Raw genomic sequence first — 56,553 nt, 5'->3', positions numbered from 1 at the left:
GTCATCCCGAATCCGCATACCGGCCGCGTGCAGATGATCGTGGTATCCGGCGCCGACGATGCCGGCAAATGGAAGAACCTGCGGCGCAATCTGGCGCGGGACTATGAACGCGTCTTCCACGAGCCGCCGGGACCGCTCAAGGCGTACGGCATCATGACGGACACCGACAACACCCACGCCGCCAGCGGCGCCTGGTATGGCGATATCCGCTTCCTGCCGGGCACCGCGGCAAAGGACTAGACCGGGGCGGGATGCTGTCCAAGGCTCCAACGCAGCGCAGCCGCGACCTCGGCCATCAGTGCGACATCGTCCGTCATGGCGTGTCCGGCGGACAGCAACGCCTCGCGCACGCTGACCACCTTGCCAGCGTCATAACGCCGCTCGCTGCCGATGGCGGCCTCGAAGGCATTGGCGCGGGCATTGATTTGCACAGGGTCGGCGCTGACCAGCAGCACCGCATGGGCCAGCACCAGGTGGCGCTGGCCATCGGCCGCCTGCGTCGCCGCCGGCGCACGCCGCCAGTACTGGGCGGTGCCGGCGATCTTGCGGGCGGTTTCGGGCGGGCCCCAGGCGAGGTTGTAGCGGCCGTCGCAAAAGGAGCCGGCCACCGCCTGCCAGTGGGTCTCGATGCCGAGCGTTCGCAGCGCGCCGCCGATCACCGCGCACAGATGGAGGTAGACCGCCTCGCTAAGCGCGCCCGGGGGCTGGCCGACCGGATAGGCCAGGCTCAGGTTGAGAATGCCGGGCCACTGCGGCACCAGGCCGCCGCCGGACATGCGCAGGAACACGGGGCAACCCTGTTGCGCGAAATCGGCGCGCGCAGTCTCCAGCGCCGCATGGCGCAGATAGGTGCGCGGCACCACCAGCGACAGCGGTGCCTCCCACAACCGTGCCACCTGCCGGCCCTGCGCCGCGAGTTCGAGCAGCGCCAGTTCTTCCTGCAGCGGGTCGCTGCCCGCGTGGGCCGGAGCGACGGGATCGACAAGTTCAAACGGCATCGGTTGGGAACTGCCCCGGGAGTGGCAATGCGCCGAGTCTAGCAACCCTAGGCGTTGAGCGCATCGAAATACGCCAGCGCCTTGGCCGCGTACATCGCGCCGGGGCCGCCTCCCATCTCGATATTGACGGCCAGCACTTCGGCCAGTTGCTCGCGGCTCGCGCGATGGCGCAGTGCCTGGCTGGTGTGGAACAGCACGCAGTCGTCGCAGCCCTTCTGCACGGCGAGTGCGACCGCCACCAGTTCCTTGAGTTCGGCAGGCAGGCTGCCCTGTTGCGTGGCGGCCTTCATCACGCCCTGGAAGGCGCTCATCGTGCCGGGCTGGGCCTGGCCGAGCGCGCCGAATTGCTTGTTGATCTCCGCCAGGCGGGTCTTCAGGTCTGTGGTCATGGGAAATTTTCCGTTAGTGGATCGGCCAAGCTGGCATCGGCCGCGCGGACGACGCATGGTGGCGCCGTCCGCAGGCGGCATCAGCCGGCCAGGTGGGTCTTCAGCAGCGCATTGAAGTCGTTGGCCTTCTCCATCTGGCTCATGTGGCCGGCGTCGGGAAAGACCTTGACGCTGGCACCCGGCGGCGCGGCTTCGGCATGGTGGGCGGGGATGATGCGGTCCTGGCCGCCCCACACCACCAGCACGCGCTTGCCGCTGTCGGCCAGACGCGGGCCTGGTTGCTCGCTCTGGCGGCCGCCGCCGAACAGGCCCTGCCCCAGCGCGGTCAGGGCCTCGTCGATGCCATCGAGCCGCTTGTAGCGCAACAGGTCGTCCAGCATCTGCCGGCTCACCAGACCCGGGTCGGCAAACAGCAGTTCGACCACGGGCTTGAGTTCGCGCCGCGACTGCGCCTTGACGAAGCCATCGGTGTAGTCGCTGTTGACGGCCTCGCCGAAGCCCACCGGCGACACCAGCGCCACCGACAGCACCCGCTGCGGCGCATCCACCGCCAGCTGCGCGGCCACGCCGCCGCCCATCGAATGACCGACCAGATGCGCCGCCTCGATCCCGGCCTCGTCCATGAAGCGCGCTACAAAGCCGGCCATCTGCGCCAGCGTCGTGCCCGCGAGCCGCGGCGACGACTGTCCGTGGCCGGGCAGGTCGAGCGCCACCACGGTATACGCATCGGCCAGGGGCTCGAGGTTGAACAGCCAGTTGTCCAGGTCACCGCCAAAGCCGTGGATGAAGAGCACGGTCTGGGCGCCGTCGCCCTTGCGGGCATAGCGGACCCGGATGCCGTCGACCTCGGCGAACTGGTACGCGGCGGCGGCATCCTCGTCGCCGCTGTCGTCCGCCGGCGTTTCATAAGCCGCCACGTATTCATCGATCTGCGCATCGCTCACCTCCGCAGGGGCCAGCACGCCAAGCAGCGCCTTGACCGGCAGCACGTCGCCGGCCTGCGCCACCTTGCGGCGCAGCGTGCCCGCGTCGGGCGCCTCCACCGCATTGGCGATCTTGTCGGTTTCCACATCGAGGATCGGCATGCCCACGGTGATCTCGGTGCCTTCGTCGACCAGCCAGGCATTGACGGTGCCCTCCTTCATCGACAGGCCCCACTTGGGCATCACGATCGGGGTAATTGCAGGCGTGGCCATCAGTGCTTGCCTCCCTTCACGGTCTTGCGCGCGGCATTGACGATCTGTGCCGCGCTGGGGATGTACAGGTCTTCCAGCGTGGGCGAGAACGGCACCGGCGTGTGCGGCGGGCATACCATCTCGATGCCGGCCTTGAGCGCGCCGAAGGCCTGCTGCGCAACCTGCGCGGAGATATCGGTGGCGATATTGCAGCGCGGGCTGGCCTCGTCCACCACCACCAGGCGGCCGGTGTTCTCGACCGACTCCAGCACCGTGTCCATGTCCAGCGGCGACAGCGTGCGCAGGTCGACGATATCGGCCTCGATCCCTTCCTTGGCCAGCGTCGCCGCCGCTTCCAGCGCGCGATGCACCATCAGCCCGTAGGTGACGATCGACACGTCCTTGCCGTCGCGCACGATATTGGCCTCGCCGAACGGGATGGCATAGGCGCCTTCGGGGACGTCGCCTTCCAGGCCATAGAGGTTCTTGTGCTCGCAGAAGATCACCGGGTCGTTGTCGCGGATCGCCTGGATCAGCAGGCCCTTGGTGTCGTATGGCGTGGACGGGCACACCACCTTCAGGCCGGGGATGTGCGTGAACAGCGGCGTCAGCATCTGGCTGTGCTGCGCGGCGGCGCGGAAGCCCGCGCCGACCATGGCGCGGATCACCACCGGGGTCTCGGCCTTGCCGCCGAACATGTAGCGGAACTTGGCGGCCTGGTTGAAGATCTGGTCGAAGCAAACGCCCATGAAGTCGATGAACATCAGCTCCGCGATCGGGCGCATGCCGCACGCCGCGGCGCCGATCGCGGCGCCCACGTAGGCGGATTCGGACAAGGGCGTATCCAGCAGCCGGTCGCCGTGCTTGGCATACAGGCCCTTGGTCACGCCAAGCACGCCGCCCCACGCGTCCTTCTCGCCGTCCGCGCCGGCGCCGCCGACGATGTCCTCGCCCAGCATGATGACGCTGGGGTCGCGGGTCATTTCCTGGTCGATCGCCTCGTTGATCGCCAGCTTGATGCTCAGTTTGCGAGCCATGTCTGTCTCCTGGTAATTGGTTTGCGCGTGGCGGATCAGTAGCTGACGTAGACGTCGGTCAGCAGGTCTTCGGGTCCCGGCTGCGGCGCTGCCTTGGCTTCCTGCACGGCGTGCTCGATCAGCGCGGCGACTTCGCGGTCGATCGCGTCGAGCTCTTCGCGCGCGACCACGCCGGCCTGAGTCACGGTGCGGCCAAACAGCTTCAGGCAATCCTTGTTGGCGCGGATGTCGTCAAGTTCGCCGGCGGCGCGGTAGGTCTGCGCATCGCCTTCGAAGTGGCCGTAGAAGCGGACCATCTTGCATTCGAGCAGCGACGGCCCGCCACCCTCGCGCGCGCGGCGGATGACTTCGCCGGCGGCTTCGTGGACCGCGAAGAAGTCGGTGCCGTCGACGGTCACGCCCGGGATGCCGAAGCCCGCGGCGCGGTCGACGTAGCTGTCTACCGCGGTGCCGTAGTCGCGCGAGGTCGATTCGGCGTAGCCGTTGTTCTCGATCACGAAGATCACCGGCAGGTTCCATACCGCGGCCAGGTTCAGGCTTTCGAGGAAGGTGCCCTGGTTGGAAGCGCCGTCGCCGCAGAAGGTAATGCCGACCTCGCCCTTGCCGCGGAACTTCGCCGCCAGCGCGGCGCCGCAGATCAGCGGCGCGCCCGCGCCCAGGATGCCGTTGGCGCCCATCATGCCCTTGGACAGGTCGGCGATATGCATCGAGCCGCCCTTGCCGTTGCACGAGCCGCCTTTCTTGCCGTAAATCTCCTTCATCATCGCCACCGGGTCGACGCCCTTGGCAATGCAGTGGCCATGGCCGCGGTGCGTGCTGGCGATGCGGTCGCCGTCGTGCAGGTGGTGCAGGATGCCGACACCCGCGGCTTCCTCGCCCGCATACAGGTGGACGAAGCCCGGGATGTCGCCGCGCGCGAAGTCCACGTGCAGGCGTTCCTCGAAATCGCGGATGGTGCGCATCTTCCGGTACACCGTCAGCAGCGTCTCCTTGTCGAGCGGCAGCGCGGCAGGATCGTGTGAGGCTCTGGCTGTCATGTCTGTCTCCTTCGTTTTCAGGTGTTGCACTTCAAGAAAATCGGGGCATGCGCGGCCGGGCGTGCTCAGGCCATGGCGTGCTGCGGCACGCTGCGCATCAGGTGGTGGCGCGCCGCGTGGCGCATGCACGCGGCGACGTCGATGCTGCGAAAGGCGTGGTCGTGCAGCGTGACGGTGACTTCGTCGTCCGGGCCGAAGGTCAGCTCGCGCTCGCCGTCCAGCGCGACGACGCCGCTGCGCTGGCGCACGCGATGCGGGCGGCCGTGCGCGAGGCGCTGCCAGCCGGCAATGGGCACGGTGCACATCAGGCCGGGCGCAATCGGCGCCCTCAGTTCGAACTCGCCCGCGCCCGGCGCGGCCAGTTCGATCGCCAGGCCACCGGCTTCACGCCGTCCCACCGGCTCGAGCAAACCGGCGATCGACGACAGCCCGATCGCCTCGGGATCGGCAAACGACACGTAGACCGCGGCCAGCGTGTCGGTCTTCCACAGCGCGCGCGCGCCGATGAAGTGTTCGTGCGAGATCACCGCATCGACCAGCGCGATGTCGCGGCGGAAGTTGCCATTGCCGTCGCGGATGACGATGTCCAGGCGCTTGTTCGACGCCAGCGCCTGGCTGGCGGGAATGCGACCGGTGGCATAGAGGCCGGTGGCGAGCCCGGTGACGGTGGGCTCGCGCATCTCGGGGTAGGCATTGTTGGTGCCGGTCGACAGTCCCGCGATCGGCACCGCGCCGCATTCGCGCACCACGGCGCGGTGGGTGCCGTCGCCGCCCAGCACGATGATGGCGGCAACGCCGGCATCGGCCATGCAGCGCGCGGCATGCAGCGTGTCGTCGACGCGCGAGGCCACCGGCATGTCGAGATACGCGACCTCGGGAAGGCTCGAGTCCGGGCCCTGGCGGTGCGCCAGGTGCCGCGCCAGCATGACGCGCAGGCCCTCGCGGTCGGGCATCATCAGCACGCGCCGCACGCCGCAGGACGACAGCGCGGCCAGCAGGCGCAGCACGATATTGACGCGGTCAGCCAGCTGCAGGCTGTTGGCGTTGGCGATCACGCGGCGGATGTCGCGCGCCGAAACCGGATTGGCGATGATGCCGACCAGCGGCGCATCGGCGAACCTTGGCTGCCCCATTGCCTGTCTCCTGTGTTGTCGTTGTGGTGACAGGCGACTTTGCAATGGCTGTGCCAGTGGCCGGATGGCATCGCGAAGGCACAAGGCGGGCGGTTGCGGGGCCCTGGCTTCAGGGATAACCCGCAAAAATCGCTGCCGCTTGCGCCGGGCGAGCGGCCTGGGGGCCGTCAGGGCGAGACAGGTGTCACAGTGCAGGTGTACGGAGTGGACACGCGTAACGTCTTATCACCGGCGTCGCCGCACGCCCTGGCGAAGCCGACTGGAAGACAAGTCAGGAAGACGAGAAGGCGCGAACGCCTTCGCAGAAACGGGTACGGTGGCGGGATGCTACGCCTGCCCCCCGCCGTCGCGCCGGTTAGGCGACTGGATGCCGTAGCGCTCCATGCGCCGGTACAGCGTCATGCGGCTGATGCCGATCTGGCGCGCGACCGCGCTCAGGTTCCAGCCCGAGGCGCGCAGGTACTGCATCAGCAGCATGCCCTCGGGGGGCAGCTGGTGCGGGTCGAACGACGCGGCGGTATCGTGGTCCGGGGCGCGATCGGCCGGTTCCGGCTGGGCCGATACGGCAGCCGGTTCTGCAGCCGGTTCGGCGGTGCCTGCGACGGCATCGGGCAGGTCGTGCACATCGATATAGCCGCCGCTGCAGATCGCGCGCGCGTACTCCAGCACGTTGCGCAGTTCGCGCAGGTTGCCCGGCCAGCGGTGGCGGCGCAGCCGCTCGCTCGCTGCCGGCGACAGCGTCACCGGTTCGCCCGCGCCCTCCTGCAGCAGCTTGCGCACCAGCCAGTCCAGGTCGGTGCGGGCGCGCAGCGGCGGCAGTTCGAAGCGCGCGCCGTTGAGGCGGTAGTAAAGGTCCTCGCGGAAGCGGCCCTCGGCCACCAGCTGTTCCAGGCGATGGTGCGTGGCCGAAATCACGCGCAGGCGTACCGGCACCGGGCGCGCGGCGCCCACCGGCAGCACTTCGCCCTCGGCCAGCACACGCAGCAGCCGCGACTGCAGCTCGCGCGGCATGTCGCCGATTTCGTCCAGGAACAGCGTGCCGCCGTCGGCCTCCTGGATCAGCCCGCGCTTGCCGCGCGAGCCGGCGCCGGAGAAGCTGTTGGGCAGGTGGCCGAACAGCTCGCTCTCGATCAGCGTCTCGGGAATCGCCGCACAGTTGACCGCGACAAAGGGCCCGGCACGGCGCGCGCTGGCCTGGTGCAGCGCCTTGGCGAAGAACTCCTTGCCGCTGCCGGTTTCCCCCTGGATCAGCAGGTGGATCGGTGAATCGACCAGGCGCGCGGCGCGCTCCAGCTGCTGCGCCAGCGCGGCGTCGCCACCGCTGAGCGCCGCCAGCGGCGCCGGCATCGCCACCTGCGCCGGTGCCGCTGGCGCTTGCCAGCCCAGCGCGGGCGGCATCACGCTCAGGTACAGCAGGCCGCCGCTGCGGTTGAGCGCGACCAGGCGCTGCTCGCTGGGACGCGAGTAGACGTAACGGCCCAGGTCTTCGAGCCGGGCGTCGAACAAGGTCTCGAATGGCTGCCCGAGCACGGTCGCGCCCGGCATGCCGGCCAGTTCGGTCTCCAGCATCAGGCGGGCGCGATGGTTGTGGCCGACGATGCGGCCGGCATCGTCCAGCGCCAGCAGGTATTCCGGGTTGACGTCGACGAACTCGGGCGCGACGTTCAGCTTCAGGATCCAGTCGCGCCGGTGCGCGCGCAGGAAGTTGGCGTTCTCGATATGCGCGGCGTAGATGCGCACCATCTGCAGCGCCAGGCCCTGGCTGTCCTTGGCCTGCGGCGAGACCAGCGCCGAGATGTCGAGGATGGCGTGCAGCTTGCCATGCGTATCGAACAGCGGCGCCGCGGTGCAGGTCAGCGGGATATGGGTGGCATCGAAATGGTCGGCCTGGTGCACGGTCAGCGCCTGCCCGGTGACCAGCGCGGTGCCGACCGCGCAGGTGCCCGCGCCGCTCTCGCTCCATTCCGCGCCAAGGTAGAGGCCGGCGTGGCGCAGCGCGGCATCGCTGTGGGTATCGCCGATATAGTCGACCGTGACGCCCTGCGCATCGGTCAGCAGCACCACGTAGCCCAGCGCCGCCACCTGCGCGTGCAGGCTCTGCAGGCCGTGGCGGGCGATGCGGGCGAAGTCGTCGATGCGTTCCTGGTGTTCGCGCAGGCGCGTCTGCGGCAGGATGCGCGCCTCCTGCATGCGCGAGGGATCGAGCCCGTACTGGTGCACGCAGCGCCGCCATGAATTCTGGATGATCGCGTCATGCGCGATGCGCTCCGCGAGCAGGGCTGGCGGGGATAGGTAGGCAGTGGCCTGGACCACCGTCTCGATGTGCTCGCGTTGCCGCAGGTCCATCGCTGTCTCCTGTCGTCGCTGCCCTCGGCCCCGGGATTTTGCTTGGGGGCGGCGGATCGGGCGGACTATGCGGGCGCGTGCCTGGCTGGCCACGCCTCTGTCTGGTGTCGGCCTTCTAATGTATCCGAGCGCCTCGGCGCTATGCAAACCAGAACTGGGAGGAAATGAAAGACAGCGGCCGGCGCACGCCACAAGTGCGGCGTGCGTCATACCGAAAACGGCTCAGAGCGCGGCGTTGGCCTTGAGGTGGCGCGCGGCAGCGGCGGCGATCTCGAACGATCGCAGCCGTGCCTGGTGGTCGAAGATCTGGCCGGTGATCATCAGCTCGTCCGGGCGCAGGTCATCGACAAAGCGCTGCATGCCGGCACGCACGGCCTCCGGGTCGCCCACCACCGAACAGGCCAGCGAGCGCCGGATATGGTCGGCCTCGCTTTCGTTCCACAGCGCTTCGATATCGTCGACCGGCGGGCGCAGCTGCCCCGGCGTGCCGCGCACCAGCGCCAGGAACTGCTGCTGCAGCGAGCTGAACAGCCGGCGCGCCTGGTCTCCGGTATCGGCCGCGAACACATTGAGGCCCAGCATCACGTAGGGCCGGTCCAGGGTTTCCGACGGGCGGAAGGTGCGCCGGTACAGGTCCAGCGCCTGGCGCATGAAGCCCGGCGCAAAGTGCGAGGCGAAGGCGAACGGCAATCCCATCGCCGCGGCCAGCTGCGCGCTGAACAAGCTCGAGCCCAGCAGCCAGATCGGCACCTTCAGCCCGGCGCCGGGCACCGCGCGCAGGCGCTGGCCCGGGCGCACGTCGTCGAAGTAGGCCTGCAGCTCTTCCACGTCCTGCGGGAAGGTGTCGGCACTGTCGCTGGCCAGATGGCGGCGCAGCGCGCGCGCGGTGGCCTGGTCGGTGCCGGGCGCGCGGCCCAGGCCCAGGTCGATGCGGCCCGGATAGAGCGAGGCCAGCGTGCCGAACTGCTCGGCGATCACCAGCGGCGAATGGTTGGGCAGCATCACGCCGCCCGAGCCCACGCGGATGCGCTGCGTGCCGTTGGCGACATAGCCGATCAGCACCGCGGTGGCGGCGCTGGCGATGCCGGGCATGTTGTGGTGCTCGGCCAGCCAGTAGCGGTGGTAGCCCAGCTGCTCGGCATGGCGCGCCAGGTCGAGCGAGTTGCGCATGGCCTGGCCGGCATCGCTGCCTTGCGGGATGGGGGCGAGGTCGAGCACCGAATAGGCGATGCCGTTGCCGGCGGGGAGAGAGTCGCGGTTCATGTCGTGGTCGGGCGGGCGGCGCACGCCACACGGGCGCCGTCCGCTGCAATGCGGATGGTTCGCTATGGTAGTGAGCCTGCGCCGATCGTGCTGGCGGCGGCGTTGCGGCCCTGCGGGCGGCGTGGGTATCCCGGAACGGCGGCACGACGGCGGCAGGACGGCGGCATAACGGCGGCAAGGCGCAGTCCGCGCAAGCATTGAGCCGCGCGCCGCTTGCCCTTACCATTCAGCCCGATGCGAAGGAACGATCGATGACTCTCAAGACACTGGACGGCGCGCTGGCCCTGCTGACCCACTTCACCGTGCGCCAGCCCACCTGGGGCGTGCGCGAGCTGGCCAAGCACAGCGGCGTACATTACGCCGTGGTGCACCGCGTGCTGGCGACGTTCGCCGCCAACGGCTTCCTGGTGCAGGACGCGGCCACCGGCAAGTACTCGCTGGGGCTGCGGCTGTTCGAGCTGGGACAGGTGGTGCGCAAGAGCTTCTCGCCCGACGAAATCGTGCGCCCGGTGCTGGAGAAGCTGGCCGCGCAAAGCGGCGAGACCGTGTTCCTGTCGTGGCTCGACGGCCATGAGGGCCTGTGCGTGGGGCTGGTGCACAGTCAGCACCAGTTGCGCTTTTCGATCGAGCTGGGCGAGCGCTTTCCGCTCTATGCCGGCGCGCATGCCAAGGCCATGCTGGCGTTCCAGGACGAGGCCTTCCGCGACGAGGTCTACCGCCAGGGCGTGGCGCGCATGGGTCCGCATACCACGCTGGAACGCGAGCGCATCGAGCAGCAGCTGGCCGAAGTGCGCGAGCGCGGCTGGGCGCATACGCGCGAGGAAGCCGCGGCCAGCGTCGCCGGCCTGGCCTTGCCGCTGTGGTCGCGCGACCGCAGCGCGGTGGTGGGTTCGGTCGCCATCGCCGGGCCGCAGCAGCGGCTGGACGATGCTGCCGTGCCGCGGCTGCTGGAAGCGCTGCGCGAAGCCAGCGGCCGGCTGGAAGACGTGATCGGCTTCGTGCGCTGAGGTCAGCAGCAGCGCGATCACGCCAGCAGCGCCTTGCCCACTTCACCGCCCAGCACGCGCTTGCCAAGCGCGTGTCCCAGGGCCCGGTAGCTTTCCCATTGCGCCTCGTCGAAGAACTGGTCGCCGGTGCCCTCGTGCGGGAAGGCCGGGTGCGTGGCGCCATAGTGCCGCACGTCGGCCGGCGCCCATGACACCAGCCGCGGCTTGATCAGCACGATGCGGCAGACGCGCGCGCGCGGCGCCGCGCAGGCCGGGTCGGTGCGGAACACGTCGAGCAGCACCGCGCATTTGTCGGCGGCGCCGGCGCTGGCGGGCTGACCCGGCACGAAATCGTCCGGCACGCCAAAGACGCGGCTCAGCACCGGATGCGTGGTGGCGGCCTCGGTATCGACGACGATCTCCAGGCCATGGTCGATGCGCGCGAGGCGGATCAGGTTGGCCAGGTCGCCGAAGCGATAGTCGGGATCGGCCCCGCAGTCGCACAGCACGATCAGGCCAACGTCCCGGCCCGGACGCAGCAGCTCGTAGACACCGGTGTTGTCGAAATGGCCGCCGTCCGACAGGTACTGCCAGCCGCGCCGCGTGCCATGGAAGCGCGCGCTCAGCTCGCATCCCAGGTAATACTGCGTGCGGAAGATGCCGGCGGCCAGCCATGGGTGCGTGGCGCGTTCGGGGTGGCGCCAGCGCTCGCCCTCGCGCCCGCCGCGGCGCGCGTAGCGGGCCGGGAACGACGGCCACCACGTGCCGAGCCGCAGGTTGGCCAGGCCAAGCAGCAGCGATGTGCCGAGCGTGGTGGCGCGGCCCAGCCCGGTGGACACCGCCGCGCCCGAGATCGCGATCCAGTCGCCCACCGTCAGCGCTTGCGCCAGCTTGCCCGACGACGGCCATGACGCATCCGGGCAGCACTGCCAGCCATCGACGGTGAAGCGCGCATAGGCGTCCGGCGCGATCGCGCCTGCTGCGCCCGGCTGCGGCAGGCCGGCACCGGGTGCCAGGCACAGCGGCTTGCCTTTGCGGTCACGCTGGACCAGTTGCTCGGCCGGATCGACGGTCAGGTTCAGCGTCACGTTGATCAGGTGCAGCGGCGCCAGCACGTGCGGATCGTAGTAAGCGTTGAGGCTGAGCTGGTCGCCCGGCACGGGCTCGGCCACGCTGAAGCGCGCGCGCCGGCGCCGGTCCGCCGCCGGATCGGGATCGGGCGCGGCAAAGCGCTCGCCGTTGGACGCGCCGAGGTAGGCGCGCGTGAGGCGCGCCGCGTAGAAGGGTTGCAGCGTGGACAGGTTCAGGAAGCCGGTAAAGCGGCCGGCGACCAGTGCCAGCACCAGCGCCACGGCCGTCAGCGTGGCCAGCGCCGGCCCGGTGTAGGCGGTGCCATACACCAGCCAGTCGACCGGCTCGCGGCCATTCCAGCGCACCCACAGCACCAGCCACGACCACAGCACGTACAGCAGCAGCGCCAGCACCGCCGCGGCCGCCCCGGCCAGCAGCGAGACCGGCAGGCGTGCCCACAGTGCGCGCCAGGCAGTACCGGCGCTGCCCTTGCGGCCTTCGTCGAGCCGGCGCGCGCCGTAGCGCACCAGCCAGACCAGCACGCCCAGCGCGCTCGCCGGCAGCGCCACGCCCCACGGATGGCCGGCGGCCTGGGCATACAGGTAGGTGGTGCGCGCGACGGTATCGGCCACGCCCAGTGCCGCCAGCCACAGCGTCAGCGTGACCGCCGTGCGCAGCGCACGCGTGGCCCGCACGCGATAGCCGGACACGGTGCGCGGCTCGCCCTGCAGCATCACCAGGCAGGCCAGCACGCCAAGCCAGGTCAGCACGCCCAGCGCGGCAAAGAGCTGCGCTGGCAGCGGCTGCGCACCGATCCGCTCGGACCAGTACGCGGCAGCGAGCAACAGCAGTCCCAGCAGCGTGGCCACCATCGGCGCGGGGCTGAAGAAGCGCCCCGGCGCCTGCGGCTCGCTGGCGCGCGGATAGACCAGCCAGTACGCCAGCCCGGGCGGCACCGCGCCGAGCACCACCGTGACCAGCGGCAGCCACAGCAACGGGCTCCACCAGATCGCGCATTCGCCCTGGTTGAAGGCCTGCCGTGCATCGTGGAGCAGGTCCATCTCATAGCGTCCGAAGCCGTACCAGGCGCCCGCCGCGCCGTGCAGCAGCAGCGCCAGCAGCGACAGCAACACCAGCAGCGCGCTGCCGATCACGTAGTGCATCGCCAGCCAGTTGCGCGCCACCAGCGCGGCGGCATAGAGGTTGTCGCCCGCGCCGGTGGGCGACAGGTAGCGGCCGTTCTCGCGCAGCCACGCGACCGCGCCCCGGCCGGGATCGGCGGCATAGGAGACCGAGGTGTGGATGCGCCCCGGCGGCTCGCATTGCAGCGTGTGGTACGCCTCGGCCGCGGCCTGGACCGGGCCGGTGCCGCGGCGCAGGCGACCGGGCACGAACAGGCTGACGAAGAAGGCGCCGAGGTAGCCGCCGCCGCTGACGGTCGACAGGTAATCGAACTGGGCCAGCAGCGAAGCCAGCCCGGGAACGGTCTGCGCCGCGGCGGCCGCGCTCGCTGCGGGCGTCTGGGGCGTCTGGGGCGTCTGGGGCGTCTGGGGCGCGTCGCCGGGCGGCGTCGCGGCGGTCGTGTTTGCCGGCATGTCGGTGCCGGCCAGCGCCTGCATCACGCCCAGGCAGAAGGTGGCGCTGCGGATGCCGCCACCGGACAGCGCCAGCGCCCAGTTGCGCTGGCCCTCATGCGTGCGCGGCGCAATGCCGAGCAGGCGGCGCCGGTGCGCGATGCGGGCCGCTTCGTCGCCGAAACCGTGGTCTACCGCAGCCATGGGCGCCTCCCGTAGCAGTCGGCCTGCGCCAAGTATAGGCAACGGCGCATGGACGATATTCGCCGGATCGGGAGGACGACTGCGCGTTAACCCTGATTGTTGCCGGTGACAGCGAGGCCTAGCATTTCTCTGTATCAGAGACGTTGTCTCTTAAATAGAGACAACAGCAATTCGAAGTTCAGCTCGGCAATGCTCAAGACCCTGGACGGCGCGCTGGCGCTGTTGACCCACTTCACCGTGCGCCAGCCCAGTTGGGGCGTGCGCGACCTGGCCCGCCACAGCGGCGTCCACCATGCCGTGGTGCACCGCGTGCTGGCGACCTTTGCCGCCAACGGCTTCCTGGTGCAGGACGCGCAGGGACGCTACGCGCTCGGGCTGCGCTGGTTCGAACTGGGACAGGTCACGCGCAAGACCTTTTCACCGGCCGAGGTGGTGCAGCCCGCGCTCGAGGCGCTGGCGCGGGAATGCGGTGAAACCGTGTTCCTGTCGTGGCTGGACGGTGACCACGGCCTGTGCACGGACATCGCGCACAGCCAACACCAGTTGCGCTTTTCGATCGAGGTGGGCCAACGCTTCGCCCTCGACGCGGGCGCGCATGCCAAGGCCATGCTGGCGTTCCAGCCGGAACCGTTCCGGCGCCGGCTTGGCGGCGAAGCGCCGGGGCTGGAAGCGCGCCTGGCGCAGGTCCGCGCCGATGGCTGGGCCTACACCTGCGAGGAATCCGCGGCCACGGTTGCCGGGCTGGCGCTGCCGCTGTTCCAGCGCGACAGCCAGGCGGTGGTGGGGTCGCTGGCCATCGCCGGTCCGCTGCAGCGGCTGACGCCGGACGCGGCGCCGCGCTGGCTGCAGGCGCTGCGCACGGCGCGCAGCACCATCGGCCCGGTGGCCGGTTTCATGCGCTGAGCGCGCGCCAGGCATCACATACAACAGACAAAACCAGACAACACTACGGGGAGCGGTGGAAGACATGACCATGCCAACACAATTGAACGCGCCGATGGCGGCGCAGCCCGCGACACGGACGCGCTTCATGGAGCCCTTGCTGCTGCTGGTCTCAGTGGGGCTGTCCGTGTTCGGCGCCATGATCGGCATGCAGCTGATCGTGTCGCTGGGGATCTCGGCCAATACCTCGATCATCGGCGCGCTGATCGCGATCGTGTTCTCGCGCATCCCGCTCGAGGTCACGCGGCGCTTCCGCGTGCTGGAGCGGCAGAACCTGGTGCAGACCGCGATCTCGTCGGCCACCTTCGGCGCCGCCAACTCGCTGATGATCCCGATCGGCGTGCCATACGCGATGGGAATGCCCGAGCTGGCCACGCCGATGCTGATCGGCGCGGTGATCGCCATGTTCGTCGACGGCGCGATGCTGTACTTCCTGTTCGGCAGCAAGATCTTCCCGGCCACCGGCACCTGGCCGGCCGGCATCGCCACCGCCGAGGCGATCTGGGCCGGCGACCGCGGCGGGCGCAAGGCCGCCTTCCTGGGCCTGGGCATTGCCGTGGGCGTGGGCGGTGCATGGCTGGGCGTGCCGATGTCCGCGTTCGGCGCGGCCTTCCTGGGCAACCTGGCGGCGCTGACCATGTTCGGCATCGGCCTGCTGGTGCGCGGATATTCGGTGGCGCTGACCGGCATCGATATCGCCAAGGCGTATATCCCGCACGGGCTGATGATCGGCGCGGGCATCGTCGCGCTGTTCCAGGTAGCGCATGAAATCCGCCGCGCGCGCCACGCCCCGGCGGCCGACGCGGGCACCATTGAAGTCCCGGCCGCGCGCGCCAGCCGCATCCTGTCGGGCGGCTTCCTGATCTACCTGGCGATCGCGCTGCTGATCTCGGTGCTGGCCGGGCATATCTCGGACATGTCGCTGGGCATGCTGGTGCTGTTCGTGCTGTACGCCGCCTTTGCCGCCTACGTGCACGAGCTGATCGTCGGCATCGCGGCGATGCATTCGGGCTGGTTCCCGGCCTTCGCGGTGGCGCTGATCACGCTGACCATCGGCATCCTGATCGGCTTTCCGCCGACCGCGCTGGCGGTGCTGGTGGGCTTTTCGGCCGCGACCGGTCCGGCGTTCGCCGACATGGGCTACGACCTCAAGACCGGCTACCTGCTGCGCGGCGAAGGCCGCGACATGGAGGCCGAGCTGGCCGGGCGCAAGCAGCAGTTCCTGGCCGCGATGATCGGCTTCGCGGTGGCCGCGGTGGTGGTGCTGGTGTTCCACGGCAGCTTCTTCGCGCAGGGCCTGATCCCGCCGGTGGACCGCGTCTACGCGGCGTCGATCAAGGCGGGCTCGTCGGCCGAGATCGCGCGCAACCTGATGATCTGGGCCGTTCCCGGCGCGCTGCTGCAGTGGCTCGGCGGCTCCAAGCGCCAGCTCGGCATCCTGCTTTCCACCGGCATGCTGATTGCCTCGCCGCTGGCCGGCTGGGCGGTGCTGGCAGGCCTGGCGATCCGCTTCGTGCTGCAGCGCCTGCGCGGCGACAGGCACGTGGCGGAGATGAGCGCCTTCGCCGGCGGCGTGATCGCGGGCGACGCCCTGTTCAGCTTCTTCGGTTCGGTCACCAAGCTGAAGAAGTAAGCCCTACCTGCGGGCGCATCCGCTGCGCCCCTCTGTCATTTCCCGAGACGTTCCATGGATATAAAGGCAATCCGCGCCGACACCCCGCTGACGGCGTCCACCATCTATCTCGACACCGCGGCGGCCTCGATCCCGCCCGACGCCGTGCTCGACACCGTGCGCAGCTATCTGCTCGACACCGGTCACGTCGGCATCTACCTGCCGGCGTTCCGCAAAGCGACCTATGCGCGCGTCGAAGCCGTGCGCACCACGCTGGCCGCATGGCTGAACTGCGCGGCTGACGAACTCGCCTTCACCAAGAACGCCACCGAGAGCATCTCGATCGTGGCGCGCGGCATCGCCTGGCAAGCCGGCGATGAAGTGCTGGTGGCCGACACCGAGATGCTGAGCAACCTGCTGCCATGGCGCCGCCTGGAGCAATCGCACGGCATCGTGGTGAAGATGGTGGCGGCCAACGGCGAAGGGCTGCTGTCGCCAGAGGCGTTCGCGGCCGCGATCACGCCTCGCACGCGCCTGCTGACCTTCTCGCACCTGCCCAATTCCACCGGCGCGGTGCAGCCCGCCGCGCAGATCTGCGCGGTGGCGCGCCAGCATGGCGTGCTGTCGCTGGTCAACGGCGCGCAGAGCGTGGGCATGCTGCGCTCGGACGTGGCCGAACTGGGCTGTGATTTCCTCGCCGGCTGCGGCCGCAAGGCGCTGCGCGCGACCGAAGGCTCCGGCTTCCTGTATGTGCGCCGCGAGCGGATCGCGCAGATCGAACCGATGCTGGTGGGCTGGTGGAACGGTGCCTATGACCGCGCCACCGGCGCGCTGTCGCTGGTGCCGGGCGCGAAGCGCTTCGAAGCGGGCTGCCCGATCGTGCCGGCCATCCTGGGCCTGGGCACCGCCATCGACTACGCCGCCGCGATAGGCATCGACGCCATCGAAGCGCGCGTGCGCGACCTGACCGAGTATGCGGTGGCCAGGCTGTCGTCGATCCCCGGCTTCGAGCTGTACGGCCCGGCCGACGTGGCCCACCGCATCGGCATCGTGCCGTTCAACGTGCGCGGCATCGACCCGGCCCGCATCGTCGCCGCGCTGGAAGCGCAGCAATGCATCATCGAAGCCGGCAACTTCATGGCCGACACCATCCTGGCGCGCTACGGCGTCTCGACCATGGCGCGCGTGTCGCTGCACTACTTCAACACCCATGACGAGATCGACCACGTCGCCGCGCTGGTGCGCGCAGCGATCGCCTGACCCCACACCTGAACCGACGGAACGCAAGACATGACCCAACGCATCCTCCTGATGAGCAGCTCGCGCAAGGACAACCTCGGCTACCTCGAGCACGCCGGCGAGCAGATCCACACGCTGCTGAAGCATGAGCCGCGCAAGGTGCTGTTCGTGCCGTTCGCCGGCGTGACCTTCAGCTTCGATACCTACGAGGGCATGGTGAGGCCGGTGTTCGAAAAGCTGGGCTACGCGCTGGAATCGATCCATCACAGCGCCGATCCGCTGCGCGCCGTGCAGCAGGCAGACGCCATTGCGGTTGGCGGCGGCAACACCTTCGCGCTGCTCAAGCGCCTATACGACGCCGGTATCGTCGACGCGATCCGCGCGAAGGTGCGTGCGGGCACGCCGTACGTGGGCTGGAGCGCCGGCAGCAACGTCGCCTGCCCGACCATCCGAACCACCAACGACATGCCGATCGTGCAGCCGCCGTCGCTGCGCGCGCTGGGCCTGGTGCCGTTCCAGATCAACCCGCACTTCATCAGCGGCAAGCCCGCCGGGCACAACGGCGAAAGCCGCGAAGAGCGGGTGGCGGAGTTCCTGCACATCAATGCGCCGGAACAGGTGTTTGCGCTGCCGGAGGGGTCGGCGTTGTATTCGGATGGCACTACCGGCCTGGTGCTGGGCGAGCGCAATGCGCTGTGGTTCCCGACCGAAGGGCAGGTCGAGACGATTCGCGAGGGCGAGGCGTTCGCACTGTCGAAGATCACCGGGCCGGCGGGCATGCAGGACTGGCCGGGCTTTGCCGTTTGAGCAACGCGTTAAACGCCGAAGCACAAACGGTTGTCTCCCCTCTCCCGCAAGCGGGAGAGGGGAGCGAACCAGCGGGATGAAGGCGTGACTAGCAACTAGCCATTTCCAAAGCCCACCCGGCCACAGCCAATACAAACAAAACCAGCCCCGCGGGCCGCGTTGCGCCGCCCGCGCGGCCCCCCTTTGCCTTCTGGAGGAGAAAACAATATGAGCCCAACCCTTTGCCACGCCGCGCGCCTGGCCTTGCCGATGCTGCTGGCCCTGCCCGCCACCACCATGGCCCAATCCGGCGTCACGCTGTATGGCGTCATCGACACCGCGCTGACATACCAGACCCACTCCAACCCCGCCGGCGACGCGCAGGTCGGCCTGCAGCAGGGCGGCGAAGGCTTCCTGTCCGGCAGCCGCTTAGGCCTGAAGGGTGTGGAGGATCTGGGCGGCGGCGTAAAGGCCGGCTTCGTGCTGGAGAACGGGCTGCTGGCCGATACCGGCCGGCTCGACCAGCAAGGCCAGCTGTTCGGCCGCCAGGCGTACGTGAAGATCGGCAATCAGTGGGGCGAGCTGGCGCTGGGCCGGCAGTACACCACCGCCAACACCATGCTGTATTACGTCGATCCGCTCGGCGTGGGCGCGGCGCCGTCCAATGCGTGGATGGTCTACCTGACCGGCCAGCGCTACGACAATGCCGTCAGCTATACCGGCAATTTCGGCCCGGTGTCGGTGATCGCCGAATACGCGCTGGGAGAGACCGCGGGCAACACCCGCGCGATGTCGTCGATGTCGTTCGGCGTCAAGTACGCGGCCGGCCCGATCACCGCCGTTGGTGACTTCCAGCAGACCCGCGACAGCCAGAGCCGCAACGCCAACCTCTACCTGGCCGGCCTGAAGGCCGCGCTCGGCCGCGCCAGCCTGTTCGCCAACTACATCCACAGCGACCGCGACGCGGGCTTCGACTCGTCGAAGGGCGGCACCGATACGGCCACCATCACCAGCATGTCGACCGCCGCCACGCCCGCCAACCGTGCGGCGATCAGCTCGGTGTTCGGCAGCAGCCGCCACGACGATTTCTTCACGCTGGGCGCGAGCTACGCCGTGACCGGCAACGTCACCCTGACCGGCAGCGTGATGCACAACCGCACCCGCGCCGACAACTTCAGCGGCAATCGCACCACCGCGTATGCGGTGGCCGGCTACGCCTTCAGCAAACGCACCGACGCCTACCTGGCGCTGGCCTATGACCGCGTCCATGGCGACTGGTCGGGCCTGTTCGGCAACAACACCACCAGCTGGACCGGCGGCAGCGGCACGCCGCTGGACGGGCGCGACACGCAGACCACGGTGATGGTCGGCCTGCGCCACCAGTTCTGATCGATTTGTAGAACGCCCTGCCCGCGCCACGCGGGGGGAAACCTTTGGAGAAAGCCATGGCCCTGCAGCAGACGCTGGTCATTCACGAAGCCCTGGACAGCCCGCACGCCAACGGCGCGGTCGTCAGCGAACTGTTCGCGCCGTACGCCGAGGCTGGCGTATCGGTGCAAGTCACCACGGTCAACAACGCGCCGCCGGAGAACACGGCCAACACCACCGACTTCATCACCATCGTGATCCCGGGCCGCGCCGGCAAGCGCGGCGGCGGCAAGGCGCCGACGCTGGGTGTGATCGGCCGCAACGGCGCCATCGGCGCGCGTCCGGAACTGGTGGGGCTGGTGTCCGATGCCGATGGCCCGATCGGCTGCCTGGCGGTGGCGCTCAAGCTGGCGCAGATGAAGGCGCGCGGCGACCACGTGGCGGGCGACGTGATCGTGACCACGCACCTGTCGACCAATGTCTCGATGGTGCCGCACGACCCGGTGCCGTTCATGGGCATGCCGGTGTCGTCCGACACCATGAACGACTACCAGGTGCTGCCGGAAATGGATGCGATCCTGTCGATCGATGCGTCCAAGGGCAACAGCATCGTCAAGCACCGCGGCTTCGCGATCTCGCCGACGGCGATGCAGGGCTATATCCTGCGCGTGGCGCCGGACCTGGTGGCAACCATGGAATCGACCACCGGCTGCCCGGCGGTGACCTTCCCGATCTCGCTGCAGGACATCACGCCGTACCACAACGGCCTGTACCACTTCAACAGCATCATGCAGCCGCACGTAGCCACGCCGGCGCCGGTGGTGGGCGTGGCGGTGACGGCGCAGTCGGTGGTGTCGGGCAGCGCGACCTCGGCCAACCATGAGGTCGACATCGCCGAGGCGGTGCGCTTCTGCGTCGAAGTGTCCAAGCGCTTCGGTGCCGGCAAGTGCCAGTTCTTCAACGCCGCCGAGTGGCAGAAGATCCGCGCGATCTATCCGGACCTGTCGGTGTTCCAGACCGCGGGCCAGCGCTGAAGCCAGCGGCTCAGCGTGCCGTCGCCTGGCCTGGTCCGGGATGGGTGACAGCGGGCGGCACGGTGGCGCCGTGCCGCCGCTTCCATTCGTCGAAGCCCCCGGCCAGCGCCCAGGTCCTGGGATAGCCGGCCACGCGCAGGCGTTCGGCCAGCAGCGCCGCGGACATCTCGTTCGGGCAGGCGCAATAGACCACGATGTCGGCCTCGGCGGGCGCCACGCCGAGCGCGTCGAGGCTGTCGAGCGCGCCCTGCATGTCGAGCACCATCGAGCCGGGAATGCGCTCCATCGGCACGTCGCCATGGGCGCGCACGTCGATCACGACCGGCAGCGCGCCGGCCAGCCGGCGCGATTCCAGCTCATCCACGCTCATGCGCGGCACGCGCCTGGTGATGCGCAGCAGCCGCAGTCGGCGCCACGAGCGCCATGCCAGGAATACCAGGAAGGCCCCCACCACCGCCACCAGCGCCATATGGCCGTAGGTGCTGAAGCCCTCCAGGATCGCATCGATGAAGTCGCTGAACACCACGCCGATCAGCAGGCCGCTGCCGGCCCATACCAGCGCGCCGATCGCGTCGTAGAACAGGAATACCGGCAGCGGCGTGCCGGTCATGCCGGCCATCGCGGTCGACAGCGCGCCGGCCCCCGGCAGCAGCTTGGCGACCACCAGCGAGCGCGGCCCCACGCGCAGGTACAGCGACTGGGTCTGGCGGATGCAGGAATCGGGCGAGATCGATACCTTGCAGATCGTGCGCAGCATCGGCTGGCCCAGCCGGCGCCCGGCGAAGTACCAACCAGTATCGGCAATCAGGCAGGCGACGATGACCGCCGCCAGCACCGCGCCGATCGACGGCCCGGTCTCCTGCACGCCCAGCGCGCCGGCGACGAACAGCATCGGATAGGCCGGCACCGGCAGGCCGGCCTGCTCGACCAGTACGTTCAGGAACACCAGCATCAGCCCGTGGTTTTCCAGCAAGGCCTGTAACTCTCCCACCGCGCTCTCCCCTTTGGTCCAGGACGCCAGTGTGCCAGCCGGCGGTTCGCCGTGGCGCGGAAGCTTTGTATGGTCGATTCAAATTGACTGAGTGGATCAAACGGCATGTGACCTACGTTGTCCTACAACATACGCTGCCGCTGCACCTCGTCCGGGAGTCCGCGGAGACCTAATACCCGCCGGGCGAGGCGCTGCTCCAGGCTCCCGGTTAACCCGGTGTACGTCTGCAGCCTATTGCCTTCGTCATTCTATTGTCGTACGATGACTGATAACTCGACTGACCTGCCACGCCGCAGTCAGCCGCCTCTGCCACCCCGGGCCATCGGCCCGCCCTGGACTGCCGCAATGCTCGCACCCAACGAACTCAAGCAAATCGTCTCCGAAGGCCTGCTGTCCTTCCCCATCACTGACTTCGACGCCCAGGGCGACTTCGCGCCGAAGTCCTACGCCGCGCGCCTCGAGTGGCTGGCGCCCTACGGCGCCACCGCGCTGTTCGCTGCCGGCGGCACCGGCGAGTTCTTCTCGCTGACGCCGCAGGACTACTCCGCCGTGGTCGACACCGCGGTGCGCACCTGCGCCGGCAAGGTGCCGATCCTGGCCGGCGCCGGCGGCCCGACCCGCACCGCCATCGCCTATGCGCAGGAAGCCCAGCGCCTTGGCGCCGCCGGCGTGCTGCTGCTGCCGCACTACCTGACCGAAGCCAGCCAGGACGGCATTGCCGCCCACGTGGAAGAAGTCTGCAAGGCGGTCGACATCGGCGTGATCGTCTACAACCGCGCCAATTCGAAGCTCAACGCCGACCAGCTGGCCCGCCTGGCCGCGCGCTGCCCCAACCTGATCGGCTTCAAGGATGGCGTGGGCGACATCGAGGCCATGGTCAGCATCCGCCGCAAGCTGGGCGACCGCTTCTCCTACCTGGGCGGCCTGCCCACTGCCGAGGTCTATGCCGCGGCCTACAAGGCGCTGGGCGTGCCGGTGTATTCGTCGGCGGTGTTCAACTTCATCCCGAAGACGGCGATGGACTTCTACCGCGCCATCGCCGCGGACGACCACGACACCGTGGGCCGCCTGATCGATGACTTCTTCCTGCCCTACCTCGCCATCCGCAACCGCAAGGCCGGCTATGCGGTCAGCATCGTCAAGGCGGGCGCGCGCCTGGTGGGCCGCGACGGCGGCCCCGTGCGCGCGCCGCTGACCGACCTGACCGGCGAGGAAATGGAGATGCTGGGCGCGCTGATCAACAAGCTCGGCCCGCAGTAACCCGGCACGCGGACGGCCAGCGCGCCGTCCCCCGCCTTGCATTCCGACCAGCCGGCCGCGGGGCGCATGCCCTCCGGCCGGCTTCCCGTTCCAAACGCTGACAAGGATTCCTACCATGCAAATCACCGGCGACATGCTGATCGGCGCGCAAGCCGTGCGCGGCACCGAAGCGACGCTGCAGGCGATCAACCCCGCCACCGGCGCGCCGATCGGCCCCGACTTCCACGGCGGCGGCGAGGCCGAGGTCGAGCGCGCCTGCGCGCTGGCCGAGGCGGCCTTCGACACGTATCGCAACACCCCGCCCGAACAGCGCGCGGCCTTCCTCGAGGCCATCGCGGCGGGCATCGAGGCGCTTGGCGACACGCTGGTCGAGCGTGCCCACCTGGAAAGCGCGCTGCCGATCGCGCGCCTGCAGGGCGAGCGCGGCCGCACCGCCGGCCAGCTGCGCCTGTTCGCCACCGTGCTGCGCGAGGGCAGCTGGCAGCAAGCCACCTTCGACCCCGCGCTGCCAGAACGCAATCCGCCGCGCCCGGACCTGCGCATGCAGCGCATCGCCATCGGCCCGGTTGCGGTGTTTGGCGCCAGCAACTTCCCGCTGGCCTTCTCGGTGGCCGGCGGCGACACCGCCGCGGCGCTGGCGGCGGGCTGCCCGGTGGTGGTCAAGGCGCACCCGGCGCACCTGGGCACCTCCGAGCTGGTCGGACGCGTGATCCAGCGGGCAGTGCGCGATGCTGGCTTGCCAGAGGGCGTGTTCTCGCTGCTGGTGGGCGCAGGCAATGCCATCGGCACCGCACTGGTATCGCATCCGGCGATCCAGGCGGTGGGCTTCACCGGCTCGCGCGCCGGCGGCATGGCGCTGATGCGCGCCGCCAACGCGCGCCCGCAACCGATCCCGGTGTACGCCGAGATGAGCAGCATCAACCCGGTGTTCCTGCTGCCCGCGGCGCTCGACGCGCGCGGCGAGGAGATCGGCCGCCAGCTGGTCGAGTCGCTGGTGCTCGGGGTCGGCCAGTTCTGCACCAACCCCGGACTGGTGATCGGCATCGAAGGCCCCGCCCTCGACAAGTTCCGCGCGGCGGCGCTGGGCGCGCTGCAAGGCAAGCCGGCGGCCACGATGCTGACCCCCGGTATCCATGCCGCGTATCAGCACGGTGTGGCCCAGCTGGCATCGCTCGACGGCCTGCAGCGCATCGGCAACGGCGTCGACGCCAGCGGCGCGAACCAGGCCCGGCCGGAGATGTTCGAAACCACCGCCGCGCAGTTCCTCGCGGACCACCGCATGCAGGCCGAGGTCTTCGGCCCGTCGACGGTGCTGGTGGTGTGCCGCGACATGGAAGAGATGCTGACCGTGGCGCGCCAGCTCGAAGGCCAGCTGACGGCGACCATGCAACTCGACGACGCCGACCAGGCGGCGGCGCAGCGCCTGCTGCCGGTGCTGGAACGCAAGGCCGGACGCGTGCTGTGCAACGGCTATCCCACCGGCGTCGAGGTGGCGTACGCGATGGTCCATGGCGGGCCATTCCCGGCGACGTCGGATGTGCGGACGACTTCGGTGGGTGCCACGGCGATCGACCGGTTCCTGCGGCCGGTTTGCTATCAGAACCTGCCGCAAGCTTTGCTGCCGGCGGCGTTGCGGAAATAACGAGACCCGCTGAGATGTGCCCCGCCTGGTGCGGGGCTTTTTGCTTTTGGAAGAGGTGCAGACCTGCGGTCACAGCAAAACACTGCAGGCCTTTCCAGTCCCGGCCGGGTACTCCCTCTCCCGCTTGCGGGAGAGGGCTGGGGTGAGGGCGGGAGCTCCCACGAAGTGCAAACGCCTCATGCTTGCCGCACGCCGGCCCTCTCCCCCGCCCCTCTCCCGCAAGCGGGAGAGGGGAGAAACCACACGCTACTTGTAGCCCCAAAAAAAACGGCCCGCATTCCCATGCGAGCCGTCCTTTGCAACACCCACGCATCAAGCCTCCAGCTTGATCCCCGCCTGCTTCACCACGCCCGCCCAGCGCGATTGCTCGGCGACGAAGAACTTGCCGGTTTCCCCCGGCGTCATCGTCACCACCTCGGCACCCTGCGCCACCAGCTGGGCGCGCAAGTCAGGTGCGCGGATGATGCGGATCAGTTCGGCGCTGATGCGCGCCACCATCGCGTCGGGCATGCTGGCCGGGGCCATCACGCCCTGCCAGGTGCCCGACTCAAAGTTCGGCACGCCCTGCTCGGCGATGGTCGGCACGTTCTCCAGCAGCGGCATGCGCGTGCGCTTGGATTGCGCGATCAGCTTGAGCTTGCCCGACTGCACATGCGGCAGCGTGGCGAGCATGCCGTTCATCAGCACCTGGGCGCTGCCGCCGACGGTATCGGCGATGGCCTGCGAGCCGCCCTTGTACGGCACGTATTGCCACTTGGCGCCGGTGGCCTGTTCCACCGCCACGCCGGCCAGGTGCGGCGCGCTGCCGATGGCGGTCACGGCGAAGTTGAGCTGGCTGCGCTGCGACAGCGCCACCAGTTCCTTCACGCTGGTCACCTGCACCGACGGATGCACCACCAGCAGGTGCGGCGAATACGCCAGCATCGACACCGGCTTCAGGTCCCTGGCGATATTGAAGGTCAGCTTGGTGTAGACCGACGGGCTGATCGCCAGCGCGCCGATATCGCACAGCAGCAGCGTGTGGTTGTCGGTGGCCTGCGCGACCAGCGCCGCGCCGACGTTGCCGTTGGCGCCGGGGCGGTTGTCGACCACCACTGACTGGCCCAGCGCCTCGCCCAGCTGCTTGCTGATCAGGCGCGCGATGATGTCCGACGAGCCGCCGGCGGTGTACGGCACCACCAGGCGGATCGGGCGGCTGGGCCAGTCGGCGGCGTGCGCGGACCGGGACAGGCCGGCGAGCGGCCCGGCGGCGAGGCCGGCGGCGAGTGCGGAGGATTGCTTGAGGAAGTTGCGGCGTCCGTAGGTCATGCTGTGGTCTCCAGTCGAGGGCGCGCGCCGGCGCGGCACGATGTACGTGCAGGGCCGGCGCGGTCGGTGCTTTGGTATCGGGTTTTATGCGGCGGTTTTCAGTCCAGCGCGATCTTGCCCTTCTCGATCACGGTCTTCCAGCGCTGCAGCTCCTGCGCCTCGAACTGGTTGAACTGCTCGGGGGTGTTGGCCACCACTTCGAAGCCGCTCTCGGACAGCTTCTGGCGCATCTTGGGGTCGTTCAGCGACGACACCAGCGCGCCGTGCAGGCGGCTCTTGATCTCGGGCGGCAGGCCCCGCGGCGCGGCCACGCCCTGCCACGAGTAAACCTCGACATCCTTGATGCCGGCCTCGGCCATGGTGGGCACATTGGGCAGCACCGGCGAGCGCTTGTCGGAAGTCACCGCCATCGCCTTGAGCTTGCCGGCACGGATGTGCTGCAGCACCGCGTTGACATTCTGGAACGACACGTCCACCTGTCCGGCCAGCAGGTCGGAGATGGCCGGGCCGCCGCCCTTGTACGGCACATGCAGGCCGTCGGTGGCGCTCTTCTGCCAGAACAGCGCCGCGGTCAGGTGGTCGGACGAGCCGGCGCCGGACGAGGCAAAGCTGACCTTGCCCGGGTTCTTCTTCATGTACGCCACCAGTTCCGCCAGCGTGTTGGCCGGGAACTGCGGGTTGGCCACCAGCACGTTGGGCGCGCGCACCGCAACGGTCAGCAGGTCGAAGTCCTTGGCCGGGTCATAGGCCAGGTTCTTCTGCAAGAACGGATTGACCGCATAGACGCCGATCGACGCCACCATCATGGTGTAGCCGTCGGCCGGCGCGCGCTTGACGTAGGTGGCGCCGATGGCGCCGGTCGCGCCGGGGCGGTTGTCGATCACGAACGGCTGTCCGAGCTTCTCGTTGAGCGGCACCGTCAGCATGCGCGCGATGGCGTCGCTGGAGCCGCCCGGCGGGAACGGCACCACCACCGATACCGGACGTTGCGGCCAGTCCTGCGCCGCGGCGCCGGCCGGGCTGATGAAGGTCAGCGCCGCGACCGCGGCGACCGAGCCGAGGGCAACGGCGCGCAGCCAGTGAGGCAGGCGCGGCGCGCCCTGGCGTTGGAAGGTGGTCATCGTTGTCTCCTGCAGTGTTTTGATGAGAATGGCCGGCCGCCCCGATGGTCGGCTACGGCCGTTGGCGTCGTCGCCGGTGGCGCGTCAGCGCACCATGCACGGCGCCTTGTTGTTGAACTTCCAGCCGGGGATCAGGAACTGCATCGCTGCGGCATCGTCGCGCGCACCCAGGCCCTTGCGCTGGTACAGCTCGTGCGCTCGCGCCAGCGCATCCAGGTCCAGCTCCACGCCCAGCCCGGGGGTCTTGGGCACCTGCACCAGCCCGCCTTCGATCTTCAACGGGTTACGGGTCAGGTGTTCGCCGTCCTGCCAGATCCAGTGCGTGTCGATCGCGGTGACGCGTCCCGGCGCGGCCGCTGCCACGTGCGTGAACATCGCCAGCGAGATATCGAAGTGGTTGTTCGAATGCGAGCCCCAGGTCAGTCCCCACTCGGCACACATCTGGGCGACGCGCACCGAGCCCTGCATGGTCCAGAAATGCGGGTCGGCCAGCGGAATGTCGACCGATTGCAGCCGCACCGCATGCCCCATCTGGCGCCAGTCGGTGGCGATCATGTTGGTGGCGGTGGGCAGGCCGGTGGCGGTGCGGAACTCGGCCATGATCTCGCGGCCCGAGTAACCGTCTTCGGCGCCGCACGGGTCTTCGGCATAGGCCAGCACGCCGCGCTTGTCGCGGCACAGGCGCACGGCGTCCGCCAGCGACCAGGCGCCGTTGGGATCCAGCGTGATGCGCGCCTTGGGGAAGCGCTCGGCCAGCGCCAGGATCGCTTCCATTTCTTCGTCGCCGCGCAGCACGCCGCCCTTGAGCTTGAAGTCATTGAAGCCGTAGCGCTCATACGCCGCTTCGGCCAGGCGCACCACGGCCTCGGGCGTCATCGCCACTTCATTGCGCAGGCGGAACCACGCGTTGTCCGCGTCCGGCTCGGTGCGGTAGTCCAGCGTGGTGCGCTGGCGCTCGCCGATATAAAACAGGTAGCCCAGCATCTCCACGGCGTCGCGCTGCTGGCCTTCGCCCAGCAGCGCGGCCACTGGCACCTCCAGGTGCTGGCCAAGCAGGTCGAGCAGCGCCGCCTCCAGCGCCGTGACGGCGTGGATGGTGATGCGCAGGTCGAAGGTCTGCAGGCCGCGGCCGCCGGCATCGCGGCCGGCAAAGGCCGCGCGCACGCGGTTCAGCACGGCCTGGTACTGGCCGATGGGCTGGCCCACCAGCAGCGGGCGCGCGTCTTCCAGCGTCTGCCGGATGCCTTCGCCGCCCGGCACTTCGCCGACGCCGGTATGGCCGGCGCTGTCGCGCACGATCACGATATTGCGCGTGAAGTACGGGCCATGGGCGCCGGACAGGTTCATCAGCATGCTGTCATGGCCGGCGACGGGCACCACGTTCAGCTCGGTCACGACCGGGGTATGGGCGGGCGCCATGTGGGCGGCGGTAGGGGTCATCTCGGGACTGTCTCCGGCATGGCCGCGGGCGTACGATGCTTCACCCCGGCCTTTGTGTTGCGTATGTTATCTGTCATCGTATGACTGATAACCCAGTATAATGAGGCTGTCTCGGGCCGGTCAAGTCCGGGAAAGCCCGCCCGTATCCCGGCCGTATCCCTGTATTCGTACGTAGCTGCCATGCCGAACGCCCAGCCTCTCGCGCCGACCCCGAGTTCCGCCCCCACCCCGTTGCGCCGCCGCGGCCGCACGCTTGCCGAGGAAGTCGTACAAGCCCTCGGCGAAGAGATACGTCAGGGCCAGCTCAAGCCTGGCGACAAGCTACCTACCGAATCCGAGATCATGGCCACCATGGGCGTGAGCCGCACCGTGGTGCGCGAAGCGCTGTCGCGGCTGCAGGCCAGCGGCCTGGTGGAGACCCGCCACGGCATCGGCACCTTCGTGCTGGAACGTGCGGCCGAGGCGCCGTCGCCGTTCCGGATCGGGCCGGAGGCGCTGGGCACGGCCATGGACGTGATGGCGATGCTGGAATTCCGCGTCAGCGTCGAAGCCGAGGCGGCCGGCCTGGCGGCTGCACGCCGCACCGAGGCGCAACTGGCGGCGATGCGCCAGGCGCTGGACGAACTCAAGCATGGCGCCGGCGAGGGCAATGACGCGGTGGAAAGCGACTTCGCCTTCCACCTGGCCATCGCGCGCGCCACCGGCAACCGCTATTTCACCGACATCATGGGCCACCTGGGCACCATGGTGATCCCGCGCAGCCGGCTACAGGTCGACACCCCCGAGCGCGTGCAGTACCTGGAGCGGGTCAGCATCGAGCACGAGAACATCTACGACGCGATCGAGCGCCGCGACCCCGACGCCGCCAAGGCCGCCATGCGCATGCACCTGACCAACAGCCGCGAGCGCCTGCGCAAGGCGTCGGGTTCCGCCGGCTCGCAAAGCTGAGACGGAACGCGCATGCAGCAGGCATGCGCCAACAAGTCATACGATGTCTAATGAATTGACGCCAGCGCCGCGCTAGGGCGTCAGCCGGCAGCGGCGCGCGAAGTCGACCAGTTCGACCAGCGACGACACCTGCAGCTTGTTCATGATGCGGGCCTTGTAGCTGCTGACGGTCTTGTTGCTGATAAAGAGGCTCTCGCTGATGGCCTTGTACGACATGCCGCGCGCCAGCATCTGCAGCACCACCAGTTCCTTGTCGGACAGCCGCCGCAGCATCTCGTCGTCGGCCGACATCGACTGGCGCGGCGCGCCGCCGCGGCCGAGCACCGGGAACACGGTATAGCCGGCCAGCACCGCCTCGACCGCGCGCAGGATCTCCTTGATGTCCTGGGTCTTGCTGACGAAGCCCTGCGCGCCCGCCTGCCATGAACGGCTGACGAACACGGCCGGGTCCAGCGCCGTCACCACCAGGATGCGCACCTGCGGATGGATCGCGCGCAGGCGCGGCGCCACGTCGAGCCCGCTCGAGCGCGGGATGTCGAGGTCGAGCAGCACCAGGTCCGGCATGCGTGCGCGCACCATTTCGATGGCGCATTGGCCGTTGTCCGCCTCGATCACCTCGTCGACGCCGAGCAGTTGCGACAGATGGTGCCGAAGCACCAGCCGCATCGCCGGATGGTCGTCAACGATCAGGATGGTTGTCATGCGCGGGGTCCAGGTTCTAGGCAGGCATCGGCGGAGGCAACATCCCGATGCTGGAACGGGCTGGCAGGAATGGCGCACGCCGGTGTGCGATGCCACGCCAGTATAGGGAGCCGCAGGCGCGCACAGGATGGGAGGAATCCGCTTCGGTTGCAGCGGAAATCCTAGGCCGGCCTCAGACGCGCGCGACCGTCCGCGGTCCGCCTGGAAACGCGTGTCCCTGCCCGCGAGAGGGATAACGGGAAGCGGCAACGGGGAGCGGCCAGTGGTGCTACTCTATTCGGGCGTGTTTCATCCATGGAGAACACTGTGCCCCGCAAGACCCCCATCGAGCGCTACCGCAATATCGGCATCAGCGCGCATATCGACGCCGGCAAGACCACGACGACCGAGCGCATCCTGTTCTACACGGGCGTCAACCACAAGCTGGGCGAAGTGCACGATGGCGCGGCCACCATGGACTGGATGGAGCAGGAGCAGGAGCGCGGCATCACCATCACCTCGGCCGCCACCACCGCCTTCTGGAAAGGCATGGCCGGCAATTATCCCGAGCACCGCATCAACATCATCGATACGCCGGGGCACGTCGACTTCACCATCGAAGTCGAGCGCTCCATGCGCGTGCTGGACGGCGCCTGCATGGTCTACGACGCCGTCGGCGGCGTGCAGCCGCAATCCGAAACCGTCTGGCGCCAGGCCAACAAGTACGCGGTGCCGCGCATCGCGTTCGTCAACAAGATGGACCGCATCGGCGCCGACTTCTTCCGCGTGCAGGCGCAGATCGCCGAGCGCCTGCGCGGCCGCGCCGTGCCGATCCAGATTCCGCTTGGCGCCGAGGACCACTTCCAGGGCGTGGTCGACCTGGTCAAGATGAAGGCCATCGTCTGGGATGACGCCAGCCAGGGCGTGCGCTTCGAGTACCAGGAGATTCCGGCCGACCTGCTCGCCACCGCGCAGGAATGGCGCGACAAGATGGTCGAGGCCGCCGCCGAGGCCGACGAGGCGCTGCTGAACCAGTACCTGTCGGGCGAGCCGCTGAGCGAGGCGCAGATCAAGCAGGGCCTGCGCAAGCGCACCATCGCCAACGAGATCGTGCCGATGCTGTGCGGCAGCGCCTTCAAGAACAAGGGCGTGCAGAGCATGCTCGACGCGGTGATCGACTACCTGCCGTCGCCCGCCGACGTGCCGGCCATCCTGGGCCACACCGAGGACGACCGCGAGGCCGAGCGCCACCCCAGCGACGACGAGCCGTTCGCCGCGCTGGCGTTCAAGATCATGACCGATCCCTTTGTCGGCCAGCTGATCTTCTTCCGCGTGTACTCCGGCGTGGTCAACTCCGGCGACAGCGTCTACAACCCGCTCAAGGGCAAGCGCGAGCGCCTGGGCCGCATCCTGCAGATGCACGCCAACGTGCGCCACGAGATCAAGGAAGTGCGCGCCGGCGACATCGCCGCGGCGGTGGGCCTGAAGGAGGCCACCACCGGCGACACGCTGTGCGACCCTAACAAGGTCATCATCCTGGAGCGCATGAGTTTCCCCGAGCCGGTGATCTCGCAGGCGGTGGAACCGAAAACCAAGGCCGACCAGGAAAAGATGGGTATCGCGCTGAACCGGCTGGCGCAGGAAGACCCGTCGTTCCGCGTGACCACGGACGAAGAGTCCGGGCAGACCATCATCTCCGGCATGGGCGAGCTGCACCTGGAAATCCTGGTCGACCGCATGCGGCGCGAGTTCGGCGTCGAGGCCTCGGTCGGCAAGCCGCAGGTGGCGTATCGCGAGACCATCCGCCAGCCGGCGCGGGACGTCGAGGGCAAGTTCATCAAGCAGTCGGGCGGGCGCGGCCAGTATGGCCACGTGGTGCTCAACCTCGAGCCGATGCCGCACGGCGGGGGCTACGAGTTCGTCGACGCGATCAAGGGCGGCGTGGTGCCGCGCGAGTTCATCCCCGCGGTGGACAAGGGCATCCGCGAGACCATGCAGTCGGGCGTTCTGGCCGGCTACCCGGTGGTCGACATCAAGGCCACGCTGGTGTTCGGCTCGTACCACGACGTCGATTCGAACGAAAACGCGTTCCGCATGGCCGGCTCGATGGCGTTCAAGGAAGGCATGCGCCGCGCCCGGCCAACGCTGCTGGAGCCGATGATGGCGGTCGAGGTGGAAACGCCCGAAGAGTTCACCGGCAACGTGATGGGCGACCTGTCGTCGCGCCGCGGCATGGTGCACGGCATGGAAGACATCGCCGGCGGCGGTGGCAAGATCGTGCGCGCCGAAGTGCCGCTGGCGACCATGTTCGGCTACTCCACCACGCTGCGCTCGCTGACGCAGGGTCGCGCGACCTTCACCATGGAGTTCAAGCACTACGCCGAAGCGCCGGCCAATGTGGCGGAAGCGGTGATCTCGGCGAAGCGGGTGGGCTGAGGCGGTCCGCCCCGGCCGGTGTGTCGCGACCGACTTCGCTGACGCGCCGGCCTCCTCCCCAAGCCTCTTCCGCATGCGCGAGAGAAAGCACACCAGCGGCCTGTTGCCGGCCCGCAACCAGCGCTGGACGAAGCACTTTTCAAGGGCGCTGACCCAGTGCGGGTAAACTAGCGCCCTGTTCGCCGCGCCGGGATCGACCCGGCATGCGCCTTCCAAGCCCGATCGGCCAATGCCGAAAAACGCTTGCCGAAGCGGGCGCCGGCGAACCCGCTCAATGGCCTTCGGGCCGCTCCCGTGGCGCCGGCAACCGGCGCTGCCCAAGGCTTGCCCGGCAATACTGCCGGCATTCGCCGCCCCTCCAGGCATCGTCGCCCGCTTCGACCCTCGCCCGGGCCGCGCATCCGTTGCGCCAGGCCCGATGACGACCCGCGTGCCCCCGCGCGGGACTGGAACCCGCAGGCCATCGGCCTGACGGATCCGCTGCGGCACGCCACCGCGCCGACCGGATCCGGCCCTCCGGAGGACCCTCCATGAAGAAGACAGCCAGCCACTGGCTGCCGGCGGCCGGGCTGTTGCCCGTCGCTGCCCTTGCCATCGCCCTCGCCGCGGGGCGCGCCCATGCGGCGCCGGGCGTCACCGTATATGGCATCGTCAGCACGGCCGTGCGCTATACCTCGAACCTCGATGGCCATCACCACGACCAGGCGGCGCTGGTCTCCGGCGGCATGGTCGGCAGCCGCTTCGGCCTGAAGGGCGACGAAGACCTGGGCGGCGGCCAGCACGCCATCTTCCAGCTCGAGGCCGGCATCGGCAGCGACGACGGCCGCGCCAGCTACCAGGCACTGTTCGGGCGCCAGGCCTATGCCGGCCTGTCTGGCGACTGGGGCAGCCTGACCTTCGGGCGCCAGTACAACGCGCTGAACAATATCGGCTGGGCCTTCAATCCGCTGGACCAGGGCTGGGGCAACTTCTGGTCCGATCCGATCTACCTGGGCGGCGACATCTTCTTCCAGGACTATCGCATCGACCACAGCGTGGTCTACAAGAAGAGCGCCGGACCGCTGACGCTGCAACTGGACTACGGCGCCGGCGGGCAAGCCGGCAGCCTGGCGCGCGGCGCAACGCTGGGCGGCGGGCTGATGCTGCAGCAGGGCGCGCTGGCGCTGGGCGCGGCCTATGACCAGCGCCGCAGCGCCGACGGCGGCGGCACGGTACGCAACTACGCCGTGGGCGGCTCGTACGCAGCCGGCAAGGCCACCTTCTACGTGGGCCACATGGGCCGGCGCGAATCGACGCCAGAGTCGACGCCAGAATCGACGCGAGAATCGGCGCGGCACCATGACACCGGCGGCGCGCGCTTCAACATCGCCTTCGCCGGGCTGGGCTATCAGCTCACGCCCGCGCTGCATCTTTCCGGCGCCTATTACCGCTACTGGCAGCGCGGCCACGTGACCACGCAGTTCCTGCAGGTGCCGGTGGCCATGGGCAGCGGCAATGCCGACAGCGTCGCGGTGGTGGCCGACTACGCCCTGTCCCGGCGCACCAGCCTGTACCTGGAAGCCGACGTGGTGCGCGCGCGCGGCGGCGCGGTCGGCCGCGAGACCGAGTACTGGGCCGGCACGCCCGCCACCGACGTGGCGCGCAGCACGCGCGTGGGCGTGATGCTTGGCATGCGGCACCACTTCTGAAGCGACTGCCGAATCCCCGTGCGGATGCGTTGTTTTTGCAAGCCACGCGAAAGAATTACCTTCCGCCGGGGACGCCAGCGGGCGCCGCGGCGCGTCGATCCACGTGGAAACCGCGCCAAAGCGGCGCAGGCATGGTCATTGCGCACGCCATGCATTCCACCGTCTCGCGACAAGGAGCACAGCATGCAAACCCAACCTCCCAGCAGTCAAGGCGCAGCCATCGTCGGTTCCGGCGTGGGCGAAGGCCCGGGCCCGGAAGTGATGGCGGCTTCCAGCCTGGATGGCACCAAGGCGTATTCGTCCGACGGCGAACATGTCGGCAAGATCTCCGAGATCATGCTGGACGTGCCGCACGGCCGCATTGCCTATGCGGTGCTGACCACCGGCGGCTTCCTCGGCATGGGCGACACGCTGCACGCCATCCCGTGGAACGCGCTGGTCATGGATACCGACGAAAAGTGCTTCCGGATCGCCGTGACGGCGGACCGGATCAAGTCCGCGCCGGGCTTCAACAAGGACAGCTGGCCGAGCATGGCCGATCCGCAGTGGGGCAAGTCGCTGCACGAATACTACGGGCGCGACCCGTACTGGGTCTCTCCGCCGCTGTAAGTCCGCAGTAGCCCGCAGTAAGCCGATCGCAGCACGGCTGCGAACCAGGGCCGCGAGTGCGCCGCGACAGGCGCCTCGCGGCCCGCTTGCATTGCACGGCAAGGCTAGGCACAGTCTGCCAAGACGCACGGGCCGGACGCCGGGGCCGGCGTGCCCGAGAGACCACCATGAGGACACCCGCGCCAGCATGACGCCCCTGCCATCTCCGCCGCCCCCGGCCGACACCGCAACGGCCGGCGCCAGCACAGCGCCCTTCCCGCCCGGCGACATGCCCGGCTTTCTCGCCGGCGGCGGCGAGATGGGCGCGCTGATGCGCGGCTTCGACTGGGACTCCACCCCGCTCGGCCCGCCGCAAGCCTGGCCGCACAGCCTCAAGACCGCGATCCGCATCATGCTGACCTCGCGCCAGCCGATCTGGATCGGCTGGGGCGACGCGCTGCACTTCTTCTACAACGACGCCTACAAATCGATCATCGGCGGCAAGCACCCCGGCGCGCTGGGACAGCCCACCTCGGTGGTCTGGCGCGAGATCTGGCCCGAGATCGCCCCGCTGCTGGCCACCGCGATGACCGGCAGCGAAGGCACCTTCGTCGAGCAGAAGCTGCTGGTCATGGAGCGCAACGGCTACCCGGAGGAGACCTACTACACCTTCTCCTACAGTCCGGTGCCGGACGACCACGGCGGCACCGGCGGCATCATCTGCGCCAACAGCGACGACACCGAACGCGTGCTGGCCGAGCGCCAGCTGAACGTGCTGCGCGACGTGGCGGCGACGGCCACCGAGGCGCGCGCGTGGCGCGATGCGTGCGAGCGCGCCATGGCGGCGCTGTCGTCGGACCCGCGCGACATCGTATTCGCGCTGCTCTACATCGCCGAGCCCGGCGCGCGCACGCTGCAGCGCGCCGGCGCCATCGGCATTGGCGTCGATAGCGGCCACCCGGGCGCACCGGCGCAAATCGCGCTGGACGCGCACTGGCCGTGGCCCGTGGCCGAAGTGCTGGCGCAGCAGCAGCCGGTGCTGCTCGACGGCCTGGCGGAGCGCTTCGCCGTGCCTCTGCCGGGCGGCGCCTGGGGCGTGCCGCCGTCGCGCGCGGCGGTGATCGAGGTGGCGCCATCGGGCAGCGCGTCGCACCGCGGCGTGCTGGTGGTGGGCCTGAACCCGTTCCGCCTGTTCGACGAGCGCTACCGCAGCTTCCTGACGCTGGCGGCGGGGCAGATCGGCGCCGCCATGCACTCCGCGCTGGCCTATGAGGCCGAGCGCAAGCGCGCCGAGGCGCTGGCCGAGATCGACCGCGCCAAGACCGCGTTCTTCTCCAACATCAGCCATGAATTCCGCACGCCGCTGACGCTGATGCTGGGCCCGCTGGAGGAACTGGTGCGCCGCGCCGGCCCCGGCGAGGACCGCGCCATGCTGGAGATGACGCATCGCAACGGTCTGCGCCTGCTCAAGCTGGTCAATGCGCTGCTGGATTTTTCGCGGATCGAGTCCGGCCGCGTGACGATGCGGCGTCAGCCCACCGACGTGGCCGCGCTGACGGCGGACCTGGCCTCGCTGTTCCGCGCCAGCGTGGAAGCGGCCGGCATCACGCTGCGGGTCGATTGCCCGCCGCTGTGCCCGCCGCTGGCGCGCGCCGTGGCGGTGGACCGCGACATGTGGGAGACCATCGTGCTGAACCTGGTCTCCAACGCCTTCAAGTTCACCTTCGCCGGCACCATCACCGTGGCGGTCGCGCCGCAGGGCGACGACGCCGTGGCGCTGACCGTGCGCGACACCGGCATCGGCATCCCCGCGGCGGAACTGCCGCGCATCTTCGAACGCTTCCATCGTGTCGAAGGCGCCCAGGGCCGCACCATCGAAGGCAGCGGCATCGGGCTGGCGCTGGTGCAGGAACTGGTGCGGCTGCATGGCGGCACCATCGACGTGCAGAGCACGCCCGGCGCGGGCACCTGTTTTACCGTGCGCCTGCCGGCCGGCGCCGACCTGGTCATGGATGCGGCCACTGAGGTGGCTACGGCGGCCGACGCCGCGCCGCCGGCCAGCAGCGTGCAGGCGCGCGCCTATGTCGAGACCGCGCTGCGCTGGCCGCAGGCACAGATACCGCCGGCAACGAGCGTGGCAGCGGACGAGCTCCCCTGGCCTTCCGCGCAAGCCGCGGCCGACGCCGAAGCCAGCGATGCGGCGCATGCCGGCGCCTTGGTGCTGGTGGTGGACGACAACGACGACCTGCGCGACTACATGCGCCGCCTGCTGGGCGCCGCCGGCCATCGCGTCGCCGTCGCCGCCGACGGCGAGGGGGCGCTGGCGCTCGCGCGCACGCACGCGCCGGCGCTGGTGGTGTCGGACGTGATGATGCCGCGCCTGGACGGCTTTGGCCTGGTGCGCGCGCTGCGCGCCGATGCCGCGCTGAGCGACACGCCGGTGCTGCTGCTGTCCGCCCGCGCCGGCGAGGAGGCACGCGTCAGCGGCTTGGGCAGCGGCGCCGACGATTACCTGGTCAAGCCCTTTTCCGCGCGGGAATTGCTGGCGCGCGTGGCCAGCAATCTGCGCCTCTCCGAGCTGCGCCGGGCCACCGAGCGCCGCCTGCAGGAACTCAACGCCTCGCTGGAACGCCGCGTCGCGCAGGCCGTGGCCGACCATGACCGGCTGTGGGAGCTGAGCGAAGACCTGCTGATCGTGGCGCGCTTCGATGGCTGCCTGCAGCGGGTCAGTCCGGCGTGGACGCGCACGCTCGGCCACGCGCCGCAGCAGGTGCTGGGACGCGCGTATCTATCGTTTATCTACCCCGACGACCTGGCCGGCGCGAGTGCGCAGCTGGACGCCCTGCGCCACGATGGCGTGCCGGTGCGCTTCGAATGCCGGCTGCAGCGCGCCGACGGCGCGCTGCGCTGGCTGGCCTGGACACTGTCGGTCGATCCGGCCAACGGCCATATCCATGGCGTCGGCCGCGATGTCACCGGCGACCGCGAAGCGCAGGCCGCACTGCGCCACGCCGACGAGGCCCTGCGCACGGCGCAGAAGATGGAGGCGATCGGCAACCTGACCGGCGGCGTCGCGCATGACTTCAACAACCTGCTGCAGGTAATCGGCGGCAATCTGCAGTTGCTGGCGCGCGACCTCGCCGGCGATGACCGCACCGGGCCGCGCCTGCGCAACGCGCTGGCCGGCGTCGCGCGCGGTGCCAAGCTGGCGTCGCAGCTGCTGGCGTTCGGGCGGCGCCAGCCGCTGGCGCCCCGGGTGGTCAACCTGGGCCGGCTGGTGCGCACGCTCGACGACATGCTGCGCCGGGCGCTGGGCGACGGCATCGAGATCGAAACGGTGGTCGCGCCCGAGCTGTGGAACACGCTGGTCGATCCCTTCCAGGTCGAGAATGCGCTGCTGAACCTGGCGATCAACGCGCGCGACGCCATGCAGGGGCACGGGCGCCTGACCATTGCGGCGCGCAACGCGCGGCCGGGCGAAGCCACCGACGAAGCCGCGGCCGCGTCGATGCAGTATGTGCTGCTGTCGGTCACCGACACCGGCGTGGGCATGCCGCCCGAGGTGCAGGAACGCGTGTTCGAGCCCTTCTTCACCACCAAGCCGGAAGGCCAGGGCACCGGCCTGGGCCTGAGCATGGTGTATGGCTTGGTGCCGCGCCCGGGCTGGCTGGAGATCTTCACGTGTCCGTCGGACTGGCGGATAACCACGGTCACGCTGTTCCTGCCGCGGGTGCTTCAGGACGAAGACCCGGATATCGAATTGGACGCAGGCCCGGCGCGCGGCGGCAGCGAGACCGTGCTGGTGGTGGAAGACGACGAGAACGTGCGCGCCACGGTGGTCGAGATGCTTGCCAGCCTGGGCTACCACGTGCTGCGCGCGCGCGACGCGCACAGCGCGCTGGCCATCGTCGAGCGCGGCGTGCCGGTGGACCTGCTGTTCAGCGACGTGGTGATGCCCGGGCCGCTGCGCAGCACGGAACTGGCGCGCAAGCTGCGCGAGCGGCTGCCGGACGTCGGTGTGCTGTTTACCTCGGGCTATGCCGACAGCGCCATCGTGCACGACGGGCGCCTCGATGCCGACATCGAATTGCTCAGCAAGCCCTACACGCATGAGGCGCTGGCGCGCAAGGTGCGCCACGTGCTGGCGAATCGCAGCCAGCGCGCCGCGACGACCGCGACGACCGCGACGACCGCGACGACCGCGGTAAGCCAGCACCCGGCGCCGGTAGCCCACGCGCCGGACGCCGCGCCGCTGCGCGTGCTGTGCGTCGACGACGACGCGCTGGTACGCGCCGGCACCGCCGAAGTGCTGCGCGCCTATGGCGTGCACGCGCTGGAAGCGGACAGCGAAAGCGCGGCGCTCGCCGTCTTGGCCGGCAACGCGGTCGACGTGCTGCTGACCGACGTCGCACTGGCCGGGGATTCCGGCGTGGACCTGGCGCTGGCGGCACGCGCGCGCCATCCGGGGCTGAGGGTGGTGTTTGCAACCGGCTACGCGCTGGAGCTGACGCCGGCACAGCGCGCCGCGCTGGGGGCGGTGGCGGTGCTGCGCAAGCCGTATCCGCCGCAGGCCCTGCCCGAGGTCCTGCGCGAAGTCGCTGGCGAGATCCGGGGCGAGATCCAAGGCGATGCCGCGCGCCAGGCCGAAGCGCTCGGGGGTCGGAAACCGGCAAGCTGAGCGCGCCGTGGGGCCAGCGCTCGGCGCCGCCGCTCAGCCGGCAAACAGCCAGGCAGCACCGGCCAGCCCGATCAGCGCCACGCCGGGCAGCAGGCGCTGCACCGTGCGCGGCGCGTAAGACAGGCCCAGCGCCACCGCGATGGCACTGGCGGTCAGCGTGCCCACCCACGACACCGTGCCCATCGGCCCGCCCTGCGCGGCGATATGGAGTCCCCACGCCAGTGCCAGTGCCGCCGCGCCGGCCAGGCGCAAACACGCCACCGCGCCGCGCGACGGCATGCTGCCGCGGCCATGGATATCGGCATGGTGGCGCTCGAGCGACAGCGCCAGCGCGGCAAACCCGGCCAGCGACAGCGCGAATGCAGCCAGCGCGTTCATGCGGCCTCCCGCGTGGCGGCGGCGACGTTGCGCCGGCGCGATGCCACGCGTGCGCCCACGGCTTGGCGTCGACCCGCAAACCAGGCCGCAGCGCCAAGCCCCAGGCCGAGCGCCAGCGACACCAGGTCGAAGCCGGCCACGGCGGCCGGACCACGCCCCTGCAGCAGCGTCACGCCCAGGTGCGAGCCGGTGGTCAGCGCATTGAGCAGCGGGATGGCGCCGAACAACGCCGCGCCCGCCCACAACTGCGCGCACCACGTGCCGCGCGTGGGCCGGCACAGCGCCAGCAGCGCGCACGCGGCCCAGGCGATGAAGAACCAGCGGATCTCGGCCTCGGGCCGCTGCGCCATCGCCACCGGCAACAGCCGGTTGGCCCAGAAATAGCTGGCAAAGGCCACCGGCAGGCCGGCGATGGCGCCGATATTGAGCGCCTCGACCAGGCGCAGCCCGAACCCCGGCCGGCCCCGCGCCGCAATCGCCTTGGCCTGCTGCTGGCGCGTGCGCACCGCCCACAGGATCGCGCCGGTGGCGACCATGGCGGAGCCCGCCAGCCCGCACAGGAAGAACAGCGCGCGCAGGCCGGGGGGCGCAAAGCTGGCGATATGCAGGCCGGTCATGACGCTGCGCGTCAGTTCTGCGGCGGACTTGTCTTCGGCATACGCGCCCAGCCGGGCGCCGCTGGCACCCGCGAATTCCAGCGCGAGCGGATCGTGCGACAGCGTAGCGGGCTCGGCGCGGGAAAGGGTCACGGTCGCGTTGGCATCGCCCGGCAGGTTCACCACGATGCGGCGCACCTGCCCGCCCTGCCACGCGCGCCCGGCCTGCGCCATCATCTCCGGCACGCTCGCCAGCGGTGCGGCCGTGCCCGCGGCCTTGGGCGGCAGCGGGCGCAGCCTGGTCTGCGCCTGGAACGCGCGCAGGTCGCCGCCGTATGCCGCCTCGACACCCCACGGCATGTACATAAACAGCAGCGTGACCAGCCCGGTGTAGGTAATCATCAGGTGGAACGGCAGCGGCAGCACCGCCAGCGCGTTGTGCGCGTCGAGCCAGGAACGCTGGCCCTTGCCGCGCCGGAAGGTAAAGAAGTCGGCAAAGATGCGGCGATGGGTGATCACGCCGCTGACGATCGCCACCAGCATGAACATGGCGCAGAAGCCGGCGATCCAGCGCGCCCACTTGGCCGGCATGTAATGCAGGTCGAAGTGGAGCCGGTAGAGGAACTCGCCGCCGCGGGTCTCGCGCGCGGCCTGCAGCGGCGCACCGGTGGCCGGATCGAGCAGGCGCGTGTCGAAGCGGCGCGGCTTGCCGTCGGCATCGCGCGGCGCCTGCCCCGGCTTGTAGGTCCACAGCACATTGACCGCGTCGCGCCGCGCATCGGGCAGCGTGATGATCCAGCGCGCGGCATCGGGCGCCTGCTGCTCCAGATAGCGCAACGCGTTTTGTGCCATCTGCGCGGCCGGAACCTGCGCGGCATCCGCGGGCGCGGTGCGATGCAGCTCCGGCCGCATCCACAGCGAAATCTCTTCCTTGTAGTAGCTGGCGGTGCCGCCGCAGAACATCAGGAACAACACCCAGCACACCAGCAGGCCGCTCCAGGTGTGGAGCCATGCCATCGACTGCCTGAATCCGGCGCGCATCACGCCCCCCGCCCGAGCGCCAGCATGGCTGACAGCAGCGCGGCCGGCAGCGCCAGGCCCACCCACGCGCGCCAGGCGCTGCGCACCGCGAACACCCAGACCGCCGCGCCGGCATAGATGGCGAACGACAGCAGCGTTGCCGTGGTCACGGCATCGTGCCGCGCCATCGGCAGATAGAGCGCCAGCACCGCGGTGGCCAGCGCGGCCAGCGCATAGCCGCCGGCAATAGCCGCCAGCGCACGCGCGCCCACGCCGGCGCGATAGCGCCACCCGCCCGCCTGCAGCGCCTTGCTCACGCCGGCACCCGCAGCGCCGCGCGTGCGGCGGCATTGCCAGCGCTATTGGCGTGGCTGAGACAACAAGGATGGGAAGCGGGAGCAGGGGCGGCAGGCATGGCGCGATGCGGGCAGGGAATGGCCACAAATGATAACAATTCGCATTTCCAACCTCAAGGCAATCCTGGCCGGCCACACATTAGCGCGCGATCCTTTTATCAATTTTTTTGAATAAGACTGACAATGTACGTCGGGAGAAAGCGTCGTGGCGTTCGCTATAGTTCTGCACATGGCAGCGCAACACAACAAACAGCGCCGCTACAGACAATCAACAATTTTGAATTTTTTAGGAGAACATCATGTCGAACGCCAAGCTCGAAGTCCTCACCCCGCGCAACAGCCAGCTGATCATCATCGACCACCAGCCGCAGATGGCCTTCGGGGTTCAGTCGATGGACCGCCAGACCATGAAGAACAACGTGATCGGCCTGGCCAAGGCAGCCAGGGTGTTCGACGTGCCGACCACCATCACCACCGTCGAGAGCGATTCGTTCTCCGGCTACACCTACCCCGAACTGCTGGATGTGTTTCCCGGCAAGCAGACCCTCGAGCGCACCTCGATGAACTCGTGGGACGACCAGAAGGTGCGCGACGCGCTGCAGGCCGCCAGCCGCAAGAAGGTGGTGGTAGCGGGGCTGTGGACCGAAGTCTGCAACACCACCTTCGCGCTGAGCGCGATGCTGGAAGGCGACTACGAGATCTACATGGTTGCCGACGCCTCGGGCGGCACCAGCAAGGAAGCGCACGACTACGCCATGCAGCGCATGATCCAGGCCGGCGTGGTGCCGGTGACGTGGCAGCAGGTCCTGCTGGAGTGGCAGCGCGACTGGAAGAACCGCGACACCTATGACGCCGTCACCGGCATCGCCAAGGAACACTCGGGCGCCTACGGCATGGGCATCGACTACGCCTACACCATGGTGCACAAGGTGGCGCAACGCACCGCCACGCCGCACGCATCGATCGCCCCGGTCCACGCACCGGTGATCGAGCGCTGATCCACACAGCCAGCATCTGACAGGAGACCACACCATGAACCCAAGCCGAAGCCTCGCCCATGGCGCGCTGCTGCTCGGATGCTGGCTGGCCATCGGCACCTCGAGCCTTGCCGCCGCGGCCATCGTCGCGCAGACGCTGGCCTGAGCGGCGCTACGCTGCCGGCAAGAGCCCGCGGCCCGCCTAGCGCCGCTGCGCGAACATCGACATATGCCGGCCGATATGGTCGAGCAGTTCCAGCGCTGCCGCGGGCAGGGGCCGCCCGGCCTTCACCAGCAGCCGGGCCTGCGTGCCCAGGAACAAGGGATGGTCCAGCGGCACCACCGCCAGCGTGCCCGCCGCGATCTCGCGGTACGCGGCGAATTCCCCGATCAGCGTCATGTACTGGTCGTAGGCGACGAACTGCTTCAGCGCGGTCAGCGAGTTGCTGACCAGCGTCGCGCGGATCGAGACGTTTTCGGCGAACTCGACCATGCGCAAGGCATGGCCGACGCCAAACGACGCCGGCATCATGGCCAGCGGATAGGCCTGCAGGTCGGCGACGCTGGCCGCGCCGCCGCGCAGCGCCAGCGGGTGGTCGGGCCTGACCAGCAGCACCACCGGCTGCGCCGCGCTCGCGCGGTATTCGATGCGCGGGTGCGGCGGCGGATTGTAGGCCAGCCCGATATGCGCGCGACTTTCCGCCACTTCCTCCAGCACGCCATCGACCGCAAGGATGTCCATGCGGATATCCAGGCGCGGATAACGCGCACAGAACCGTGCCAGCACTTCGTTGACGAGCAGGTCGACGTAGCCCTCGCTCAGGACCAGCCTGACCTCGCCTTGCTGCAAGCCCTGCAGCGCGTGCAGCTGGTCTTCCAGCTGCTCCTGGTGCGAGCGGTAGCCGCGCCAGAATTCCAGCAGGTGCGCCGCCGCGGCGGTGGGCCGCAACCCGCGTGGCTCGCGCTCGAACAGCAGCGCGCCGAGTTCTTCCTCCAGCAACCGGATCTGCCGCGTGATCACCGAGGGCGAGGTGTTCAGGCTGTCCGCCGCGCCGCGGATGGTGCCGTGCGCCAGCACTTCACGGAAGTATCGCAGCCGCTGCTGATTGATCTCTCGCATGTCGAACGCCTGTTCCGCCGTTTTTCCGCAGCGGTAACGATACCCGAACGCGCCTCGCCCTGCTTGCCACGGGCAGCGTGGGCCACCTCGACCGGTGCGTTGCCCGGAACAGAACGAAGTGTGTCCCGAGTTGCTGTTTGCCAGCCCGCCCGCGGCTGCCACGATTCAGCACACGAGGGACACGACCAAGCCCCACCGAGCCCATCGGGCCGCAACCACACCGGAGACAGCGAGCATGCTAGCCATCCCTACCACGGGCGCCATGGAAGGCGCTTCCAGCCTTTACAGCCGGATCAACTGGCGCCTGTTGCCCTTCCTGCTGGTCTGCTACCTGTTCGCCTACCTGGACCGGGTCAATGTCGGCTTTGCCAAGCTGCAGATGCAAAGCGACCTGGGCTTTTCCGACGCGGCCTACGGCGTGGGCGCCGGGATTTTCTTCGTAGGCTATGTGCTGTTCGAACTGCCGAGCAACCTGATGCTGCCGCGGGTCGGGGCGCGCAAGACCTTCAGCCGGATCCTGGTGCTGTGGGGGCTGACCTCGGCCTGCATGGTGTTCGTGCGGGACGTGCCGACGTTCTACGCGTTGCGCTTCCTGCTCGGCGTGTTCGAGGCCGGCTTCGCGCCCGGCATGATCTATTACCTGTCGTGCTGGTACGGGCCGCAACGCATGGCGCGCGCCATCGCCATCGTGTTCCTGGCGGGACCGATCGGCGGCATCGTCGGCGGGCCGGTGTCGGCGTGGCTGATGACCGCGCTGGCGGGCCATGGCGGACTGGCGGGCTGGCAATGGATGTTCCTGGTCGAAGGCCTGCCGTGCGTGCTGCTCGGCCTGCTGGCGCTGTCGCTGGTGCCGGATCGCCCGGCGCAGGCGAGCTGGCTCAGCGATGCCGAACGGCGCCTGCTGGAAGCCGAACTCGGCCCGGTCGCCGCGCACAAGCACGGCTTTGGCGCCGTGGCCCGCGACCCGCGCGTCTATGTGCTGGCGCTGGCCTACTTCTGCATCATCGCGGCGATCTACGCCATCAGCTTCTGGCTGCCGACCATGATCAAGGCGCAGGGCGTGGACGATACCGTGCGGCTCGGCTGGTACGCGGCCATCCCCTACGTGGCGGCCGCGTTCGGCATGTACTACATGGGCCGCAAGTCCGACCGCTCGGGCGAGCGGCGCCTGCACTGCGCGCTGCCGGCACTGGCGGCAGCCATGCTGCTGGCGGCCTCGGTGCTGGCCGACGGCAACCTGGTGGCGACGCTGGTGCTGCTGACGCTCGCCACCATGGGACTGTGGATGGCGTACACCGTGTTCTGGGCCATGCCGGCCGAATATATCCAGGGCCCGGCGGCGGCGGGCGGCATTGCGCTGATCAACACCATCGGCCTGTCGGGCGGCTTCTGGGGACCGGCCACCATCGGCTGGACCAAGACCGCGACCGGCAACCTCCATCTCGGCATGCTGATGATGGCCGCGCTGCCGCTGCTGGCGGCCGTCATCATCCTGTGCAACAAGCTGCCCGCGCGCCGCTGATGCGGCGTCGCGCCGCCGTGACCCCGACCATCACCCACCAAGGAGCTCCCGTGCAACTTCATCTTTCAACCTGGGCGGAGATCGAGCAATACCTGGCCCGCAGCCGTACCATCGTGATCCCCATCGGCTCGAACGAACAACATGGCCCGACCGGTCTGCTCGGCACCGACTGGCTGTGCCCGCAAATCATTGCCGGCGAGGCGGAAAAGCAGGCCGATATCCTGGTGGCGCCGAGCTTCAATATCGGCATGGCGCAGCATCACCTGGCATTCGCCGGGACGATTTCGCTGCGTCCGTCGACCTTCATCGCCGCGATCGGCGACTGGGTACGCTCGCTGGCGGGGCATGGCTTCGAGAAGCTGCTGTTCCTGAACGGCCATGGCGGCAACGTTGCCTCGATCGATGCGGCCTTCTCCGAGCTCTACGCCGAAGCCAGCTTCGCCAGGCGCCGCGCTGGCTTTGCGCTGAAGCTGTGCAACTGGTGGGACTTGCCTGGCGTGGGCGAGCTGGCGCGCGACCAGTTCCCGACCGGCCATGGCTCGCACGCCACGCCTTCCGAAATCGCGATCACCCAGTGGGCCTTTCCGGATGCGCGCAAGCATGCCGACTATGCGCCACGGATCGCGCCCAGCGGCCCGATACGCGAGGCGCTGGACTTCCGCGCGCGCTATCCGGACGGCCGCATCGGCTCGGACCCCGGACTGGCAACGGCCGAGAAAGGCGCTGCGCTGGTACGGCTGGCGGCGCAGAGCCTGGTGCAGGAACTGGACGCGTTCAGCCGCGAACCGATGCCAGAGTGATGTCTCCACGACGTGTATGGCTGCCGCGGCCGGGACTGATTACGCCATGTATCAATTGCTGTTCCGGTCGATGGCTTTATCGCCTGCCGGCGAGCCCATAGAGTCTGCCGTGTGAGCCACGACACCTTTGGATAAGGAGCCACCATGTCTGTCCAGCAACGACTCGAGGCGCGCGGCCTGGCGCTGCCGCAACCGCCTCAACCCTTGGGCAGTTATACCGCGGTCAGCCAGGCCGGGGACCTGCTGTTCATTTCCGGGCAGTTGCCGCTGCAGGACGGCAAGGTGATCTGGCAGGGCCAGGTCGGCAAGGACCTGAGCGTCGACGAAGGCAGGCGTGCCGCCGAACTGGCCGCGCTCAACGTGTTGGCGCAGATCGACGCGCACCTGGGCGGCTTTGCGCGGCTCGACCACATCGTGCGGGTCGACGGCCACATCGCCAGCGCGCCCGGCTGGTTCGCACAGCCGGCGGTGCTCGACGCGGCGTCGGAGCTGTTCCGCGACGTGCTGGGCGACAAGGCTGGCCACGCGCGCACGATCTCTTCGCACTTCCAGCAGCCGGGCAACGCGGCAGTGATCCTGGTGGTCATCGCGCAGGTCCGGCCGGCATGAGCGGAACTGCTAAGCCGAGAACTTCTCGAGCAGGAAGTCGACGAACACCCGGACCCGGCGCGTGACATGGCGCGCGGACGGGTATAGCAGCACGAACGGGCGCGCGCTGCCGCCGTAGTCGCGCAGCACCTCCACCAGCGTGCCATCGCGCAGGTCCTGTTCCACCACGAAGCGATAGGTCTGGAACAGGCCGGCGCCGGCGCGCACCAGCGTGGCACCGCCAAGGATGTCCTCCGACGCCGTGTACGAGCCGGTGGTGACGATATCGGTTTCCGTGCCATCGACCCGAAGTGTCCAGGGAATCCTGCGTCCGCTGCTGGGGCGCTCGAACTGGATGCATTCATGCCGCAGCAGATCCTCCGGCGATTGCGGCGTGCCGGCTTGCCGCAGGTAGGCGGGCGTCGCCACCACTACCAGTTCGGCATCCTCGAGCTTGCGCGCGATCAGGTTGGAGTCGTCCGGCGCGCGTCCGCGCACGCACAGGTCATAGGTGTCATCGGCGAAATCCACATTGCGGTTGCTGATGTGCACATCGATCTGGACCTCCGGGTACCGGGCCCGGAATGCCGGCAGCACCGGCAACACGCGATAGTGGGCATACGGCGTCGGCAGGCTGATGCGCAGCCGCCCGGCCGGCGTCGCGTGCTGGCCGCCGATCTGCCGTTCGGCATCGACCAGCTGCGCCAGCGCGGCGCGGCTCTGCTCGAAGTACAGGCGGCCTTCGTCGGTCAGGCGGATCTGCCGCGTGGTGCGCACGAACAGCCGCACGCCCAACCTCTCCTCCAATCGCTGCACGGTTCGGCTGACCGCGGGCGGCGTCACGCCGGCGGCGACCGCGGCCGCGGTAAAGCTGCCCAGTTCCGCGGCCAGGCAAAACAGTTCGATGCTGCCGAGCTGGAGGTCATCGAATTGGCGCTTCATGGCTTTCCCCTGCTGGTAACGGACCTCGCCCGGTATCCGGGGCAGTCGCCATCATAGGTTCGCGCCCCGCCGAAGTCGACTGACGCGCCCGTGCATTAGTACGCGCCGCGCATAACTGTTTGTCCGGCCGGTGCCTTCGAAAGCCCGGCCCGAGCCTCTAGATTGGAACCCATCGGCGCCGCGGGCCCGACCGGCACGCTAGCCGGACCAACCTACATCGAGGTGAAAACATGAGTGCAGCACAGAAAGTCGTCGTCATCACAGGCGCATCGCAGGGCATCGGCGCGGAACTGGTCAAGGCCTTCCGCGAACGCGGCGATCGCGTCGTCGCCACGGCGCGCAGCATCCGGCCGTCCGACGACCAGGACCTGCTGGCCGTCGCCGGAGACCTGGCCGAGCCGGCCACCGCGCGCCGCGTCATCGCCGAGGGCGTGACCAGGTTCGGCCGGATCGATACGCTCGTCAACAACGCCGGCATCTTCGTCGCCAAGCCGTTCACCAGCTATACCGACGCGGACTACGCAGCGGTCACCGGCATCAACCTGGCGGGCTTTTTCCATATCACGCAGCTGGCCATCGCCGAGATGGAGAAACAACGCAGCGGCCACGTGGTCAGCATCACCACCAGCCTGGTCGACCATGCCCTCAGCGGCGTGCCATCGGTGCTGGCATCGCTGACCAAGGGCGGCCTCAATGCTGCCACCCGCTCGCTGGCGATCGAGTACGCCCGCACCGGCATCCGCGCCAATGCCGTCTCGCCCGGCATCATCAAGTCGCCGATGCATGCGCCCGACACCCACGCGGCCCTGGGCGCGTTGCACCCGATGGGCCATATGGGCGAGATGCGCGATATCGTCGACGCCGTGCTGTACCTGGACGCGGCGCCCTTCGTGACCGGCGAGATCCTGCACGTCGACGGCGGGCAGAGCGCCGGCCACTGACCACGCGGCAAGCGACCGCGGCAGCCCAGGGCTGCCGCGGTCATGACATGCAGGATGGGGGCTGCCTGGCGATGAGGCAGCCCCTTGTTTCAGACCAGCCGGGTCTCGACGTGGATGTTGCCGCGCAGCGCCTTGGAGTACGGGCAGGTCTGGTGCGCGGTATCGACCAGTGCCTGCGCCAGCTCGCGCTCGATGCCGGGAATGCTGACATTGAGCCGGGCCTGCAGCAGGTAGGCGTCGCCGGCCATGCCCAGGTCGATCTCGGCATCGACCGACAGGTCCGACGGCAGCTTGACCTGCCGCTTGCCGGCGGCCAGCCCGATCGCGCCGATGAAGCATGCCGACCAGCCCGCCGCCAGCAATTGCTCAGGGTTGGTGCCGGCGCCGGGCGATCCTGGTCGTGACAGCTGCAGGTTGAGGCGGCCGTCGTCGCTGCGCGCCTCGCCATCGCGGCCGCCCGCGGTGATGTGGACCTTGCCGGTGTACAGCACTTTTTCGATACGGGTCATGTCTGGTTCCTGTTGGTGGTGTTGGTGGTGTTGGTGGAGATGAAGCAGGCCGGCGTGCCGGCCGGCACGGCTCAGGCGTAGGCGCCGTCGAGGTACGGATCGACGCTGCGCGCCGGGTCCGCCGACACGCCGCTGCGGTCGAGCCCGGCCACGGTGCGGGCGCCGTCGGTGTAGGGATCGACGTTGCGCGCACCATCGCTGAACGGATCGACGCTGCGGGCGCCGTCGCTGTACGGGCTGCGCGGCTCCTGGACCGAGCGCGCGCCCTCGCTGTACGGGTCGCGGGCATCCACCGCGCTGCGGGCACCGTCGGTGAACGGGTCGCGTGCGCCGGCGGAGAAGCTGGCGGCGTTGGCGCCGGCAGCGGCGGCAGCGAGGGCGACGGCGAGGACAAAGCGGCGGGCGATTTGGGTGGTCATGATCGGTTTCCTTAAGTTCACGTTGAGGGTTGAGCGGGCCGGCTTTCGCTTTCGGGGTATCCGACGCCGCGGCCACGGAACGTATTTAAGGTGACCGGTGTATCGGCCATGTAGCCGATGCGGGCCGCATTTGTCAGCCGCCGTGTCGCGGCCGAAGCCGGATACAAAGCGGTACAAAGTGGCGGCTAACGCTCAGGAATCGTGCCGGCATCTCCCTGGCATCGCGCCGGCTAACTGCCCGCTGTGCCCTGCCCTTCCTCCAGCCCCAGGCGCGCGGCCTCTTCGCGCAGGCTGCGCACGAACGCATGCACGACCTCGCCCGCGCCACCCTGGCGCCATACCGCGCCCACCGGCCCGAACGACTCGGCGTCGGCCACCGGCAGCACCCGCAGCAGGCCCAGCGCTTCGAGGTGGCGCGCCATCGCGCCGGAACAGACACCGATGTAGTCGGTGCCGCGCAACACCGCTTCCAGCGTCAGCACGGAACCGGTTTCCACGCGCGGCTGCAGCCCGGCCGCGCCGCGCTCCAGCAGCACGGTGTCGAGCCGGGTCCGCATCAGCGTCTCGCGCGGCGGCATCACCCACGGAAAGGCGAACAGGTCGCGCCAGGCAATGCGCTGGCGCCCCGCGAGCGGGTGATGCCGTGCCACCACCACGCCGATGCCGTCCTCGAACAGCACCTCGTGCGCCAGGTGCGGGCCATAGGCGCGTGCGTCGATGGAGCCGACGATGACGTCGTAGTCGCGCCGCTCGAGCCGCTCCAGCAAGGCATTGAAGACGCCTTCCGTGACCTCGATCTGCACGTTGGGCTGCGCCTGCTGGAAGCTGACGATGGCGCGCGGCACCAGGTGTGCCACGCCGGCAAAGACGCTGCCCACGTGCAGCCGCGCCACCGCGCCCTTGGCGATCGAGCCGAGTTCTTCATGCGCGCGCGACACCTCGCCCAGCACGCGCAGCGCCAGCTTGCGTACCGCATCGCCGGCCGGCGTGAGCTGCAGCCGGCGCCCGCGCACCAGCAGCCGCGCGCCCGCGAGCGCTTCCATCTCGCCCAGCCAGTGCGACATTGCCGACTGCGTCATGTGCAGCCGCTGCGCCGCCGCCGACAGCGTCCCCGCGTCCAGCAGGATCAGGAAGGATTCGAGATGCCGCATGCGCAACCGGCGCGCCCAGGCCACGCTATCCGCAGGATCAGTCATGAGTGTTTACTAATACATCTATCGGAACAATTCACTGGCGCTCATGGTAAGCCAATTCAATAATGCGCAGGAGTTCCCGGGCCTTCTCTGCTTCCTCACATTGTTCTCAGGCTTTCTACCTATGAAGAAACTCTCAGTTGTTTCGCACCTGGCCGTGGCGGCAATCGGCCTGGGCCTGGCCGTGCCCGCATGGAGCTGCGGCGAGGCGGGCTCGAACCGGCCCATCCGCCTGGTGGTATCCCAGCAGGCCGGCGGCAGCACCGACACCATCGCGCGCATGTGGGCCGAGCATGCCGGCAAGGAACTCGGCACCACGGTGGTGGTGGAGAACAAGCCCGGCGCCGGCGGCGTCATCGCCGCCAAGTCGGTGCTGGCGCAGCCCGCGGACGGCTGCACGCTGTTCCTGGCAGGCGTGTCACAGATGGTGCTGAACAAGTTCGCCTACGCGCCGCTGGCCTATTCGCCCGAGAAGGATTTCACGCCGGTCGCGACGCTGACCAACGTGCCGTTCGTGCTGGTGGCCAACCCGCAGACCGGCCTGCGCACGCTGGACAACCTCACTGAAGCGGCGCGCGCCAAACCCGGCGCGATCAATTTCGCCTCGTCGGGACTCGGCAATTCGACCCACCTGGTGGTCGAGATGCTGCTCAAGCAGCGCGGCCTGCGCATGACCCATGTTCCCTACAAGGGTGAGCCTGACGGTGTGATCGCCACGGTCTCGGGTGAAACGCAGGTGATGGCACCGGTGCTCAGCACCGCGTTGCCGCAGATCCGCGCCGGCAAGCTGGTGCCGCTGGTGGTGTTCGCCGCGAAACGCGTGCCGGACCTGCCGGACGTGCCGGCGGCGCCGGAAATCGGGCTGAAGGGCTTCGAGGACATCGGCTGGTCGGGCATCGCCGCCAAGGCCGGCACGCCCGCGGAGCCGATCCGGCGCATGCATGCGGCCACGCAGAAATTCCTGTCGGATCCGGTGGTGGTGGACAAGCTGCGCGCGATGCAGGTCACGCCGATGCCGGGCCCGGTCGGCAAGCTCGCCGAGCTGACCGCGCGCGACACGGTCAAGTGGAAGGACGCCATCGGCGACCTGAACCTGCGCGCCAACTGAAGCCCACCCGACACCAGATCCCGAGGTCACAATGAAAAAAGGCATGGTCGTCTGCCCGCAGCCCGAAGCGGCGGAAGCAGGCATCGAAATCCTGCGGGCCGGCGGCAATGCGGCGGACGCCGCCGTCGCCTGCGCGTTTGCCCAGACCGTGGTCGATCCGCTGATGTGCGGCATTGCCGGGTTCGGCACCGCCGCGGTGTATATGCCGTCGCACCACGTGCACGAGTACATCGACTTCCACGCCACCGCACCGGCGCGCGCCACACCGGACATGTGGGCCGACCAGCTGGAAGGCGAGGCCCGCGACGGCTTCGGCTTCTTCGTCAAGGACCGGCTCAACGACATCGGCTACCAGTCGATCGCCACGCCGGGCACGCTGCGCGGGCTGGAGGCGATTCACCGCAGCTACGGCAGGCTGCCCTGGCAGGAAGTCATTGCGCCCGCGATCCGCTGGGCTCGCGACGGCTATTTCGTGCGGCCGGGCATGTATGCGTTCTGGATCGACGTGGCCACGCTAGGGCGCGCCAGCAACCGGGAACGCCTCGCGTTCAGCGCGGATGGCCGGCGCCTCTATTGCCGCGAAGACGGATCGCCCAAGACCATCGGCACGCCGCTGCGCAATCCCGACTTTGCCGACACGCTCGAGCAGATTGCGCGCGAAGGCGCGGATGCGTTCTATCTGCACGATATCGCCGGGCGCATCGTCGCGGATATGGAGCGCAACGGCGGACTGCTGTCGCGCGCGGACCTGGCGGACTACCGGGTCGAGCGCACCGCGCCGCTGACCGGCACCTATCGCGACCGCACCATCACCACCAACCAGCCGCCGGGCGGCGGCGTGATGCTGATCGAGATGCTGAACATCCTCGAGCGCTTCGACCTGGCGCGGATCGGCCACAACACGCCGGAATACCTGCGCATCGTCTGCGAGGCGATGAAAGCGGCCACGCGCGACAAGGACCTGCACGTCGGCGATCCGGCCTTTGTCGACGTGCCGCTGGCACGCCTGCTCGACAAGGACTATGCCGGCGAGCTGGCCGCACGCATCGTCGCCGGCGACAAGGTCGACATTGCCCGCGTCAATCCCGGCCATGTGGTGCCGCGCGATACCACGCACCTGTCGGTGGTCGATGGCGAGGGCAACTGCATTGCACTGACGCATTCGCTGGCGATGCCGTCGGGCGTGATGACGCCGGGGCTGGGCTTCTTGCACAACGGCTGCATGGGCGTGTTCGATCCGCGCCCGGGGCGCGCCGGCAGCATCGCGCCGGGCAAGCGGCGCTTCACCTCATCGTGCCCTTCGATCGTGTTCCGCGACGGCAAGCCCGAGATCGTGCTCGGCGCGCCGGGCGGCACGCAGATCGCCATGGGCGTGCTGCAGGCGATCCTGAACGTGGTCGATTTCGGCATGGCGATGCAGCCGGCCGTGTCGGCGCCGCGCTTCTCGTCGACCAGCAACGCCATCGACGTGTGCAACCGGATTCCGCGCTATCTGACCGCGGAACTGGAAGCGCAAGGCTATGAGGTGATTCGCAATCCGTACAACTACACGATCGCGTGGGTGCATGCGATCCGGCTGGCGAACGGGCATCTGGATGGCGGGGCGGACCCTGGCCGGGACGGGGTAGCGCTGGAGACGGAGATCGCCTGAGAGGCATTGCCGGCCAAAATCATCCCATCCGAAAATTTTCCTTGAAATGAGATCGATTCCCATTTACTATTCGATCACTGCCTGACGCACGGTGTACCGAAACCAGCACCGGACGGCGCGGGCAGACCGGCCAGGCTGGCACCGCGCGGCACGCGACGGCGACCAGCGCTGGCAGGCATGACAGATTTCCGGATGCCGCCCCCGCGGCCTTCGATACCGACTTTTGTGGGGACCGCTCCGTCACGCGGAGCGTTTGGTAGTAGCCAGTCTCCGGAAGATCGGGAAAGCAACCAGACCCCGCTTTCCCGATCGCGTCTTCCGGCGGCAAGCCAGGCCACCTTTTTATTCCGCGCGCCGTGCAGGCACGTCGCGCCGCCAGGGACGAGGGCGCCAGCGCCCGGCCGGCCCTGGCGCTTCCCGCCTGAAATTCCGCCAAGCCACTGACGCCGTGCCCGTGCGGCGCCAGGCTGGGCGCCGCCCTGACTGCGGGGCGCCAGCCGCAGCATGCCTATGCCATCCGCCATGTCATCCGAGAGCACCAACCCGATCCATCTCAAGCGCGCCGGCCTGAAGGCGACGTCGCCGCGGATGCGCATCCTCGAAGTGTTCCGCACCAGCGCCAGGCGCCACCTGAGCGCGGAAGATGTCTATCGCATCCTGCTGACGCAGGACGAGGATGCCGGGCTGTCGACGGTCTACCGCGTGCTCAACCAGCTGGTGCAGGCCGATATCCTGCTGCGGCACAGCTTCGAGTCAGACCACGCCGTATTCGAACTGAACGAAGGCGGTCACCACGACCACCTGATCTGCGTGGCGTGCGGCCGCGTGGAGGAATTCCGCGACGAGAGCATCGAGCAGCGCCAGCGCCAGGTCGCCGCCGACAACGCCTTTGTGCTGCGCGAGCATATGCTGGTGCTGTATGGCGTATGCCCGCAATGCCGTGCCGCCGCCGCCGACGCGGAGCGCGTGCCGGAGCTGCCGGCCAGCGCCTGATCCCGCCGCCCCCGCCGCATGTTGCGCGCCTGACGGAGCCATCCATGGAGCGCCTGACCAAACCCCTGTCCGAACTGAAGCACCTGATCAACCTGTGCCTGCGCCAGGAACCTGGCTGCCAGGACTGCCAGCTCCGCGCGCTGTGCGTGCACCGCCCCGACCACACCGGCTGCAACTGGAGCGCCGAAGTCGATTTCCCCGAACGCAGCGAAGCCGACGCCGTGCGTCACTGGCGCCAGGCCCGCCGCGTGGTGATGATGGTGCGCGAGCAGTACAACGTGGGCATCACGGCGCAGGCCTGATCAACGCCTGACCGCGACGCCGCCCGCGGCACGAACGCCTTCCGCCCCCGGCCGCAACACCAGCCACACCGCCATGCCGATCAGCGCACCGCCGGCGGCATGCGCCCACGACAGCGCCTCGCCCAGGAACAGCGCGCCCCAGACGATGCCGAACGGCGGGATCAGGAAGGTAACGGTGAGCGAGCGCACCGGCCCCAGGTCGGCGATCAGCCGGAAATACAGGATGTAGGCCAGCGCCGTGCACAGCGTGCCCAGGCCGAGCATGGCCGCCCAGACGCCGGCGCCGGCGTCGGGCAGCGCGTTGTGGCGCCACAGCGCCGCGACGCAGAAAGGCAGCAGGAAGGCGCCCGCGCCGACCAGGCTGCCGGCCGCGACCAGCCGGCTGTCGAGCCCGCCCCGCTGCGTGATCCAGCGCCGCGCGAGAAAGCCCGAAAGCCCGTAGCAGGCGGTGGCGAACAGGCAGGCCAGCGCGCCCAGCAGCACCTCCGAGGAAAAGGCGACCGGCCCGGTGCGCGTCAGCAGCGCTACCCCCGCCACCCCGAGCACCACCCCCATCGCCTTCGCGCGCGTCAGTGGTTCCGAGAAGGCGATGGCGCCGATCACCACGCCCATCAGCGGGGTCATGGCGTTGAACACCGCCGAGTAGCCGGCCGGCAGCCACAGCGCCGCCACGCCGTACATCGCGAACGGAATGCCCGAGTTGACCACGCCCAGCGCCAGCACCGCCGGCCATCTGCCTTGCATGTCCCAGCGCAGGCCCAGCAGCGGCAGGCACGCCGCCAGCGTCAGTGCGCCGATCAGGACGCGCACGAAGGCGGTCGGCACCGGGCCCAGCACCGGGGCGCCGATGCGGATGAACAGGAAACTGCCGCCCCAGAGGGCGGCCAGAGCCAGCAGGCGAAACAGGTCGGGCAGTTTCATCGGTCAGGCGAGGGGCGCCCCGCCGGCAGGATCAGCGATGCCGCATTGGACGCCGGGCCGGCGTTGACCGCAAGTCGGATTCGGACCTGTGGCCCGTTAGCCGCACGTCCGGGGCAAGTGCAGCTTGCGGTATTGGCGACACGTTGACGGATCTACCAGCAATTTGAGCGCCGTTTCCGCCACAATGTCACATAAAGGCGTCACTTTCTTACTGCGAGCTTTCATCATCACCCCCCGCAGGAGGGGGCGCTTCGCCGACGCGTGACAATCCGCATTCGATTAAATTAAAATCTGGTCTGCGCCAGAGTTAATTGACCCCTCCGACGCATTCCCGACAAGCCGCCAGGCCTCCTGGCGGCTTCTTTTTTGGTTCCGGTAAAATGCGCGCTGCCCGGCACACCGGCCAGCGACGTTACGTTGGCCGCCCGTCCCGCGGCGCTGCCGGCATCCCATCGCCCGCATCCTGCGTCAACCGGCGCGGCGTCGGCCGCGTTGCCAATCCACATGAAACGACAGTTCCTGGGCCTGCTGGCCCGCGTCTACGTCCTGCAATTCGCGCTGGAAGTCCCCGCCACCGTGGCCATGCTGGCCGACATGCTGCTGGAATACGGTTTCCAGGTCGATATCGGCTCGGTGCGTCCGCTGCTGCGGGCGCTGCAAATGGAAGGCTACCTGGAAAGCGTGCTGCGCGACGGCATCGGACGGGTCTACCTGCTGACCGAACGCGGCCGCGAAGAACTGCAGGCCAGCCGCCAGCGCATCGACGAACTCTACCGCCGCCTGCACGCCGGCCTGCCCGCGTCCGACGACGCGCAACGCTCCACCTGAAGTCTCCACCTGAAGTGGGCCGGAATCGGCGGCCGCGGCGCCGCTGGCGTACCCGTTTCTGCGGGCCGCCGTTGGCGCCGCGGCGCCCTGCCCAACGGCCTTACTTCTTCTCCGCCTTCCCTTCGTAGCGCTTGCTCCATTCGGCCAGGATGCGGTCGCGGTTATCGCTGGCCCAGCGGAAGTCGTTCTTGATCAGGCGCTTCTCGTAGTCCGCCGGCAGCAGCGCGTCGGGCCTGGCGATGCCGGGCACGGCCAGCACCGCGAAGTTCTTTTCATACAGCGCCATCGCCTCGCGCGACGCCGAGAAGTCGGCCAGCTTGCGCGCCGCGTCGAGATGCTTGGTGCCCTTGACGATGGCGGTCGCCTCGATGTCCCAGCCCAGGCCTTCGCTGGGCAGCACGATATCGATCGGCG

Annotated in this window: 49 protein-coding genes (2 of these 49 running past the window's edge); 25 read left to right on the top strand and 24 right to left on the bottom strand. The window is 69.1% G+C overall.

Features of this window, described 5'->3' with window-relative positions:
* Nucleotides 1-240: the 3' portion of a DUF3047 domain-containing protein gene (locus C7416_RS22275; protein ID WP_181461298.1), read on the top strand. Its footprint begins 510 nt before the window's first position; the window shows 240 of its 750 coding nt (coding positions 511-750); its start codon lies off the left edge, out of view; the stop codon is at nt 238-240.
* Here C7416_RS22275 and C7416_RS22270 read toward each other — a convergent pair.
* The 8 genes from C7416_RS22270 to C7416_RS22235 form a co-directional block, all read right to left on the bottom strand.
* Complete coding sequence (locus C7416_RS22270; RefSeq protein WP_111520934.1) at nt 237-998, bottom strand: lipoyl protein ligase domain-containing protein; 762 nt, start codon at nt 996-998, stop codon at nt 237-239. The genes C7416_RS22275 and C7416_RS22270 overlap by 4 nt on opposite strands.
* Before the next feature lie 47 nt (nt 999-1,045).
* Nucleotides 1,046-1,387, bottom strand: coding sequence for a carboxymuconolactone decarboxylase family protein (locus C7416_RS22265; RefSeq protein ID WP_111520933.1), 342 nt, complete (start codon nt 1,385-1,387; stop codon nt 1,046-1,048).
* A gap of 80 nt (nt 1,388-1,467) precedes the next feature.
* The gene (locus tag C7416_RS22260; protein WP_111520932.1) at nt 1,468-2,583 is read right to left on the bottom strand and encodes an acetoin dehydrogenase dihydrolipoyllysine-residue acetyltransferase subunit; all 1,116 of its coding nucleotides are present in this window, start codon (nt 2,581-2,583) and stop codon (nt 1,468-1,470) included.
* The gene (locus C7416_RS22255; protein WP_111520931.1) at nt 2,583-3,599 is read right to left on the bottom strand and encodes an alpha-ketoacid dehydrogenase subunit beta; all 1,017 of its coding nucleotides are present in this window, start codon (nt 3,597-3,599) and stop codon (nt 2,583-2,585) included. Before C7416_RS22255 ends, C7416_RS22260 begins: the two co-directional genes overlap by 1 nt.
* Before the next feature lie 35 nt (nt 3,600-3,634).
* A complete protein-coding gene (locus C7416_RS22250) occupies nt 3,635-4,636 on the bottom strand; it encodes a thiamine pyrophosphate-dependent dehydrogenase E1 component subunit alpha (RefSeq protein WP_041232417.1) in 1,002 nt (333 codons plus the stop codon).
* Between the two features lie 65 nt (nt 4,637-4,701).
* Nucleotides 4,702-5,769, bottom strand: a complete 1,068-nt coding sequence (locus tag C7416_RS22245) for an ATP-NAD kinase family protein (RefSeq protein ID WP_111520930.1) — start codon at nt 5,767-5,769, stop codon at nt 4,702-4,704.
* A 327-nt stretch (nt 5,770-6,096) separates the two neighbouring features.
* Entirely contained in the window at nt 6,097-8,115 is a 2,019-nt protein-coding gene (locus C7416_RS22240) for a sigma-54-dependent Fis family transcriptional regulator (protein ID WP_111520929.1), read from the bottom strand.
* Between the two features lie 222 nt (nt 8,116-8,337).
* Nucleotides 8,338-9,378 carry an LLM class flavin-dependent oxidoreductase gene (locus C7416_RS22235; protein ID WP_111520928.1) on the bottom strand — a complete coding sequence of 347 codons (1,041 nt, stop codon included), beginning with the start codon at nt 9,376-9,378 and terminating at the stop codon, nt 8,338-8,340.
* Nucleotides 9,379-9,629: 251 nt separating this feature from the next.
* Between C7416_RS22235 and C7416_RS22230 the strand changes: the two genes are divergently transcribed.
* Complete coding sequence (locus tag C7416_RS22230) at nt 9,630-10,385, top strand: IclR family transcriptional regulator (RefSeq protein ID WP_111520927.1); 756 nt, start codon at nt 9,630-9,632, stop codon at nt 10,383-10,385.
* Between the two features lie 17 nt (nt 10,386-10,402).
* Here C7416_RS22230 and C7416_RS22225 read toward each other — a convergent pair whose 3' ends face one another.
* Nucleotides 10,403-13,213, bottom strand: coding sequence for a hypothetical protein (locus C7416_RS22225; protein ID WP_111520926.1), 2,811 nt, complete (start codon nt 13,211-13,213; stop codon nt 10,403-10,405).
* 189 nt (nt 13,214-13,402) lie between these two features.
* Between C7416_RS22225 and C7416_RS22220 the strand changes: the two genes are divergently transcribed.
* From C7416_RS22220 to C7416_RS22195, 6 genes are all read left to right on the top strand, one after another.
* Entirely contained in the window at nt 13,403-14,116 is a 714-nt protein-coding gene (locus C7416_RS22220; protein ID WP_111520925.1) for an IclR family transcriptional regulator, read from the top strand.
* A 64-nt stretch (nt 14,117-14,180) separates the two neighbouring features.
* Nucleotides 14,181-15,788: an OPT/YSL family transporter gene (locus C7416_RS22215; RefSeq protein ID WP_111520924.1), complete on the top strand. Its 1,608-nt coding sequence runs from the start codon at nt 14,181-14,183 to the stop codon at nt 15,786-15,788.
* Nucleotides 15,789-15,842: 54 nt separating this feature from the next.
* Entirely contained in the window at nt 15,843-17,027 is a 1,185-nt protein-coding gene (locus C7416_RS22210) for an aminotransferase class V-fold PLP-dependent enzyme (RefSeq protein WP_111520923.1), read from the top strand.
* A gap of 30 nt (nt 17,028-17,057) precedes the next feature.
* Entirely contained in the window at nt 17,058-17,813 is a 756-nt protein-coding gene (pepE, locus tag C7416_RS22205; RefSeq protein WP_111520922.1) for a dipeptidase PepE, read from the top strand.
* Between the two features lie 207 nt (nt 17,814-18,020).
* The gene (locus C7416_RS22200; protein WP_111520921.1) at nt 18,021-19,181 is read left to right on the top strand and encodes a porin; all 1,161 of its coding nucleotides are present in this window, start codon (nt 18,021-18,023) and stop codon (nt 19,179-19,181) included.
* 56 nt (nt 19,182-19,237) lie between these two features.
* Entirely contained in the window at nt 19,238-20,194 is a 957-nt protein-coding gene (locus C7416_RS22195; protein ID WP_111520920.1) for a DUF1177 domain-containing protein, read from the top strand.
* Between the two features lie 10 nt (nt 20,195-20,204).
* Here the strand turns inward: C7416_RS22195 and C7416_RS22190 are convergent, their stop codons facing one another.
* The gene (locus tag C7416_RS22190) at nt 20,205-21,185 is read right to left on the bottom strand and encodes a DedA family protein/thiosulfate sulfurtransferase GlpE (RefSeq protein ID WP_111520919.1); all 981 of its coding nucleotides are present in this window, start codon (nt 21,183-21,185) and stop codon (nt 20,205-20,207) included.
* A 345-nt stretch (nt 21,186-21,530) separates the two neighbouring features.
* Here C7416_RS22190 and kdgD point away from each other — a divergent pair, with 345 nt between their 5' ends.
* The gene (gene kdgD, locus C7416_RS22185; protein WP_111520918.1) at nt 21,531-22,445 is read left to right on the top strand and encodes a 5-dehydro-4-deoxyglucarate dehydratase; all 915 of its coding nucleotides are present in this window, start codon (nt 21,531-21,533) and stop codon (nt 22,443-22,445) included.
* Between the two features lie 115 nt (nt 22,446-22,560).
* Entirely contained in the window at nt 22,561-24,087 is a 1,527-nt protein-coding gene (locus tag C7416_RS22180) for an aldehyde dehydrogenase (NADP(+)) (RefSeq protein ID WP_111520917.1), read from the top strand.
* Nucleotides 24,088-24,399: 312 nt separating this feature from the next.
* Here the strand turns inward: C7416_RS22180 and C7416_RS22175 are convergent, their stop codons facing one another.
* The 3 genes from C7416_RS22175 to gudD form a co-directional block, all read right to left on the bottom strand.
* Nucleotides 24,400-25,395, bottom strand: coding sequence for a Bug family tripartite tricarboxylate transporter substrate binding protein (locus tag C7416_RS22175; protein ID WP_111520916.1), 996 nt, complete (start codon nt 25,393-25,395; stop codon nt 24,400-24,402).
* 98 nt (nt 25,396-25,493) lie between these two features.
* Nucleotides 25,494-26,516 (bottom strand): Bug family tripartite tricarboxylate transporter substrate binding protein, encoded by a 1,023-nt coding sequence (locus C7416_RS22170; protein WP_111520915.1) that lies wholly within the window; start codon nt 26,514-26,516, stop codon nt 25,494-25,496.
* Nucleotides 26,517-26,600: 84 nt separating this feature from the next.
* Complete coding sequence (gene gudD, locus C7416_RS22165) at nt 26,601-27,956, bottom strand: glucarate dehydratase (protein WP_111520914.1); 1,356 nt, start codon at nt 27,954-27,956, stop codon at nt 26,601-26,603.
* A 180-nt stretch (nt 27,957-28,136) separates the two neighbouring features.
* Here gudD and C7416_RS22160 point away from each other — a divergent pair, with 180 nt between their 5' ends.
* Entirely contained in the window at nt 28,137-28,904 is a 768-nt protein-coding gene (locus tag C7416_RS22160) for a FadR/GntR family transcriptional regulator (RefSeq protein WP_111520913.1), read from the top strand.
* A 72-nt stretch (nt 28,905-28,976) separates the two neighbouring features.
* Here the strand turns inward: C7416_RS22160 and C7416_RS22155 are convergent, their stop codons facing one another.
* The gene (locus C7416_RS22155) at nt 28,977-29,606 is read right to left on the bottom strand and encodes a response regulator transcription factor (protein WP_026164172.1); all 630 of its coding nucleotides are present in this window, start codon (nt 29,604-29,606) and stop codon (nt 28,977-28,979) included.
* A gap of 306 nt (nt 29,607-29,912) precedes the next feature.
* Between C7416_RS22155 and fusA the strand changes: the two genes are divergently transcribed.
* The 4 genes from fusA (at nt 29,913) to C7416_RS22135 (ending at nt 38,975) form a co-directional block, all read left to right on the top strand.
* Entirely contained in the window at nt 29,913-32,021 is a 2,109-nt protein-coding gene (fusA, locus tag C7416_RS22150) for an elongation factor G (protein ID WP_111520912.1), read from the top strand.
* A 530-nt stretch (nt 32,022-32,551) separates the two neighbouring features.
* Complete coding sequence (locus C7416_RS22145; RefSeq protein WP_111520911.1) at nt 32,552-33,709, top strand: porin; 1,158 nt, start codon at nt 32,552-32,554, stop codon at nt 33,707-33,709.
* Between the two features lie 183 nt (nt 33,710-33,892).
* The gene (locus C7416_RS22140) at nt 33,893-34,318 is read left to right on the top strand and encodes a PRC-barrel domain-containing protein (RefSeq protein ID WP_062804057.1); all 426 of its coding nucleotides are present in this window, start codon (nt 33,893-33,895) and stop codon (nt 34,316-34,318) included.
* 268 nt (nt 34,319-34,586) lie between these two features.
* Nucleotides 34,587-38,975 (top strand): response regulator, encoded by a 4,389-nt coding sequence (locus C7416_RS22135; protein ID WP_404851327.1) that lies wholly within the window; start codon nt 34,587-34,589, stop codon nt 38,973-38,975.
* A 33-nt stretch (nt 38,976-39,008) separates the two neighbouring features.
* On the opposite strand, the gene C7416_RS22130 is transcribed toward C7416_RS22135, so the two are convergent.
* From C7416_RS22130 to C7416_RS22120, 3 genes are read right to left on the bottom strand one after another with little or no spacing between them, the layout of a single operon-like run.
* Nucleotides 39,009-39,353, bottom strand: coding sequence for a DUF3325 domain-containing protein (locus C7416_RS22130; RefSeq protein ID WP_111520910.1), 345 nt, complete (start codon nt 39,351-39,353; stop codon nt 39,009-39,011).
* Nucleotides 39,350-40,990 (bottom strand): PepSY-associated TM helix domain-containing protein, encoded by a 1,641-nt coding sequence (locus tag C7416_RS22125; protein WP_111520909.1) that lies wholly within the window; start codon nt 40,988-40,990, stop codon nt 39,350-39,352. Before C7416_RS22125 ends, C7416_RS22130 begins: the two co-directional genes overlap by 4 nt.
* Entirely contained in the window at nt 40,990-41,286 is a 297-nt protein-coding gene (locus tag C7416_RS22120; protein ID WP_240988238.1) for a DUF3649 domain-containing protein, read from the bottom strand. The genes C7416_RS22125 and C7416_RS22120 overlap by 1 nt, the downstream gene beginning before the upstream one ends.
* Before the next feature lie 338 nt (nt 41,287-41,624).
* On the opposite strand from C7416_RS22120, the gene C7416_RS22115 reads away from it, so the two are divergent.
* Nucleotides 41,625-42,323: a hydrolase gene (locus tag C7416_RS22115; RefSeq protein WP_111520908.1), complete on the top strand. Its 699-nt coding sequence runs from the start codon at nt 41,625-41,627 to the stop codon at nt 42,321-42,323.
* Between the two features lie 181 nt (nt 42,324-42,504).
* Here the strand turns inward: C7416_RS22115 and C7416_RS22110 are convergent, their stop codons facing one another.
* Nucleotides 42,505-43,422, bottom strand: a complete 918-nt coding sequence (locus tag C7416_RS22110) for a LysR family transcriptional regulator (RefSeq protein ID WP_111520907.1) — start codon at nt 43,420-43,422, stop codon at nt 42,505-42,507.
* Nucleotides 43,423-43,657: 235 nt separating this feature from the next.
* On the opposite strand from C7416_RS22110, the gene C7416_RS22105 reads away from it, so the two are divergent.
* From C7416_RS22105 to C7416_RS22095, 3 genes are all read left to right on the top strand, one after another.
* The gene (locus C7416_RS22105; protein ID WP_111520906.1) at nt 43,658-44,944 is read left to right on the top strand and encodes an MFS transporter; all 1,287 of its coding nucleotides are present in this window, start codon (nt 43,658-43,660) and stop codon (nt 44,942-44,944) included.
* Between the two features lie 50 nt (nt 44,945-44,994).
* A complete protein-coding gene (locus tag C7416_RS22100) occupies nt 44,995-45,744 on the top strand; it encodes a creatininase family protein (protein WP_111520905.1) in 750 nt (249 codons plus the stop codon).
* Nucleotides 45,745-45,888: 144 nt separating this feature from the next.
* Complete coding sequence (locus C7416_RS22095; RefSeq protein WP_111520904.1) at nt 45,889-46,353, top strand: RidA family protein; 465 nt, start codon at nt 45,889-45,891, stop codon at nt 46,351-46,353.
* A 9-nt stretch (nt 46,354-46,362) separates the two neighbouring features.
* Here C7416_RS22095 and C7416_RS22090 read toward each other — a convergent pair whose 3' ends face one another.
* Nucleotides 46,363-47,274 carry a LysR family transcriptional regulator gene (locus tag C7416_RS22090; protein WP_111520903.1) on the bottom strand — a complete coding sequence of 304 codons (912 nt, stop codon included), beginning with the start codon at nt 47,272-47,274 and terminating at the stop codon, nt 46,363-46,365.
* 230 nt (nt 47,275-47,504) lie between these two features.
* Here C7416_RS22090 and C7416_RS22085 point away from each other — a divergent pair, with 230 nt between their 5' ends.
* Nucleotides 47,505-48,215, top strand: coding sequence for an SDR family NAD(P)-dependent oxidoreductase (locus C7416_RS22085; RefSeq protein ID WP_111520902.1), 711 nt, complete (start codon nt 47,505-47,507; stop codon nt 48,213-48,215).
* A gap of 89 nt (nt 48,216-48,304) precedes the next feature.
* Here C7416_RS22085 and C7416_RS22080 read toward each other — a convergent pair whose 3' ends face one another.
* The 3 genes from C7416_RS22080 to C7416_RS22070 all read right to left on the bottom strand — a co-directional run bounded on the left by C7416_RS22080 (nt 48,305) and on the right by C7416_RS22070 (nt 50,339).
* Nucleotides 48,305-48,724, bottom strand: a complete 420-nt coding sequence (locus C7416_RS22080; protein ID WP_111520901.1) for an organic hydroperoxide resistance protein — start codon at nt 48,722-48,724, stop codon at nt 48,305-48,307.
* Nucleotides 48,725-48,795: 71 nt separating this feature from the next.
* Nucleotides 48,796-49,143, bottom strand: a complete 348-nt coding sequence (locus C7416_RS22075; RefSeq protein ID WP_062804046.1) for a hypothetical protein — start codon at nt 49,141-49,143, stop codon at nt 48,796-48,798.
* 230 nt (nt 49,144-49,373) lie between these two features.
* Nucleotides 49,374-50,339, bottom strand: coding sequence for a LysR family transcriptional regulator (locus C7416_RS22070; protein ID WP_240988237.1), 966 nt, complete (start codon nt 50,337-50,339; stop codon nt 49,374-49,376).
* 121 nt (nt 50,340-50,460) lie between these two features.
* Here C7416_RS22070 and C7416_RS22065 point away from each other — a divergent pair, with 121 nt between their 5' ends.
* The 4 genes from C7416_RS22065 to C7416_RS22050 all read left to right on the top strand — a co-directional run bounded on the left by C7416_RS22065 (nt 50,461) and on the right by C7416_RS22050 (nt 54,390).
* Nucleotides 50,461-51,444 (top strand): Bug family tripartite tricarboxylate transporter substrate binding protein, encoded by a 984-nt coding sequence (locus C7416_RS22065; protein WP_111520899.1) that lies wholly within the window; start codon nt 50,461-50,463, stop codon nt 51,442-51,444.
* A 43-nt stretch (nt 51,445-51,487) separates the two neighbouring features.
* Nucleotides 51,488-53,095 carry a gamma-glutamyltransferase gene (gene ggt / locus C7416_RS22060; RefSeq protein ID WP_181461297.1) on the top strand — a complete coding sequence of 536 codons (1,608 nt, stop codon included), beginning with the start codon at nt 51,488-51,490 and terminating at the stop codon, nt 53,093-53,095.
* A 504-nt stretch (nt 53,096-53,599) separates the two neighbouring features.
* Entirely contained in the window at nt 53,600-54,088 is a 489-nt protein-coding gene (fur, locus tag C7416_RS22055; RefSeq protein WP_111520897.1) for a ferric iron uptake transcriptional regulator, read from the top strand.
* 44 nt (nt 54,089-54,132) lie between these two features.
* The gene (locus C7416_RS22050; protein WP_111520896.1) at nt 54,133-54,390 is read left to right on the top strand and encodes a hypothetical protein; all 258 of its coding nucleotides are present in this window, start codon (nt 54,133-54,135) and stop codon (nt 54,388-54,390) included.
* Here C7416_RS22050 and C7416_RS22045 read toward each other — a convergent pair whose 3' ends face one another.
* Nucleotides 54,391-55,311, bottom strand: a complete 921-nt coding sequence (locus C7416_RS22045) for a DMT family transporter (RefSeq protein ID WP_111520895.1) — start codon at nt 55,309-55,311, stop codon at nt 54,391-54,393. It abuts the gene before it with no gap.
* A gap of 504 nt (nt 55,312-55,815) precedes the next feature.
* On the opposite strand from C7416_RS22045, the gene C7416_RS22040 reads away from it, so the two are divergent.
* A complete protein-coding gene (locus C7416_RS22040) occupies nt 55,816-56,139 on the top strand; it encodes a PadR family transcriptional regulator (protein ID WP_111520894.1) in 324 nt (107 codons plus the stop codon).
* Nucleotides 56,140-56,239: 100 nt separating this feature from the next.
* Here C7416_RS22040 and C7416_RS22035 read toward each other — a convergent pair whose 3' ends face one another.
* On the bottom strand, nt 56,240-56,553 hold the 3' end of the coding sequence (locus C7416_RS22035) for a putative 2-aminoethylphosphonate ABC transporter substrate-binding protein (RefSeq protein WP_111520893.1). Its footprint extends 721 nt past the window's final position; the window shows 314 of its 1,035 coding nt (coding positions 722-1,035); its start codon lies beyond the right edge, outside the window — the gene reads right to left on this strand; the stop codon is at nt 56,240-56,242.

This window comes from Cupriavidus phytorum (genome assembly GCF_003254285.1).
GTDB classification, from domain to species: domain Bacteria; phylum Pseudomonadota; class Gammaproteobacteria; order Burkholderiales; family Burkholderiaceae; genus Cupriavidus; species Cupriavidus phytorum.
Note: the sequence above shows the minus strand (reverse complement) of the source record. Positions and strands in the feature narration are given on the sequence as shown.

Excerpts from the sequence above, each read along its gene's own strand:
- C7416_RS22040 (WP_111520894.1), top strand. The coding sequence starts at position 55,816 with ATGAAACGACAGTTCCTGGGCCTGCTGGCCCGCGTCTACGTCCTGCAA.
- C7416_RS22155 (WP_026164172.1), bottom strand. The coding sequence starts at position 29,606 with ATGACAACCATCCTGATCGTTGACGACCATCCGGCGATGCGGCTGGTG.
- C7416_RS22175 (WP_111520916.1), bottom strand. The coding sequence starts at position 25,395 with ATGACCTACGGACGCCGCAACTTCCTCAAGCAATCCTCCGCACTCGCC.
- C7416_RS22095 (WP_111520904.1), top strand. The coding sequence starts at position 45,889 with ATGTCTGTCCAGCAACGACTCGAGGCGCGCGGCCTGGCGCTGCCGCAA.
- gudD (WP_111520914.1), bottom strand. The coding sequence starts at position 27,956 with ATGACCCCTACCGCCGCCCACATGGCGCCCGCCCATACCCCGGTCGTG.
- pepE (WP_111520922.1), top strand. The coding sequence starts at position 17,058 with ATGACCCAACGCATCCTCCTGATGAGCAGCTCGCGCAAGGACAACCTC.
- C7416_RS22265 (WP_111520933.1), bottom strand. The coding sequence starts at position 1,387 with ATGACCACAGACCTGAAGACCCGCCTGGCGGAGATCAACAAGCAATTC.
- C7416_RS22070 (WP_240988237.1), bottom strand. The coding sequence starts at position 50,339 with ATGACTGATCCTGCGGATAGCGTGGCCTGGGCGCGCCGGTTGCGCATG.
- C7416_RS22230 (WP_111520927.1), top strand. The coding sequence starts at position 9,630 with ATGACTCTCAAGACACTGGACGGCGCGCTGGCCCTGCTGACCCACTTC.
- ggt (WP_181461297.1), top strand. The coding sequence starts at position 51,488 with ATGGTCGTCTGCCCGCAGCCCGAAGCGGCGGAAGCAGGCATCGAAATC.
- C7416_RS22110 (WP_111520907.1), bottom strand. The coding sequence starts at position 43,422 with ATGCGAGAGATCAATCAGCAGCGGCTGCGATACTTCCGTGAAGTGCTG.
- C7416_RS22170 (WP_111520915.1), bottom strand. The coding sequence starts at position 26,516 with ATGACCACCTTCCAACGCCAGGGCGCGCCGCGCCTGCCTCACTGGCTG.
- C7416_RS22210 (WP_111520923.1), top strand. The coding sequence starts at position 15,843 with ATGGATATAAAGGCAATCCGCGCCGACACCCCGCTGACGGCGTCCACC.
- fur (WP_111520897.1), top strand. The coding sequence starts at position 53,600 with ATGCCTATGCCATCCGCCATGTCATCCGAGAGCACCAACCCGATCCAT.
- C7416_RS22145 (WP_111520911.1), top strand. The coding sequence starts at position 32,552 with ATGAAGAAGACAGCCAGCCACTGGCTGCCGGCGGCCGGGCTGTTGCCC.
- C7416_RS22050 (WP_111520896.1), top strand. The coding sequence starts at position 54,133 with ATGGAGCGCCTGACCAAACCCCTGTCCGAACTGAAGCACCTGATCAAC.
- C7416_RS22090 (WP_111520903.1), bottom strand. The coding sequence starts at position 47,274 with ATGAAGCGCCAATTCGATGACCTCCAGCTCGGCAGCATCGAACTGTTT.
- C7416_RS22115 (WP_111520908.1), top strand. The coding sequence starts at position 41,625 with ATGTCGAACGCCAAGCTCGAAGTCCTCACCCCGCGCAACAGCCAGCTG.
- C7416_RS22130 (WP_111520910.1), bottom strand. The coding sequence starts at position 39,353 with ATGAACGCGCTGGCTGCATTCGCGCTGTCGCTGGCCGGGTTTGCCGCG.
- C7416_RS22220 (WP_111520925.1), top strand. The coding sequence starts at position 13,403 with ATGCTCAAGACCCTGGACGGCGCGCTGGCGCTGTTGACCCACTTCACC.
- C7416_RS22065 (WP_111520899.1), top strand. The coding sequence starts at position 50,461 with ATGAAGAAACTCTCAGTTGTTTCGCACCTGGCCGTGGCGGCAATCGGC.
- C7416_RS22200 (WP_111520921.1), top strand. The coding sequence starts at position 18,021 with ATGAGCCCAACCCTTTGCCACGCCGCGCGCCTGGCCTTGCCGATGCTG.
- C7416_RS22045 (WP_111520895.1), bottom strand. The coding sequence starts at position 55,311 with ATGAAACTGCCCGACCTGTTTCGCCTGCTGGCTCTGGCCGCCCTCTGG.
- C7416_RS22140 (WP_062804057.1), top strand. The coding sequence starts at position 33,893 with ATGCAAACCCAACCTCCCAGCAGTCAAGGCGCAGCCATCGTCGGTTCC.
- C7416_RS22260 (WP_111520932.1), bottom strand. The coding sequence starts at position 2,583 with ATGGCCACGCCTGCAATTACCCCGATCGTGATGCCCAAGTGGGGCCTG.
- C7416_RS22215 (WP_111520924.1), top strand. The coding sequence starts at position 14,181 with ATGACCATGCCAACACAATTGAACGCGCCGATGGCGGCGCAGCCCGCG.
- C7416_RS22255 (WP_111520931.1), bottom strand. The coding sequence starts at position 3,599 with ATGGCTCGCAAACTGAGCATCAAGCTGGCGATCAACGAGGCGATCGAC.
- C7416_RS22125 (WP_111520909.1), bottom strand. The coding sequence starts at position 40,990 with ATGCGCGCCGGATTCAGGCAGTCGATGGCATGGCTCCACACCTGGAGC.
- C7416_RS22085 (WP_111520902.1), top strand. The coding sequence starts at position 47,505 with ATGAGTGCAGCACAGAAAGTCGTCGTCATCACAGGCGCATCGCAGGGC.
- kdgD (WP_111520918.1), top strand. The coding sequence starts at position 21,531 with ATGCTCGCACCCAACGAACTCAAGCAAATCGTCTCCGAAGGCCTGCTG.
- C7416_RS22270 (WP_111520934.1), bottom strand. The coding sequence starts at position 998 with ATGCCGTTTGAACTTGTCGATCCCGTCGCTCCGGCCCACGCGGGCAGC.
- C7416_RS22105 (WP_111520906.1), top strand. The coding sequence starts at position 43,658 with ATGCTAGCCATCCCTACCACGGGCGCCATGGAAGGCGCTTCCAGCCTT.
- C7416_RS22235 (WP_111520928.1), bottom strand. The coding sequence starts at position 9,378 with ATGAACCGCGACTCTCTCCCCGCCGGCAACGGCATCGCCTATTCGGTG.
- C7416_RS22075 (WP_062804046.1), bottom strand. The coding sequence starts at position 49,143 with ATGACCACCCAAATCGCCCGCCGCTTTGTCCTCGCCGTCGCCCTCGCT.
- C7416_RS22180 (WP_111520917.1), top strand. The coding sequence starts at position 22,561 with ATGCAAATCACCGGCGACATGCTGATCGGCGCGCAAGCCGTGCGCGGC.
- C7416_RS22080 (WP_111520901.1), bottom strand. The coding sequence starts at position 48,724 with ATGACCCGTATCGAAAAAGTGCTGTACACCGGCAAGGTCCACATCACC.
- C7416_RS22160 (WP_111520913.1), top strand. The coding sequence starts at position 28,137 with ATGCCGAACGCCCAGCCTCTCGCGCCGACCCCGAGTTCCGCCCCCACC.
- C7416_RS22135 (WP_404851327.1), top strand. The coding sequence starts at position 34,587 with ATGCCCGGCTTTCTCGCCGGCGGCGGCGAGATGGGCGCGCTGATGCGC.
- C7416_RS22245 (WP_111520930.1), bottom strand. The coding sequence starts at position 5,769 with ATGGGGCAGCCAAGGTTCGCCGATGCGCCGCTGGTCGGCATCATCGCC.
- C7416_RS22240 (WP_111520929.1), bottom strand. The coding sequence starts at position 8,115 with ATGGACCTGCGGCAACGCGAGCACATCGAGACGGTGGTCCAGGCCACT.
- C7416_RS22250 (WP_041232417.1), bottom strand. The coding sequence starts at position 4,636 with ATGACAGCCAGAGCCTCACACGATCCTGCCGCGCTGCCGCTCGACAAG.
- C7416_RS22195 (WP_111520920.1), top strand. The coding sequence starts at position 19,238 with ATGGCCCTGCAGCAGACGCTGGTCATTCACGAAGCCCTGGACAGCCCG.
- C7416_RS22225 (WP_111520926.1), bottom strand. The coding sequence starts at position 13,213 with ATGGCTGCGGTAGACCACGGTTTCGGCGACGAAGCGGCCCGCATCGCG.